Origin of the sequence: Thomasclavelia saccharogumia DSM 17460, from assembly GCF_000686665.1 — a bacterium.
GTDB lineage: Bacteria > Bacillota_I > Bacilli_A > Erysipelotrichales > Coprobacillaceae > Thomasclavelia > Thomasclavelia saccharogumia.
In genome coordinates, this window is the sequence record NZ_JMLH01000014.1 from 1 (window position 1) to 54,438 (window position 54,438).

Genomic DNA, 54,438 nt, shown 5'->3' on the forward strand with positions numbered 1-54,438 from the left:
ATAGGTGATATAACTTTGATGTCTTGGATCATCAATCAGTGATAACTGCTTATTGAAATCAGGAAAATAATGTCTGATGATTTTGATAAGTTCTTTAAAACTTCCAAAACTGCTTTCTGAAATTCTTTTTTCTTTTCTTGTCTTTTTCATAGTCTTTCACCCTTTTTTTGATTTTATTAGAAAAAATAAAGAGAGCATGATTCCATACTCTCCCTGTCATCTATATTTTATCATACTTTTTAGCTAGAAAAAAATTTACTCGCCGTTGCTGGATTGCTTCCAATCTCTTTGATTGTCCTACTGTTCCTGAAGTTGCACCATCACTTTGCCAGTCCTGCCAGCCGTTATCTTGAACATGGCTTCGATATTCTATCGATCCTGGATAAAGCGGATTTTCTAATGCTATTGTTATTCCTTCGATTCTTTTTGATTGACCAGTTGTTCCCGATACTTCTCCATCAAATTTTTTTATTTGCCAGCCGATATCTTGAATATGACTACTATAACTTACGTAATGCTGTACAAATGGTCTTTCTGTTTTTCCTGGTGCTTCTCCTTCTTTTTCTACCAGCCTTATTTCTATTGCTTCTAAACGATAACTATATCCCGCTGTTCCTGCTGATTCTCCATTCTTGGCCCAATCTAACCAGCCAAATTCCTGGACATGTACTCGATAATAAATATCATAGTAATTAGCTATTTGACCAGTTAACTTTATTTCAATAGCTTCCAATCTTTTTGATTGTCCACTTGTTCCTGATATTGCACCATTACTTTGCCAACTCTGCCAGCCAAGATCTTGAATATGACTTCGATATTGTACACTTCCTGTATATTCTGTATCATTAATAATATTTATTCTAATTGCTTCTATTCTCTTTGACTGGCCTGTTGTACCTGATAATTTCCCATCTTTTTTACTATTTTGCCAGCCAATGTCTTGAATATGCGTTTGATATACTATCGATAATTGATCATCTTCTTCAGCTGCATATATTGATAAACTATAATTATTGATTACTAAACCTGCTATTAACATTATCACCATAAATTTTTTTATAATTTCCATTTTAACTCTCTCCCCTATATAAATTATAATCTAAAATAAATTATTTTCTCTTTTAATCTGATCTATTAACCTTTTCATATGTGCTTCAAACATTACATACATTCCAATATATATCATTTCTGCAATTAATGTAAAAGAAATCATAATAACAACGATTGAAGCTAGTGGCCCATACACATTTGTATAATCTGCTATACTAAAATAAAATTCTAATCCTGATAAAAGAATCAATAATAATAAACTTGCACACGCAGCTCCTATAATAACATCTAAAATATGAACATGAACATCAGGAATAATTTCATACAGCAAAAACAAAATAATGAAGAACATAAAAAATAAATACAAATCTTCAAAAATAACAAATTTACTTAAATCGATGAATGCATTGATTACTGGTATAAATGTCAATAAAGAAATAATTAATAATAGTAATACAAATACTGCAATTGTTTTTAATAACATAATAATTTGTTCAACAATAAAATTTCTTTGATGATCTGATGGAAATAAATTTTTTGAAATTCCATAAAGTTGGTTGATTCCTCTACTGACTACAAATAATGAAGTACAAATAACAACCATTGATGATAAAGTTATATTATTAGATTTTAAAGATGATATTATTATATCTGAAAACTCTGGTGTTAAATAATTTTCTAACATTCTTTCAAATGCTGTTAAATCAATATTAAATATTGATGCTAAAAAAGCACATAAAGAACAAATTGGAATAATAGACATTATTAAATAATATGCAAAGCATATTCCTGCATTTTTATTTACCTTATAGCGATAATCTAAAATACGATTATTTATTTTATTATAAATTTTTATTATTAACTCTTTCATAAAATATTCTCCCTGATAGCCTTTAATTAAAGTATATCTTAGAAAGAACAAAATGCAAATAATTTCCTGGGTAATAACTATCTTTTTTTATGTAAATATTTTATAATATGGACATGGAAAAATTATATTCAACAGGTGAATTTGCTAAAATGGCCGGTGTCACCATAAGAACAATTAGATATTATGACAAAATTGGCTTATTAAAACCAACAATGATCCTTAAAAATGGTTATCGTCGTTATTGTAATAACGATCTTATAACACTTCAAAAAATACTTTCATTAAAAGAACTAGGCTTTTCTTTAGAAGAAATCTATCCTTTGATTCAAGATGATGATAAAGATAGTTTTAAAAAATCTATTCAATTACAAACTACTCTCATTGATCAAAAAATACAAAAACTTTCTAATTTAAAAGAATCGTTAAAAACAACTGAAAAACTACTAAATAAAAATAATATTGCCTGGGATAAAATCATTGAATTAATTAAATTATCATCAGTTAATCAAAATATCATCAATCATTATATTAATGCTAAAAATCTTGAAACTAGAATTAAACTACATGACCAATTTTCAATTAACAAACAAGGCTGGTTTCCCTGGCTATTTGAACAAATTGATTTTTCAACTGTTTATCGTTTATTAGAAATTGGATGTGGTAATGGAAAATTATGGAATTATAATACCTATAATTTGCGTAATCGAGAAATCTTTTTATCTGATAATTCAGCAGGAATGATTGAAGAAGCTAAACAACGTCTTGGAAATGATTACAATTATCTAGTTGTTGATTGTCATAATATTCCTTTTAAAAACAACTATTTTGATACGATCATTGCTAATCATACATTATTTTATTTAAAAGATCTTAAACAAAGTTTAAATGAAGTGACAAGGGTTTTAAAAAAGACAGGTACTTTTTATTGTAGTACTTATAGTAAAAAACATATGCAGGAAATTAGTTTTATTGTTAAAAACTTTGATAATCGAATCTGTTTATCTGCTGATTCTTTACCAGAGCGTTTTGGATTAGAAAATGGACAAAAAATATTATCTAAATATTTTAGTTTTATAGAACTAAAAAAATATAATGATTGTTTATTAATTACAGAAGCACAGCCTTTAATAGATTATATTCTTAGTTGTCATGGTAATCAAAATGAATTTCTTGGTAATCGTTTAAAAGAATTTAAAATTTATATAGAAGATTTAATAAAGAAAACAAATGGCATTAGGATTACTAAAGATTCTGGATTATTTATTTGCACAAAATAAAACTAGAAATTATTACTTCTAGTTTTATTTTTGTTTTATTTAATTATTTTACTTTTCCAGCATACATTTTTTCAAAATAATTTTGATATTCACCAGAAAGAATATTTTGCCACCATTCTTTATTATCTAAATACCATTGGATAGTTTGTTGAATTCCAGTATCAAAATTATATTTAGGTTTCCATCCAAGCTCTGTTTCTAATTTAGTTGGATCAATAGCATATCTACGATCATGACCTTTACGATCTTCAACAAATTTAATTAATGTTTCCGGTTTATCTAAAGCTTTTAAAATTGTTTTAACGACTTCTAAATTTGTTCTTTCATTATGACCACCAACATTGTAGACTTCGCCAACACGACCATTTCTAATAATTAAATCAATTGCTACACAATGATCATATACATGTAACCAGTCACGTACATTATCACCTTTACCATATACTGGTAATTCTTCGTCAGCTAAAGCTCTTGAAATCATTAATGGAATAAGCTTTTCTGGGAAATGATAAGGACCATAGTTATTAGAACATCTAGAAATAGTCACTGGTAGACCATAAGTACGATGATATGCTAAAACAAATAAGTCTGCAGAAGCTTTTGAAGAACTGTAAGGACTTGATGTATGTAATGGTGTTGTTTCTGTAAAGAATAAATCTGGTCGATCTAAAGGTAAATCGCCATATACTTCATCAGTAGATACTTGATGATATCTTTTTACACCAAATTCTTTAGCTGCATCTAATAAAGTAGTTGTTCCCATAACATTTGTTTTAACAAAGATTTCAGGATCAGTGATACTTCTATCCACATGAGATTCTGCTGCAAAATTAACAACAATATCAAATTTTTCATCTGCAAATAATTTGAAGATAAATTCACGATCTGCAATATCACCTTTTACAAATTTATAATTTGGTTTTCCTTCAACTGGTTTACAAGTTTCTAAGTTTCCAGCATAAGTTAATAAATCTAAATTAACGATCATATCTTCAGGATGATTTTCAACCATATAATGAACAAAGTTTCCACCAATAAATCCTGCTCCACCTGTTACTAATATTTTCATTTAATTATTCTCCTTCATATACAAATTGGTTATTTGATTCTTCTAGTGTCGGACCAGTCATATCTTTTTCACTCAAAACTGGTTCAATTCCATTTAATAATTCTCCCCAATTAACATTGGCTGTAGGGTCATCATAACGCATTCCACCCTCTGATTCTTTATTATAAACATTATCTACTTTGTATCTAAATTCAACATTTTCTGTCAAAGTTAAAAATCCATGTGCAAATCCTTGGGGAATGAAAAATTGGCGATGATTCTCTTCGCTTAATTCTACAGATACCCATTTTCCATAAGTTGGACTACCTTTACGAATATCTACCGCAACATCAATAACTTTTCCCTTAGTACAAGAAACCAGTTTTGATTGAGCATAAGGGGGATTTTGCCAATGTAAACCTCTTAAAGTACCTTTTTGAGCACTAAAAGACATATTATCTTGGACAAAATCAACATCAATTCCTAATTGTTGATATTTTGGTTTAGAATAAGTTTCTGTAAAGTAGCCACGATGATCACCAAATACATCAGTTTCAATAATAATTACACCAGGTATTTTAGTTTCAATTTTTTTCATTATCATTACTCCTTATTGATCTATGAACTTACCATCTAATACATCTTTTAAATATTTACCATATTGATTTTTCTTATATAATTCATAAGATGTATTTAATTGGTCTTTAGAAATCCAGCCATTATTATAAGCTATTTCTTCTAAACATGCAATTTTACGATTTTGATGAGTTTCTACAGTTTTAACAAAATTAGTTGCATCAACTAAGCTTTCATGTGTTCCAGTATCTAACCATGTAAACCCTTGTCCTAATAATGTTACATCTAAAGTTCCCTTATCTAAATAAATTTTATTTAAATCTGTAATTTCTAATTCACCACGAGCACTTGGTTTAATACTTTTTGCATACTCAACAACATTTTTATCATAAAAATATAAACCAGTTACAGCATAATTTGATTTAGGATTAGCTGGTTTTTCTTCTAAAGAAACAGCTTTTCCATTTTCATCAAACTCAACAACACCAAATCTTTCTGGATCGTCCACGTAATATCCAAATACAGTTGCACCACTATACTTATTAGCTGCAGCTCTTAAGCGTTTCCCTAACCCATGACCATGAAAAATATTATCACCTAGTACCATAGCACATGCTTCACCATCAATAAATTCTTCACCAATAATAAACGCTTGTGCTAAACCATCAGGAGAAGGTTGAACTTTATATTGAAGTGAAATTCCAAACTGACTACCATCACCTAACAATTCTTCAAATCTTGGAGTATCATCAGGAGTAGAAATAATTAAGATTTCTTTGATTCCTGCCTCCATTAATATACTTAAAGGATAATAAATCATCGGTTTGTCATAAATAGGTAATAATTGTTTACTTGTTACTTGTGTAAGAGGATATAGTCTTGTTCCAGATCCTCCAGCTAATACAATGCCTTTCATTTTTAAGCCTCCTTATTTTTCATATTAATATTAAACCCTTACGTAACGTTATAGTCAAGTAAATATTAATATTTTTATGATAATTTCAATTAATTGTATTGAATCAAAAATATTTATAAGATAAAATATTTTAAATCATAAAATAAAGAAAGAGTGAAGATATGAAAGATATAAAAAATATTATTGGAATCTTGATTGGTAATACAATTTACGCTTTAGGCGTAACAATGTTTATCCTGCCAAATAATTTAATTACTGGTGGAACAACTGGTATGGCTATTTTTTTAAATTCGACCCTTAATATTCCTATTACTGTTTTTGTTTCAATTTTTAATGTCACTATGTTTTTATTAGGATGGAAAATATTAGGGAAAAAATTTGCTTTAACTACTTTGATTAGCTCGTTTTATTATCCATTTATTTTAGGTATATTAGAAAATATTTTTAAAAATGAAGTTATGAGTACAGATACTTTATTATGTGTAATTTTGGCTGGTCTAATGATTGGATTAGCAATTGGTATCGTCATACGTTGTGGGGCTAGTACTGGAGGTATGGATATTCCGCCATTGATATTAAATAAAAAATTAGGTATTCCTATATCCATTAGTATGTATGGTTTTGATTTTTTAATTCTATTAAGTCAGATGATTATTCGTGATCGTGAAATGGTTTTTTATGGAATTTTATTAGTTCTTATCTATACAATTGTCTTAGATAAAGTTCTCGTTATTGGTAAAGCTCAAATGCAAATAAAGATCGTCAGTTCCAAATTTTCTGAAATAAATGAAATGATTATTAATAAATTAGATCGTGGTTCAACTTTAATTCATGGAGAAACAGGTTATAAACACAACAAATATCCAATTGTTTTAACGGTTGTAAGTAATCGTGAATTAGCACATTTAAATAATTATGTTTATGATATTGATCCTGATGCTTTTATGATTATCAATAAAGTTAATGAAGTTAGAGGTAAAGGCTTTACTACTGAAAAAAAATACGAAAAAAAATAAAACCCATATTTAGGTTTTATTTTTTAATAATGAATAAATACTGGGTCACCAGTTCTAACTAATTCATATACTTTTTGAGCATCTTCATATTGAAGGTTTATACATCCATGAGAACCTTTCGTTAAATATAGGGTTGGTGACCATTTATCCCAGTCGCTTCTTTCAAGATAATGATATCCAGTTCCCGTCCACATGATACGAACCCAAAACTTCGAAGGAGTTTGATAATCTTCTCCAACTAATAGTTTTTCTGGCATTTTCTCTTTAACATACCAAATTCCAGTACGCGTAATTCGATCCTCTGTTGGTGGTTTACCCGTTACACATATACATGAATGAACAAGCTGTCCATCTCGATATACATAAACCTTTTGTTCAGTTAGATCAACTTCACTATAATTTTGTGTATCCCAATCATTTTCAAAATTTTCATAATCTTTTTTATAACCCTTATTGCTATAAATTGGTTCTAATTCCGTTGTTAGAGCTTTTATATTCTCTTTACTTTTATCTTTTATATAGGCATCTATTAATTTACTATCTGTCTCTTTAGTAATTTCTTCATAAGCCTGGTCAACAATTTCATCATAATCTAATCGCCAGCCATAATCACCACCAGATAATTCAATAACTTGACCTGAATGAGTCGTAAAATTACGTTTTTTCCCAACTGTTTTATATTTTAAACAAAACTCTTCAATCCATTCACTCATAGCGTCTTTATCAAAATTGACTTTACCATCGTCATTGATCGTAATCCAATCTTTTATATCATCAGGTGTTATAGTTTCTTTTACACCTTCACCCATATCCCAAGTAATCCAATTTAATAAATAATTATTATATATTTCAAGCTGCTTTTTTAAGTCCTTTTCATCAATACTATTTGAAGCTGTTATATAAATATTAGGATAACTTTTTTCATCATTTAAATCAATTTTAGTGCTAATTTTGTTGATTGATTTTTTTATCAACGAACTAAAATTTTCTAAATTTAATTCGTTTCCATCTACGCCTTCAATTATCTTTCCACTTTTCGTTTTCTCATCATACTCAACATGCGGTTTTACTGACTCTTTTATTTGATATGTCTCATTTCCAGCAACCAATACAGATTCATTAATTATCTGTTCTAGTTTAGACTTATCGTATGATACTTTCAAATCAATATTATGATCATGATTTGAAAATATACCAAAAATCCCTCTACTATCTTTATGATCAGTAAAATCCTTTTTAAGATTTTTATCATAAGTTACTGACAAATCAATATCAGTTCCTTTAATTTCAAATGATGCTTCATCTTTACCAATAATCTCTAAAGAATAGTTTTTGATAGCTTTTTCAAATATCTCTTTTGATTCCTCATAAGTCATATTAGAAACATCGATATTATTTATCGCTGTATTAGGATACCACTTATTTTGATAATATATCGTTATTCCAAAATACAACAATACATATCCTAATAAAATAGCACCAATTACCTTTATTCTTTTTCTTACTCTTCTTCTCTTTCTTTTCATGATATTTGAATAACATACTCCTCTTTAAATCATTCTAATTTTATCAACAATTATTTTATGACATTATATCACAAAAAATAATCGAATCAATTAATTCACTTATTTAAAACAAAAAACTACATTTTTCTTTAATTACATATATTTTAATTTAATCCTTTAACATCGCTTTCTGTTAATTTTTCTCCAGCTTCAATTTTATCAATTACTTTTATTATTTTATTTAAAACTTTCTTATCAGGAACAGTAATATATGTTTTCTTTCCCTTTTGAGAATAAGTATCATACGATATTTTACCTTCTCCTGTTACTTGAACATTAAAAATATCCCAATCTGCCATATCATCTAATTGCATATTTACTAAAGATTTAATATCATCACTTGTCATATCCGTTTCAAAACTTCCTTCAACAGCTGCTAAAATATTATTATAATTAGTAATAATTTTAGGTGATATAGCTTTTTTTAGCATTGCCATCAACAATCTTTGTTGATTTTTTCCACGATCAAAATCGCCACCTGGTAAAGCATACCGCTCTCTTACAAAGCATAAAGCCTTGTCACCATCCATTTCATTTATTCCTTTTTTTATCTCATAATTGCCATGTAAAGTAGTAAATTCATATGGTGATTCGACTTCAACTCCCCCCAAAGCATCAATAATATTAGTTATTCCGCTAAAATTTGTTTTAGCATAATAATTTATTTTCAAATCCAAGAAATCTTCTAATGTTAAGATTGTTTCATTAATTCCATACATTGCCGAATGTGTTATTTTATCCATTTTTCCATTTCTATTTAAATTAACTTGCGTATCTCTTGGAACACTAACCAACAATACTTGTTTTTCAATTGGATTAACACAAACAACTAAATTAACATCTGCTCTTGAAATAGTCGATACTGATCCGTATGTATCGATTCCTGTTATATATACGATAAATGGATTTTCCGTTACATCTGTCTTTGTGGTAACAGCATCTATTTTTTCTTGTACTTCCATTTTATAAATTACTCGAGTTTCATCACTAAAACTTTCATGATTTGTCTCTAATACCCCTAAATACGATTGATCAGCAATAATACAATCAACTTTTTCATCATATAATGCATCAGCCAGTTCTGCATAATCATCATAATTCTTTTTTTCTGGTGTCTCGTCAATTTTATCTTGAATTTGAGCAAGTGCATTAGTTATTTCAGAAATACTCTTATTATTTTCAATTCCAAAAGTCTTTCCTTTTAAATCATCAACATTTTTTATATTACTATCTTTCATTGCATATATAGCAATAATCCGAGTTTGCATAAATGCACTTGTAATATTGTTTATAAAATTATCTCCAATTGACGCATAGATACTTCCTACAATAAACAATAATGACAACAAAACACTCGTTAATTTACTAAAAAAGACTCTTGAACGTTTTCCTGTTCGACGTTTTTTTCTAGCACCAGAAGTTATCCAGATCATCTCAATCAAAAGTAACAAAAATAACACTATCACAATTATAAAATAATACTTAGATGGAAATATTTTAAGTATATATACATATCTTAGAAATACTATTGATGTGATTAACTGTAAAGTTAATATTATTCCTTTAGAAGTAAATTTAGAAAATAAACTCTTTTTCTTTTTTTTTCTCACCATTTTTCACCCCATAAACACTCCTATCTTAACATACTAGTATGTCATATCAAAGAGAAATTTAGCTTATATAGAAAGAGCTTCATAAAGAAGCTCTTTTAGTTTCCTAATCCTTCTATATCATTCTCATTGATTTCATCACCTTGTTCTACAGTATCAATAAGTTTTTTGATTTTTTTAACCTGTTTCGTATCAGGTTTCATAACGTAAACCTCTGTTCCCCACATTGAATATGTTTTGGTAGTTTTATACCCCTGACCTTGAACTTGGACATTATATACTGACCAGTCAGCCATATCATTTAACTGCATATTAAGTAACGATCTAATTTCTTTACTCGACATATCAGTTTCAAAACTTCCTTCGATTGCACTTAAAATGTTATTAAAATTAGTAATAATTTTAGGTGACATAGCTTTATCAAGCATTGCTTTTAATACTTTTTGTTGATTTCTACCACGATCAAAATCACCATTTGGCAATGAATATCTTTCTCTTACAAAGCATAATGCTTTGTCACCATCCATTTCATTTATTCCTTTTTCTATTTGATAATTACCATGCAACGTTTTAAATTCGTAATCAGACTCTACTGTGATTCCACCTAAAGCATCAACAATATTTGTCATTCCACTAAAATTAGTTCTCGCAAAATAATTTATCTGTACATCTAAAAAATCTTCAATAGTACTAATTGTCTCACTTGTTCCATAAATTCCTGTATGTGTTAATTTATCCATTTTTCCATTTTTATTTAATTCAATTTCACAATCACGAGGGATACTGGTCATTAAAATCTGTTTTGATTTAGGATTAACTGTTACTATTAAATTGACATCACTTCTTGCTACTGTATTAACACTTCCATAGGTATCGATTCCTGTTACATACACTGTAAATGGTTTTTCTGTTACATCTGTATTTTTTGTAGTAACGCTTAGTTTAGCATCGTATTCATAAGACTTTATAATCTTTGTATCATCATCAAAACTTTCATGATTAGCTTCTAACATTGATTTATATTCTTGTCCGACAATTATTGCATCTACTTCATCATTGTATAATGCATCAGCAAGACTTGAATAATCATCATATTTAGTCGATTCCTGTTCTCCAATTTCATCTTCCATATCTGATATAGCTTTAGCTATCGTAGTTGAATCATTCTGATATGAAACACCAAATTTTTTTCCATCTAAATCGCTTAATTTATTGGCTTCACTCTTTTTCATTGTAATTACAGAAATTAGATATTTTTGTGTTTTAGCATCAGACACATTATCTAAAAAATTATTACTTCTAATTATATATGTCGTACCAATCATTAATACAATACTCATAATCAAACTAATAATTTTTGTTATGATCGATCTTTTACTATGTAATCCTTGTTTCTGTCTTTTTTGACCACTTCTCATAATAAAAAAGAAAATTATGATCAACAAACACGGCACAATTGTAGCTGGAGCTAAATATTTTACTGGAACTAAATCTAATTTAAATATAAAATATATAAATATCGCAGTTGCAATTAATTGTACTGTTAAAATCAAATATTTAGAAGTAATAAATTTTATAAACTTATTTTCTTTCATATTGCCTCCTCAATTTCCCTTCTATTTTCAAATAATACCATATTATTTTTTATAATACAAATTTATGTTGAATTTATAATGAATTTTAAGATTTTTGTAAGAATTGTATCAAAAATTTATGATAATTAAATTATAATACACAAATTTAAACTATTTAAGTTATAATAGGTGTGAAACTAATGCGTGCTTTGCATGGAGAATATCATATATTCGCACATGCGATGCAAAGGACGCATTAGTTTGATTGTACGAAATCGCAAGATTTTCGTGCAAGAAAACGTTAGTTTCACACCTATTGTACGAAAGAGTACCGTAGGTGCGATTTCGTACAATATTTATTGAAAATATTATTTCATTATTATATTTTTATCCATATATAGACATTATTTATTTAATTCTATATTTAGCTATATCTAAATATCAAAAATATTATTTTACAGTTTTTTTAATAAAATTTATAGATTCGACAACTATCGTGAATATCTTTAAAATTTCGTGAAAAATTCACGAATAAACACGAATACTTTGCATATATTAAAAATTTAATTCACTAGTTTTCTAAATTACAAATTTTCTATAAATAAAGCCTTTTATCTTTGTTACTGTATAAATATAATAAATTTTGTCACTAAAACGAAAGGGGAATACAAAGATGACAGACATAAAAAAATACACAGTTTATATTTTAGAAGAAAATAAAGATTTATTAAACAGCATCAAAGATAGCTTAACTAAAACAACAAACTTTACAGTAATTGGTACAAGCGACAATGCTACTACTTGTTTAAATTATTTATCAACTAATAATTGTGACTTATTAATTATTGATTTAATGCTTACTAATATCGATGGAATTGGTGTTTTAAATAAATTAAAAGAGATCAATAACCGTGCATATAATAAAGTTGTATGTATTACCAGTTTTACTAACCCACTAATTTGTGAAACATTAGAAAAATTAAATGTTAGTTACTGTTTTAAGCAGCCGTTTGATATCACTTATTTTACATCCACATTATCTTCAATAATGAAAATCACTTTAGAAGATATTAAAGATATGACTCAAGATGAGTCTGAAAAATATAAAAAAATCAAACTGGAAAATGAAATTACAGAAATATTACATGAAGTTGGTATACCTGCACATATTAAAGGTTATATGTACTTAAGAACAGCTATTCTATCAACTTATTATAATATCGAATTATTAGGTCAAGTTACTAAAGTACTTTATCCTGATATAGCTCGTCAATATAGTACAACTGCTTCTCGGGTCGAAAGAGCTATTCGTCATGCTATTGAAGTTGCCTGGAATCGTGGTAACACTGACGCAATTGATGATATCTTTGGCTATACAGTTAGTGCTACTAAATCTAAACCAACTAATTCTGAATTTATTGCTATGATTGCAGATAAGCTACGTTTAGAGCATCAAACTAAGGCTGCTAGTCGTCACAGTTACTTATAATATCTAAATTTAATAAGAAAAGAAGAAGTGAAATTATTGAACTTATCAATAAAATTATTTCTTCTTTTTATCTTTATTCAAATAAAAAAACAGTTTTAACTTAATTAGTATAAAACTGCTAAATTGATACTTTTATAAAAATTAGTAATTATACTTTGATATTATTAAATCAGCGATTTTAGAAATAAACTCTGAATTACATAATTTTTCTTTAGCTCTAAAACCAAAAATATTTTGTAATTCTTCCTGATCTCCATTTGACCAAGTTACTTTGATGACATGACGTATAGCTTGTTCTACTCTTGAAGCAGTAGTTGCATGATTCCTTGCAATACTAGGATACAACTCTTTCGTTATTTCACCTAATAAATTAATATTATTACAAACATTACTAATACCTGTTACCAAATAATTGTATCCTTTTAAATGGCGTGGTACTCCTATATTTTCAAAAATTCTATTAATTTCATTCCTTATTACTACATTATAATGCTCTTTATCATCTACAAAACTATCTTTAGTAATACGATTTAATATTTCTATGAAGTAATTTAAATTAAATGGTTTTCTTAAACAATAATCAATAGCTAATTCATCTAACATTTCAAATACTACTGAATTAAAATCGCTGATACATATTAATTTTTTAAATCCTTTAGGATTATCTTTTCTTAGCTGATTAATAATACCAACACCATCAATATTTGTTAATAATAAATCAATTATAAAAATATCAACTTCATGCTCTGCCAAATATTTTAAACATTGCATTCCATTTTCAAATGCAGCTATTACTTCATAAGTTCCTTTATTATTAATCTTTTTAATCAAACTTTCTTTCATTAAATGATTTTCTTCTAAAATTACGATACGTACTTTCTCATTCATTTTTAATAACTAAGTGTTGAATTACACTTCTCCTCCCCATTAACTTTATCCTATTTTATAGTGTTTCAATATAAAATTATATTTTTTATTCAAGTTCTATTAATTTTGATACTCCAAATATATAAATAAGTTTATCTATAAAATTATTGTTTTCACAAAAATTACCAATAAATAAAACTTGAAAATCCCTTAAATAAATAAAAAATTAAAAATATACTCTTATTTACTTTACCCCATAAACTAAAATATCTTATTTTTGCTCTAAAATCAATACTTTTATTAGCCAATTTTCAATAGACCATAATAGGTATTTATTCGAATAAAGCACTACCTATTCTTATCATTGTAGCACCATATTCTAATGCTATCTGATAATCATTAGACATTCCCATTGATAACTCTGTCAAAGAATAATTTTTATATTTATTTTTTAATTTCATTAATAAATTTTGCATCCTTTCAAAATACACTCTAGTTTTTTCGGGTTCAATATTGGGTGCCATCATCATTAATCCTTTAACATTTATATGTGGATAATTATTTAATATATCAAATACCTCATCAATTTCTTCAATCTCAAATCCATGTTTACTTTCTTCTTTTGCTATATTAACTTGTATCAAAATATTCATGACTAAATCATGTTTTTTTGCCTGCTTTTCGATTTCTTTAATTAAAGCATAGCTATCTACTGAATGAATCATAGTAACCTTATCGATAATATATTTAACTTTATTTGGTTGTAATGTACCTATCATATGAAACTCACATTCACCATGATAATTTTCATATTTTTCTAAGAATGCCTGCACTCTATTTTCTCCAAAATATTTAACACCTAATTGTTCCAACTTGTAAATTTCTTCTATACCGACATACTTCGTTGCAGCAACTAATTTTGCTCCATTTAATTTATCTAATATTTCTTTTACTGCTTGCTCATTTACATGCATTTTAGCTTCTCCTCATATCTTAAATTATTATTTTATTAATTTATATATTATCATTAATTATCCGTTTATCACAGTAATTTTTTTATTTTATTTATACTTTTTTATTATCATTGTAAAACAAGATAAAAACCACAAACTAATCTGTCCTTTTTATTTTTGTCTAATCTGTATATTTAAAAATATACAGTATAATGTTAATATGTTCAATGTAAGGGGGATTTTAAATATGAATTATAAAACTTTAAAAATTGCTACTGTAGGTTTAATGGCTGCACTAGCATATGTATCTTTTACTTTTCTTCAAATTAAAATTGTTACTCCAGGGGGAACTACATCTTTTCATTTAGGAAATACATTTTGTATTCTTGCAGCTCTTTTATTAGGAGGAGTTCCTGGAGGATTAGCCGGAGCTATCGGCATGGGAATCGGTGATCTTCTTGATCCTGTGTATATTACTTACGCTCCTAAAACAATAATTTTAAAAATGTTGATTGGTATTATTACTGGAATAGTTGCCCATCGTGTTTTTAAAATTAATAACTGTAAAAGTAAATCTAAATTACTAATTTATGTAATAGTTTCTGCTATTGCAGGAATGTTCTTCAACGTAATTGGTGAACCGTTATTTGGATATTTCTACAATTCTGTAATTTTAGGTGCTCCAGAAACAGCTGCTGCTACATTAGCTAGCTGGAATGCTATTACAACTTCAGTGAATGCAATTATTACTGTTATTTTATCTTCAGCAATCTATATTATTATTAGACCAAGACTAATAAAAAATAATATTCTAAAAAAATTAGCGCCTAAATATAAAGAATAATATCATGTTTTTTAGAAGAATATTACACTAATAAATTTGTTTACTAAAGACCCTTAAGGGTCTTTATTTTATCTATTAATAAACTAAATTTTCCATATTCATCCACCATTTAATTTATTTTTTACCTGCTAATTTAAAGCTTTTTTTATTATTTCTAGTAAAAAATAAATATCATCTTTTACTACTATTCTACTTTATTATATTTTAGCATTAGATTTTTATTATCCCATTATTTTTGCAGTTAACTGACTATGATTATTATATTTTTGATGCTAAACTATATGTATAACACGCTGCATTTTTTTATAATAATAAAAGAACAGCTAGTAACTGTTCTTTATTTCATTTATCCTTAATGTATCTTTGTCCCATTTGGTAAATCTTTAACACTTATTACTTCCAACAAATCTTTTTTATTACCAGCTAAGATCATTCCTTGTGATTCAATGCCTCTAATTTTTGCAGGTTTTAAATTTGATACTACAATAACTTTTTTTCCTACAAATTCATTTGGTGAATAATGCTCAGCAATTCCACTTACAATTTGCCGTACTTCATTTCCAATATCTATTTTAGAAACTAATAATTTATCTGCTTCAGGATGTTTTTTAGATTCAATGACTGTACCAACAATCAATTCAACCTTTTTAAAATCATCTATTGTTATAAAATTGATATCTTTTTTTATTTCTTTTTTTTCTGGTTGTAAAGCTGCTATTTTCTTTTCTATTTCTTTTGGATCTAAACGTGCAAATAACATTTCTGGTTTTTCAATTACTTTAGTTCCCTCTTGATACAAACCAAATTTATTTAAATCCAATAAATTTCTTTGATCTGTATTTATTTGATCAAGAATTTTATTTGCTGTTGAAGGCATAAAGGGAATTAAAGCTACAGCACTAAAACGAATACTTTCAATTAAGTTATAAAGTACTGTTGCTAAACGTTCTCTTTTACTTTCTTCCTTAGCTAATGCCCATGGCATTGTTTCATCAATATATTTATTAGTTCTTCGAAGTAATGTAAAAATTGCATCTAATGCATCAGAAGATTTAAATTTATCCATTTTTTCAATTACTTTTTTAGGCATTTCTAATGCTACTTTAATTAGTTCATCATCTATCTCTTCCTTAACACCTGGATTACTAACAATACCATTAAAATATTTATTAGACATTGCAATTGTTCTATTTACTAAATTACCTAATATATTTGCTAGATCTGAATTAATTCTTTCAATTAATAAATCCCAAGTTATACTTCCATCATTATCAAATGGTATTTCTCGTAAAACATAATATCTTACAGCATCTACACCAAAAATATCTACTAAATCATCTGCATAGATAACGTTACCCTTTGATTTAGACATCTTGCTTTCTCCTTGTAATAACCATGGATGTCCAAACACTTGTTTAGGCAAAGGAATATCTAATGCCATCAACATTATAGGCCAGTAAATAGTATGAAAACGTACAATATCTTTACCTATTAAATGTAAATCAGCAGGCCAAAATTTATTATATAGTTCTCCATGATTTCCATCTACATCATAGCCTAATCCTGTAATATAATTAGTCAATGCATCTATCCACACATAAACAACATGCTTAGGATCAAAATCAACAGGAATTGACCAGCTAAATGATGTTCTAGATACACAAAGATCTTGTAACCCTGGTTTTAAAAAATTATTCATCATTTCATTTTTTCTTGATACAGGTTGGATAAATTCAGGATGTGTTTCGATGTGATTTATTAAACGTTCTGAGTATTTAGATAATTTAAAAAAATAAGCTTCTTCTTTCGCTTCCTTAACTTTTCCACCACAATCTGGACAGTTACCATCTACAAGCTGTGACTCTGTGAAAAAAGACTCGCATGCAGTACAATACTTACCTTCATAATATCCTAAATATATATCACCTTTATCATATAATTTTTTAAATATTTTTTGAACTTGTTGTTTATGATACTCGTCCGTTGTTCTCATGAAACGATCATAAGTTGTGTCCATTAAGTCCCAAATTCTTTTTACTTCTGCAGCTTTTTCATCAACGAACTGTTTAGGATCTATACCAGCTTCCTTTGCTTTTAATTCTATTTTTTCTCCATGTTCATCTGTACCAGTTTGAAAATAGACATTATATCCTTCTTGACGTTTAAATCTAGCTATTGCATCAGCTAAAATTATTTCATATGTATTTCCAATATGAGGCTTACCAGATGTATATGTTATAGCAGTAGTTAAATAATAATCTTTTTCATTTTTCATAATCAATATTCTCCTTTCAAATAAAAAAAGTCCTTACAAAAGGACGAATTATCGCGGTACCACCTTTTTTACACATATGTGTCACTCAATACTTTTAACGCAAGTTACACGGTTATCTTTAACTATTCAAGATAACAGCTCCAGGACCATCACATAAAGCTTGACTCTTAGTTTTCACCACCCACTAAGTCTCTATAAGTGTTACTTTAACATTTTCCCTTCTTTGCTTTTCCCACTATTAACTTTAACAAACAATCCTTCTAAAGTCAAATCAAATTTAATTAGGATAATAATCTTATTATTCACTATTTTATATTAATTATTCAAAATTTATAGTTAATGTTTCACGTGAAACATTTAATTACTTCTATTTTGATTCAATTCCAAATATATTTTTTGCATTTCCATATCTGTTTTTGCCATCATATCAGCACAATTTTTTAATCTCCTTTGAATTTGAATATTTGCATTTTTAGTTCCTTTATAAACCAATTCATGTTCTAAAGATGCCCAACAATCCATAGCAATTGTTCTAATCTGTATTTCTACAGGAATATAAATAATTCCATTTCGTTGATATACTGGTACTTTTATTATTAAATGTAAACTACGATAACCATTATTTTTAGGATATTGAATATAGTTAGACTGTTTTATTTGAATAACATCATCTTGTAAAACTAGTAGTTGAGCAATATATTGAATATCATTGATATAATTGCATATTACTCTAAGTCCGGCAATATCATTTAATTGGCACATTCCTTGATAATTTTGTTCCAATCCTTTTCTTTTTAATTTTTCTAATATACTAACTGATGATTTTATCCTACTTTGTATAGCATGAATAGGGCTGTATTGATAATTTAACTTAAGCTCTTCATCAATTATTTCCAATTTTGTTTTTACAATTTTTATTGCTGCTTTATATGGTTGCATCATTGTTTCAAAATCTATTTCATTTTGTTTAATATTAATTATATCTTTATTCATTATTTTTACCGAATGTTACATTCGGTACCTCCTTTTTATTAAAATTTTCATATAATTAAATTTATTCTACAGATTATTATATTAAATATTTTTATCATTAATACATCAAAATTATGGATATTTATGTTAAAAAACATTTTTAATTTACATATTTAGACTTATTTATATAATATTTTATAATTTTAAATTCGTTTTTTGTTGATTTAAAGATTTGTTAATATAATTTTTCTTATTGATTAATAAAAAAAGATCTAAATGAGTAATAAACTCTTTATAGACCTTTCTTAATAATATAATAAGTATATATTTTTAATTATCTAAAAAAACTATTTTATAACGCTCTTTAATTCAAAATATTGCTCTAATGTATCTAATGTAACAAATTGATATCCCCTATTATTTAATTCTTCTAATGCTAATTCTAAACCATTTACTGTAAAACTATGAATATCATGTATTAAGATAACCGCACCATCAAATGCTTTATTTACAATTACATCTTTAATTTTGTTAGCATCTTTCAATTTCCAATCTTCAGTATCTAAATTCCATAATGCAATTTTCATTCCATTATTTGATATAGCAGTTTTAACTGTATCATTGATTGATCCAAATGGTGGCCTTATGAATTTAGGTTCATATCCAGTTATTTTAAAAATTGCATTTTGAGTATTAACAATTTGATCATTTATCCCATTTAGATCTAATTTTTTCAAATCAGGATGATCCCAAGAATGACTTCCTATTTCAAATCCATGTTCATATACTGTTTTTACAACATCTGGATATAACTCAGCATTTTTCCCTAACATGAAAAATGTAGCTCGTCCATTATATTTTTCAAATAATTCAATTACTTTTAAAGTATTGGTTTTATGTGGTCCATCATCTAAAGTTATTGCTATCATTTTTTTATTAGGATCCATCTGTGGCTGATCTGCTGGTTTAGCTACATCTAATGGAGCATTAGAAGGAATATTTTTATTTGCTAGTTTTATTAAATCTTTATTTTCCTCATAATTTATTTCAACTTTATTTTTTAGTTTTTCATCACTATAAATAAGTAATTTTTTATTTTCCACAACTATATTAGAACTACTTGAATCAATATCTTCGATTCCATTAATATTAGAAGATAATATACTTTTATAATTATTTCTTAAACAATCTTCAACTGTTAAAACTTTTTCATTTTTTAAATCATAAGTTAATAACTTATTAGTTGTAGAAATTACATTTACATCTTCATCATATCGATTTATTTTTAATTTTAAATTAATATATTGATTAAATACTTCATTAATTGAATAATCCATATATATAATATCTTTACTTTTCTTATTTTCTTTTTGTCCTTTTAGATAATTTTTATAAAATTCATTAACTATCTTATTTAATTCTTTATTTTTTGTTTCAGGATAATACATAGATACATATAAATTTTCACTTTCATCTTTATAATGTTTTACTTCACCTATACTTTTGTTATCTTCGTTATATTGATTAAATTGATCATATATATTATCTTTATTATAAAAATAAAATATTCCACCTATAATAATTGCAATTATCAGTAAAATTATTATTATATATTTTATTTTTCTTTCATGTAATTCTCTTATATAATTATAATTCATTCATTTTCCATCCTTTCATCTCTTATATAATACTTTATTTGTAGAATTAAATCAAATTAATTGTTTTTATAAAATTTATATATTTAATGTTTCATGTGAAACATTAAATATATAAATTAAAGTTAAAAAAGACGATTTACTCGTCTTTTTTATGATATGCTGCATAAACTTCATTTTTCTTAATTTTCCTTAATTTAGCAACTTCTTTTATTGAATCTTTAACTGACATTCCTTTAGCAACATATTCATTGACGTGTTCAACGATAGTTTGCTCAAAAACATCCTCTTCTATAACATTAATATTACCAGAAACAATAATTACCATTTCACCTTTTAATTCATCTATGATATTTAATACTTCACTTATTTTACCTCTTATGATTTCTTCATGCTTTTTTGTAATTTCTCTACATAGAGCAATCTCGCGATCTCCAAAAATCTCTAACATTAATTTTAATGTTTTTGCAATTCGATGTGGCGATTCATATAAAACTAAAGTTTCTTGATACTTTTTCAAATTTTCCAATTCTTTTTTCTTTTTCTTATCCTGATGATCTAAAAAGCCATAAAATATAAAAGGTTGTGGAACTATTCCAGAAACAACAAGAGCATCAAGACAAGCATTTGCACCACTAATTGGAATAACATTTATTTCATTTGCAATTGCTTCTTTTACTAATTCAAAGCCAGGATCTGATATAGCAGGATATCCAGCATCACTAACTAATGCGATATTATTTCCCTCTAATAATAAATTAATTATTTTAGGTATAGAGTGTATAATATTATGTTCATGGTGAGATATCAATTTTGTCTTTATATTATAATAATTTAATAATTTAACAGTATTACGTGTATCTTCAGCACCAATATAATCTACTTCTTTTAAAATTCTTATTGCTCGATATGTAATTTCTTCTAAATTTCCTATTGGTGTTGCAACGAGATATAAACACGGATGACCATTTTCAAAACTTTTTTGCCTATTCATCGATTTTTTCTCCAAACATTTTTCTTACTTCATTACTATAAGTGCCATCTTCGTTATGAGCATATAATGGTGGTTCAATCTTTAATCCATTTTTTCCTTTATATATTCCTTCAACTAATAAAATATGACTTTCTCGACCATATTTAGGATATACAAATCTAATTCTTTTAGGTTCTATCTCATATTTTTGCATAATATTTAAAATTTCAATCATTCTATCAGGACGATGAACCATTGCAAATTTACCACGATTATCTAAAATTTTTGCAGCACTTTTAATAATTCCTTCTAAATCAATTTTTATTTCATGGCGTGCAATGCTCAAAAATTCATTTTCATTTATATTACTATCTTCATCTACTTTAAAAAAAGGTGGATTACATATTACAAGTCCAACTTTTGAAGAATTTTTTACATATTCACTTATATCATCATGGATTATTTCAATTTGTTCACTCAAGTTATTGAGCATAACATTCTTCTTTGCCAATTCAACTGCTTCTAACTGTATTTCTATTCCTATAATTTTTTTATCAGTTCTTGTTGATAAAAGCAATGGAATTGCTGCATTATTAGTGCCAAAATCAACTATTTTCTTAACATCTTTAGTAATAGTGCAAAAATTAGCTAATAATACTGTATCCAAAGAAAAGTTAAACATATCTTTTCTTTGGATTATCTTCATATGATTAAAAGCTAATAAATAATTAGTTACTTCATTATCCATACTTAATTATTATCCAAACGTTTAAAATTAATTTCATTTAACCCAACAAAAATTATCGCACCATTATTATCAATTTTAACTAAATCATTAATTACATTAAGACCTAATACCTTGACTTCTTTACCTTCATATTTCACTCTGCTTCCAATTTTAGGAAAGCGTTGTTTTTCAATCGTATAAACTTCATCTTCATACTTTAAACAGCACATTAATCTACCACAAGCACCCGATATTTTTTCTATATTTATAGCCAGCATCTGATTTTTAGCCATATTTATAGATACACCATTAAATTCTCCAAATAAAGATGTACAGCACAATGGTAATCCACATGTTCCTATTCCACCTATTACTTTAGCTTTATCCCTAGGACCAATTTGACGAAGTTCAATACGACATCTAAATACTGTTGCTAATTCTTTTAATAATTCTCTAAAATCTACCCGATCATCAGATGTATACATAAAAATAACTTTAGCTTTATCTAGAGTAAATTCACAATTAGTTAACTGCATATCTACATCATATCTTGACACTATATCTCTACAAGTTATTAAAGCTTCCTGAGCATCAATTAAATTTTTTTTATATGCCTCTACATCTTTTTGATCAGCTAGACGTAAAATTGGTTTTAATTCTGTATCAAGATTAAATTTTTCTATTTCCATTAATTCTTGCGATATTTCACCTAACTCCAGTCCTCTAGCTGTTTCCACAACTACATAATCACCTTTTTTTAAATCTAAATCCGTAGAAAAATAATATACTTTTCCTGCACTTTTAAATTTTACACTTGCTAATCTAAGATTTTGCATAGTAACACCTCTCTATAATCTATACATAAAACTATCCATTAATAATGCAATATTAGCATTACTTTCTATATTATAAATAGTCTCTAATACTAATTCAATTTGTTTTATTAATGTAGTTTCTTCAACATTGATATTTTTAAATAAATTGACATTTTCAGAATATAATACTTTTTGATTATGTTTCACGTGAAACACATCCTTCATTGCTAATAATAACATATTCAAAAATAATTTAATATCCTCACGCTCTTTATATTTTTTTAATAAATTAGTCTGAGTATTAATAATTAAATTATTACGCTTAAAATATAAATCATCAATAAAATTTATTACTTGTAAATACATATAATTAAACCGATCATCATATAATTTTTTTGCTTCATTAACATCAGCTGCTAAAAAAGCTAACACATTAGCAGCATCATTAGGAATATTATCACTAATCAATTGTTCTATAATACTTTCTTTACTATCCGGCTGTATATCTATTACTTGACATCGCGAAATAATCGTTGGTAAAACCCTATTAATATTTTTTGCTGTAAATAAAGCATAAATTCCTTCATTAGGTTCTTCCAATATTTTTAATAAAGTATTCATCGCTTCTTTAGTAGAATATTCGATATTTTCAATTATGTATATCTTTGCTTTTCCTTCTAATGAAGATTTTTTAAATGTTTCTTGAATTTTTTCAATATCGCTTTTTTTTATTGAAGCAATATTTCCATCTAATTTAATAATATCACTATATTTATTTTCCAATACTTTTCGACAATCATTACATTTCATACAAGCTAAAGTTTCATCACAAATTATCGACATTGCTAAAAAATTTAAAGGCTTTTCTGTATTATTTCCAACTAATAAAAAAGCATGTGGTATTCTATTTTGTGAAAATTCATTATTGATTAGATGATAAAAAACTGGTTGATATTTTATTAAATAATCTTTCATAACTTATTCCTAATTATTTTTAATGCTTGACTTGCTACTTCATCAATTGATTTACTTGCATCAATTTTAATAATTCGGTCTGGATATTTATTACAAATAGTTAAATAACCATTATATACCTTTTTATGAAAATCATCAGATTCCAAATCTAGCCTATCCATATCTCTATTATTCTTATTTATTCTTGCTAAGCCTTGTTCATAAGATATATCAAAAAATATTGTTAAATCAGGTACAATATTGCTAATTGCAAATAAATTTATCTGATATACTTCATCTATTCCTATTCCTCTTCCAATTCCTTGATAGACTAATGAACTATCCACAAATCGATCACAAATAACTATGTATCCTGCCTCTAAAGCGGGACTAATTTTTTCTACTAAATGCTGTCTTCTTGCGGCAGCATACAATAAAGCTTCAGTTCGTGCATCCATCGTAATATTTTTTTTATCTAAAATTATATTTCTTATCTGTTCAGCTATTTCAATACCACCAGGTTCACGTGTTAATAATACTTTATATCCTTCGGATTGCAATTTTTCAAATATTATTTTTGAAATAGTAGTTTTACCACTACCATCTGGTCCTTCCAACGTAATAAACTTACCTCTCATCTTTACTTCCTTTCTTTTTTATCAAAGCAATCTATAATAAATTATAACATATGTCATAATTTGATACAATTTATTCATCTATTAGTACTTAAAAAATAAAATATATATTATTTTAATATTTATTATAAAAATTTCATAATAAACTTATAAAGTATATAATTATAATTCCAGGATACCCTAACATAGCTAAAATAAAAATATTTAAAATATTAAAAGCAAAATAATTATTTGTTAATATATTTAATATATATAAGATTATAATTGATTTAAACAAGGCTAATATAATTTTTCGCATAAAAACACCTCTATAATAATTATATGAGGTGTTTATATTTTCTTTCTACCTTCAAGTGATTTTAATAATGTTAATTCATCAGCATAATCAATATTACTTCCAATAGGTAAACCATTAGCTATCCTACTTGCATTTATTTTTCTTTTTGCAAGTAATTTAGCTAAATATAAAGCCGTCGTTTCGCCATCTCGTGTAGGATTAGTAGCAATAATTACTTCTTTGATAGAATCATCTAATCGTTCAAATAAAGAATCGATATTTAAATCATCTATAGTTTTACCTTCCATAATTGACATTGTTCCATGTAAAACATGATATAATCCATTGTATTCTTTTATTTTTTCCATTGCAAAAACATCTTTTGATTCTTCAACAACACAAATAATACTTTGATCCCGATTAGGATCCATACATATATCACAAATTTCGCCTTCACATATATGCCCGCATTTTTTACAATAATGTATTTTATCTTGAATATTTCCTATTGCTTTTGAAAAGTCATTAACATACTCTTTTTCCATTGATAAAACATAATAAGTTAACCGTTCTGCACTTTTATTACCAATACCAGGTAAACGTTTAAAACAATCAACTAAATCTTGAAATGCTTCTGGATAATTCATATAATTTCCCTCTATTCTTCAAATTCAACGAGATCTCCAAATAATTTAATTGCCATTGATTGTGCATCATTTAATTTTTTCTGAAAATTTCGAAAAGCTCCGATATGATGTAAAACAATTGGTTTTGCTTCAGGAAGAGCTTTTGCACGATTCATTTCAATATATTTATTTCTTATATCAGGCCATGCACTACTTTTTATTGCTATAAAATCATAACTTTGTCCTAATACTTCTTGAAGAAATTTTTTTAATTGATAATAGTTTTCTGTTTCATTAATCTCATTTACATTTGGCTGATGCTCAAATGTAATAATAAGGCCTCCCTGGCAAGCTGCAACAGGATTACCATCATATAACATTGAGGCAAATTTTGCTGTATTAAGATTGAATCGATATCTTGCAATTACCGACCATTTTTCTTTTATTTCATTTAATATTCTTCGATCAGCTTGGACTAAAATATTCAAAATATCATCAAATGAAACATCAATATTTTTATTTGAAACTTTTTTTACTATATTATTTTTAATCTTTTTATCTTCATCTTTTTTCAAATCTTTATTTTGATCTATTGGCTTGGCTGTCTCTGTTGTTATTTCTTCTATTTCATTTATTTTTTCAGAATCATCTTCTTTTTCTACTTCTTCTACTCTTTTTGCTTTTTCAATAAAATTATTTTCTTCTTCAAGAAGAACTTTATTTTCACCTTTTACATTATTACATATTTTTAACATTGCTAATTCAAAATATGTTTTTGCATCTAAAGATTGACTATAATGAGAACTTGCTTCTATTAAAATATCAATTATCTTAAATGCTTCTTCAATTAAAATATACGGAACTAAATTATCAATATCATCTTTAGATAATACAAATAAAATATCAATATCTTGAGTATTTTTATAAATTATTACATCTTTTAAAACATCTATTAAATCATATGTCAATCTTTTAATATCAATACTTGTACTAAGCATATTATCTAATGATTCTAATATTCCCTTTAAATCTTTAGAAAGTAATTTTTTAATAAATATAATTTTATTATCCATGGATAATAAACCATATATCTTATTAACACTTTCTACAGTTAATTTATCTTCATAAGCTAAACACTGTTCCAAAATACTTAAAGCATCACGCATTCCACCTTCAGCTAATTTTGCAATTATTTTTAAAGCAGCTACTTCATACTCTTTCTTTTCATGCTTTAAAACATATTCCAATCTATCAATAATATCACTTTCATCAACTTTTTTAAAATCAAATCGTTGACATCTAGATATGATTGTTGGCAAAATTTTATGCGGTTCAGTTGTTGCGAGAACAAAAACAATATGTGCTGGTGGTTCTTCTAAAGTTTTTAATAACGCATTGAATGCCCCTGTTGACATCATATGAACTTCATCAATAATATACACTTTATATTTTCCATTTATAGGTGCATATTTCACTTTATCTATCAAATCTCGAACTTCATCTACACCATTATTACTAGCAGCATCAATTTCAATAACATCAGGATGCTCTCCTGCTGTTATAGATTTGCAATTAGGACAAGTATCGCAGGGAGGATTATCTCCAGTACAATTTAAAGCTTTTGCGAGTAACTTAGCTACAGTAGTTTTACCAGTTCCTCGGGGACCAGCAAATAAATAAGCATGAGAAATACGATTTTCTTTAATTGCATTTTTTAATGTAGTTACAACATGTTCTTGCCCAGCAACTTCATTGAAAGTTTGGGGTCTATATGATCTATATAAAGCTTTATAAGACATTTATAATCACTCCTCATCCTTATCTATTATACTATATAATTAAAAAGATAAATATAATAAAAAATTTAATTTTTTATTATATTAATTTTTTCTTTTATTTTTAAAATAATCTTTAATTATTTTTGAACATTTTTCTTGTAAAATTCCACCAGTAATTTCTGGTCTATGATTAACAGGTGATTCTGAATTATAGATAGTAGTCAAAGCCAGCCACCTTTTTTCATATGCCCCAAAAACTACTTTTTTTATTCTACTATTTATTATAGCTCCAGAACACATTACACATGGTTCAAGAGTTACATATAATATACACTCATCAAGATACCAAGAATCAAATTTTTTACAAGCTTCATTAATTGCTATAACTTCTGCATGAGCTGTAGCCAAATTAGTCGTTTCACGAAGATTATGTGCCTGCGCTATTATCTGATTATCTTTAACTATAACAGCTCCAACAGGTACTTCATCTTTATCTAAACATTTTAACGCTTCTTGATATGCAATTTCCATAAACTTAATATCTTGTTCCATGCAAAATTCCCCTTTTTATAAAAAAGCCACTACACACAGACGGTTATTCTTAATGCTGCTACCTTCCGGTCCTGACATGGTTCGAAGCCGCCTATTGTAATGGCAAAAATAATTATATAACATTAATTCATCAAATTCAATAATAAACTTAATATTTATTTTATAAATATAAATTCATTAAATAAACATTCAAATATTCATCACCAATTTTCATATAATTATCATAACGTCCAATAATTTCAAATCCAAATTTTTTATACAATACAATTGCTGCCATATTATCAGTAACTACTTCTAAATCTATAATTTCTAAACCAGCTTCGATTGCATAACCAATAGTAGCAGAAAGTAGATTTGAACCAATTCCTTGATTCCAATAATCTTTCAATACAGATATTCCCAAACTTGCATGATGTTTCAAACGTTTTTTAGAATTTCCATTTAATGAAACCAGCCCTACAATTTGATCATCATCTTTTGCAACGATCATTATAGAATTAGGATCATCGTTAATTTCTTGAATTAATTCCATCTCTTGAATTTCATTTAATTTATTATCATCAGATTCAAAAGTAAGATTTGTTGTTTGATCAGCAACAATATTTAAATATTCAATGACTCTTTTAGCATCATTAGGTAAAACTTCACAGTATTCTATTTTCATCTTTTCACCCCATTTTTATTTTTTTAATCTTATTTTTGTAATAATTTGTGTTTCAAGATATACTAATAAAGTAAATCCACAAACTATCAACATATCTATTAAAACTGGTTTAATAGCTTCAAAACCAAAATCATTTAATTTAACAATTTCATTATTAGCTTTTATGAACCAGTATGAAGGTAAGAATTTTGCTAAAGTTAATACAAATGGACTTAACATACTTTGGGGAACAAAAGCCCCGCATATAAAGCTTGATCCTAAACCAAAAACATTTCCTACACCACTTAATATTTCACGGTTACTTGTAAATTTTGCTATCATAAAGCTCAATGCTTGAATAAAAAGCATTAAAACAAGTGAATTAATTATTAACAATAATCCATTTATTGTCATCATGGCTTTACTATATAAAATAAAACTAAATATAACATATAATAACCAAATAAATAATCCAACTGTATAATTTCCTAATAATAATTGACGATTCATACTTTTATAACTTACCGGTGATACTAGATTACGGTGTTTTATCTTTTCTTCATTAAAAGATACCATGATCATTGTTACAATAACCATTGTTATAGTTATTAACATATAATTAGAAAAATTATAATAGGTAGCAGCCTTTGTAAAATCAATATCATTTTTCTTTTCCAACATGCTTACTTCTATATTTTTACTTAAATCTTCTTTAATTAATTTAGTTAGCTTTTGATCACTAATTCCTGCTTTTAAATATAAATTAGCAGTATTTAAATACTTATTTAAAAGATTCTTACTATAGATACTATTATAAGAATCAGGTAATTCCATTGTTTCAATTTGAACATTCTTACCACTAATAAAATCAGATGTATAATTTTTAGGTATAATCATAATATAATCAACAGTTCGATAAAACAAGGCATCACGTAATTTTTCTTCTTGATCATCTAAATTAATTAATTTACCAGAATCTTGAATATATTTTTTTAATCCTTTAATTAGATTACTATCTTCATCTCGATTAATAACAGCAACTTTAATATCTACACTTTTATATTCAGTTGTACTAGAATTATATGTTCCTGCAAATATTGCTAATCCAAGAAATATAGCTGTATATATAATTATTAGTAAGGTATAAGTATTGGCAATTTTTAAATATTTTTTAAATACTGTCATATTGCTTCCTCCTTGTGAAGAATAATGATCCTGCAATTAGAAGAACACCAATTATAAATAAGTAGATCATATTTGTTGTATAACGATTTAAATTATCATAATAGTAAAGAGCATATAATCCATCAGTTATTAGATTGACAGGATTGATATATGCTAATATTGGTAAATTGGTTTGCATCCAATATTTAATATCAATGATCATCATTCCCGAAAAGAACGATAGTACTAATGAAAAACTTGTTAAAAAAGATATTTTTGTATCTTCCTTTTTAAATTTCAAAACATTTCCAACAAAATTACCTAATCCCACGCCAGTAAAACATCCTATAGCAATTAAAATAATAATATAAACTGTTTGATTGCCAAAACCAACACCTAATCCAAAAATCAGATAAGCCATCAAAATCATCATAATTACAAACTGAATAATAAAAGCTGATAAAATTCCCGATAAAACAGTAATTATTTTTGAAATAGGTGAAATTCCTATTCTTGTTCCCTGTCTTGAAAGATTAGCTTCAATCTGACTCGTAGTTCTAAGACCACAAAAACTGGCATTTAAACAATTCATCCCAATTAAAGTATAAAAATATACAACGGTTAAGTCCGTATTACCACCAATATTCAATGTTTTAAAATTATCCTTAGATAAATTAACAGCATCTAAAATATTAGTTTGTAGAATGTCAGGACTTAAATCAGTAATATTCTTAATTGTACTCATTGTACTATTATACTCATTTACAATACTTTCAAGAATTGTCTCATCAATTCCAGTATCATTTACTACTAATTCAATTTTATCACTAACAAGATAATAACCTTTAATTTTCTCATCTTTTAATAATTGTTTTGCTTCGTTCAAACTTTTAACTTTTAAATTAATTAGTTTTTCATTACCATTTTCTAATGATTCTAATGTTTGTTTAAAATATGAATTTTCTTGTTTTTCAACAAGAGCAACATTAATTGTTTCAAATTTTTCACTAGCTGTTAAATTAGAAAATGCTAAATTAAAAAAAGTAGCAAGAGCAAGTGGAAATATTAACGTCCAAAATATTACCATTTTATTTCTAATTAATGTTTTAAATTGATATTTGAAAAAGTGAAAAAACATTAATCTCTTAACTCTTTTCCTGTTAGTTCTAGAAAAACATCATTTAATGTTGGACGTTCACTAAATATACTCGTATAACTAACATTATTTTCACGAACATAATCAATTAATTTACTTAAATTATCTTCTTTCGTTTTATAAGAAATATGAACTATATTATTTTCAATTTCAATATTAATTACTCGCTTACTATTTTTTAAACGATCAATAAAAGCTTGATTCATTGATTTTAATTCAATCGTAATTTTCTCACCTAAACTGATCATATCTTTTAATTCATCTTTTGTTCCTGAAGCAATTATTTTACCCTTATCCATAATAACAATTCGATTACATAGCTGCTCTACTTCTTCCATATAATGAGTAGTATAGACAATTGTAGCTCCTAATTCATTTAATTTTTTTATTCCCTCAAGAATATTATTTCTACTTTGAGGATCTACTGCTACAGTTGGTTCATCTAAAAAAATTAATTTTGGTTTATGAGCTATTCCACAAGCAATATTTAATCTTCTTAATAATCCTCCACTTAATTCCTTAGGTTTAAATTTTTTAAATTCATTCAAACCTACTAAATCTATAGCATTTTGAACATAACTCTTTCTAATTTTTTTATCTTTAATATAAAGTCCACAAAAATAATCAATATTTTCAATTACACTTAATTCTTCAAATACTGCAACATCTTGAAAAACAACTCCTATTTTACTTTTAATATCATAGGCAGTTGGACTCATCTCTTGATCAAAAATACAAATTTTACCAGAATCATACTTTAATAATGATAAAATAGTATTTATAGTAGTAGACTTACCACTACCATTAGGTCCTAATAAACCTAATATTTCACCTTCATAAACATCTAAACTAAAATCATCTAAAGCTACTAGATTGCCATATCTTTTAGTTAGATTTTTAATTTCTATGATTTTTTCCATATTATCTCCTCCTTTTATATCACCACTATACATAAATTTATCACAAGCAGCCACCAACTTTAGATTACAGATTATTATTTTTTAGCAACTAATAGTTGCTAACTACGGTAGCGTTTTATTTTTTCATTTATTTTGCGAGCATCATCACTATTTTTTATGTATACTATTCCACAACAAATAAAATAAATAATTGTAGATATAATTAGAATAATAAAGCTATTTTCAATACTTACTGTAAATCCCGATAAATAATTAACAATAATTATGGTTCCTGCTATTTCAATAATTGAAATTAAATCTGATATCCATTCTTTAATATTCATACAATGCGTCATATTAACAAATAAGTTAATCAAAACACAAATTTTAAATATATCAATAATATATTTATCGTTTAGATAACTTCCACCTAAAACTGTCTGTACTAAAATTACTAAAGTAAATGAGATACAAGTTGTGATAAACCAAATTCTTATTTTTTTCATAAAATTATCACCTACATTCCAAATTTCTTTTTAAAATCACTTACATAATGTCGAGTTATAATTAATTTTTCATTATTTATTAACATCGCCTCATAACGACCATTTAATAGTGCTTTAACATTATCTAATTTATTTAAATTCAATAAAATAGATTTACTGATACGTATAAAGGAACAAGTTTCTAATTTATTTTCCAATTCATATAATCTTAAATTTGTTTCATAAACTTTATCTTTGCAGTAAAGAAAAACCCTATCTTCATTAGCTTCAATATAATAAATATCATTGATCATAATTTGATAACTACGATTATTTAACTTTCCAATAATAAATTTATTATTTTCTAGTAAAGAAATGATTTTCTTGATATTATCATCAACTTTATTACATCGAATAACTATTTCTAATTCACTATCTTCCTTACATTCAATAACGATCTTCATCTAACTCCTCCTTTATAAAATTAGTTTATCATATTATTATCTTTTTACCTATCATATTTAAGTAAGATACACTTTGTCCCAACGAAATGCAAAAAAATCAATAACACTTTAATATTTAAATAAACTACAATAATAAAAAGTACATCTTAAAGTGTACTTTTTATTCCGATATTTAATTTATATTATTAATCTCTATGATAGTGTTCATTTAACCAACGTGCTACACCATCTTCATCATTACTTAAAATTATATCTGTAGCACAGTGCTTTAATTTTTCAACTGCATTACTTACTGCATAACATTGATCAGATATTGCAAACATCGGTAAATCATTAATTGCATCACCAAATGATATCACTTCATCACATTTTAAAATATTTTTTAATTTTAAAATTGCACTTGCTTTAGAGGCACTTTGAGGCATAATTTCTAACCAGTATTCTTCACGATATATTTCTTGTTGAAATGTAATATTATAATCATCACATCTTTTTAATTTCTCATATATTGGTTTTAAATCTTTATACTCACCAATAACAGTAAAATAAAATATTTCGCCTTGATATAAACTATTATAATCATCTGTCAAATTGATTCGATAATCATTTTGATGACTTTTTAAATAGTATTTAGTTCCTTCATTTAAATCGTTATTAATGATCGTAACTCTTTCTCTATCATTAATTAATGCATAAACCATTGGCCTTACTTGATTAGATTCCATTATTTCTTTAATTAATCCTATCTGTTTTTTATTAAAAACATTCTTATGAATAATTTTACCAGTCTCACTATTAACTATAAATGTTCCATTATAAATAATTAGTGGTAAATTTTTAGTCAGACCTTTAGTTACTGGAGCTGCTGAAACTAACGATCTTGCCGTTGCGTATGTAAAAATCATTCCTTTAGAAATCAAATTATTTATTGTTTCAATACTATAGTTACTTATTCTTCCATTACTATCTAATAAAGTGCCATCTAAATCAGTAACATATAATTTTTTCATATAGATAAAAAGATAACTATTTAGTTATCTTTTCTTTTCCTCCCATGTATGGCTGTAATGCTTTTGGAATATTAACACTACCATCTTCATTCAAATTATTTTCAAGAAAAGCAATTAACATTCTAGGTGGAGCTACAACTGTATTATTTAATGTATGTGCAAAATATTTACCTTTTTCACCATTTATACGAATATTTAATCTTCTAGCTTGGGCGTCTGTTAAATTTGAACATGATCCAACTTCAAAGTACTTCTTTTGTCTTGGTGACCAAGCTTCAACATCTATACTCTTAGATTTTAAATCTGCCAAATCACCAGAACAACATTCTAAAGTTCTTACTGGAATATCTAATGATCTAAATAAATCAACAGTATTATTCCATAATTTATCAAACCACATTTTACTATCTTCTGGTTTACATACAACAATCATTTCTTGTTTTTCAAATTGATGAATTCGATAAACACCACGTTCTTCAATACCATGAGCACCCTTTTCTTTTCTAAAACATGGTGAATATGAAGTATATGTGTAAGGCAATTTATCTTCATCTAAGATATTATCAATAAATTTTCCAATCATCGAATGTTCAGATGTACCAATCAAATATAAGTCTTCCCCTTCAATTTTATACATCATACTATCCATCTCTTCAAAACTCATTACCCCAGTAACAACATTACTACGAATCATGTATGGTGGAATAACATAAGTAAAACCGCGATCAATCATAAAATCACGTGCGTATGATAGAATTGCTGAATGCAACCGGGCAATATCTCCCATTAAATAATAAAATCCCTGACCAGCAACACGTCCAGCACTATCCATATCAATACCTTCAAATTTTTCCATTATTTCTGTATGATAAGGTATTTCATATTCCGGTATTACTGGATCTCCATATTTAGTAATTTCCACATTTTCGCTATCATCTTTTCCTAAAGGCACAGATTCATCAATGAAATTAGGAATTTTCATCATAATAGCTTTTAACTCACTACCATATTTTACTTCTAATTCCTCTAATTGCTTTAACTCTTCTGCCATTTCATTAACTTTTCTTTTATTATTTTCGGCAGCTTCTTTATTTCCTTCACGCATAAATTGACCAATTTCTTTTGACAACTTATTACGCATTGCTCTTAATTCACTAGCTTTTGTTAAAACTTCTCGATAATCTTTATCTAATTTGTAAGCTTCATCTACTAATCCAATCTTTTCATCTTGAAATTTCTTTTTCATATTTTCTTTTACTAAGGTTGGATTTTCTCTTAATATTGCAATATCAATCATTCTAATTCTCCCTTGCTTATATTTTTTTAAATTATACAATAATTATTCATCTTATTCAATTATTATCAAAATGTTTATAATTTATTTCCTCGGCAATAAATCATCTCATTTAAACCATATCATATAACTTATCGATATTTAACTGATAATGCTTTTCTCTTGAAATTTTTCTTTCAATCAATAAATCTTTCAAACTAGAATTTTTAATATCTTTAATTTTATTAATGATCGTAGTTCTAGATAAATTAGTAATATTCATTAAATCATAATAACTTAATCCTTCATTATCAAATAATGTACACTGTAAAAATACATTTAATAAATGATATACATCTTCTTTATCACAAATTTCTTTTAACATTTTTTTATTTAAATTGTACTGTTCTAATTTATCACTTACAATTTCTAAAAGATTTTCAAGTCCTGTTACTATTATTTCTAAAAATATAATAACAAAACCTGTAAGATCAGCTTTATTTCTTACATCATTTGTAAATTTAAAAGCACGATAATAATCATTTTTTCTCTCTTTACAACTAATCGATAACTGCAAAGCACATAAAATATCAAGCTCATCATTTAAATATAAACTTGATATATATCTGCTCATTCTTCCATTACCATCATAAAATGGGTGAATATATCCAAATAAATAATGAAATACAGCTATTCTAATAAAAATATTAATTGCCTGATCATTTAATATTTTTAATCCTTCATTCATATAATTTATTATTTCAATCTCTGGCATAATTCCTTTATGAATAGCTCCATCATATTCACTAATAACTTCAACTGCTTCTTTTCTAAATATTTCACCATCTGGCTGATTATCAGAACTTTCATTAATGACATCGACTAACATTATTTCATCATACAATTTTCTAATACTATCACATGTCGTAAGTTTTAAGTATTCATTATTAATTAAACTATTATATTTATTTACCAAACCATAAAAGCGACTCTTCTTTTTTTTTAAATTTTTATTAATTACATTTTCATATACTTCTTTTAGTTCTTTTTTAGTACTATGAATTCCTTCAATTTCATTTGTCTTAATAATTTCTTCTATTAGAGTATTTTTTATAAAATATTGTCTTGCAATACCTGGTAAATCATTACACTTTTCAATTATTTTATTATTTAAATGATATATTTGAGAAACTAATTGTAATATTTCATGATTAACAATCATAAATGCAGGATTTTTATTTATTGTGATATTAAAATTTATTGCTGTTTCATTATTAATCTTATTTTGATATATTTTTTTAAATTCAGATGAATTTGTATAATGATATTGTTTTTCTAAAGTCTTGTATATCATAAAAAAACCTCCCATCTATAATTATTATATATATTTAAACTAATTATACTTACACATGTATAAATTTTTTAATAATTTTACAGATAATATATCATTAGTGTATTTAATTGTCAAATTTTACTAATTATTTTTAATTAAAAAAGGATTGTAAATATAAATAGATAATTTTATCTATTCAATTACATTCCTTTTTCACAACTATTTATCATCCTGTTCAGTAGCTTTTTCAACAACTTCTACTGACGAAACTTTATTTTCTGGACTAACTTTGATCAATCTTACCCCTTGAGTAGCTCGACCAGCAGTTTTTACTTGTTCCATTGGTAGACGAATCATAATTCCATCATCAGTAATAATTAATAAATCTTCATCACCATTAACAGCCCGCAAAGCAACGATTTGACCATTACGTTCAGTAGCATTGATGGTTTTAACACCTTTTCCACCACGATTAGATAAACGATATTCCTCTAACGGTGACATCTTACCATAACCGCGTTCTGTGACAACCATAATAAATTTTCCTTCCTTATCAGTTGTCATTCCAATAACTTCACTACCATCAACATTAATACCCTTTACACCACTGGCACTACGTCCCATTGGTCGAACATTAGTTTCTTCAAAACGCACTAATTTTCCATTTGATGCAGCAACTAAAATTTGATCATTTCCACTCGTTAATTTAACCTGAACCAATTGATCATCTTCTTTTAAGTTAATTGCAATCTTACCAGATTGACGAATTCTTTCAAATTCATTTATTGGTACTCTTTTTACTAGTCCATTTTTAGTTGCAAAGAATAAATAACGATCACTATTTTCTTGAATATCTTTACGATTGATACTGATCATAGATTTAATGCTTTCACCTTTATCTAAGTTCAATAAATTTACTACTGGCAGCCCTTTTGCTGCTCGACCAAATTCAGGTATGTTATAACCTTTTAAACGATAAACTTTACCAAAATTAGTAAAGAATAAAAGATCATCATGAGTCGACATATTAATTAATGAAGTAACAATATCATCACTATTTGTTGACATGCCTTTAATTCCTCGACCACCACGATTTTGACTCTTATATGTATCTACTGGCATTCTCTTGACATAGCCATTATTTGTAAGTGAAATAATTACATCTTCTACAGGAATCAAATCTTCATCTTCCAAATCAAAAGTTCCTTGAATAATTTCAGTACGTCTTTTGTCCCCATATTTATCTTTTATTTCTTCTAATTCATCATGGATAATTGATAATAAACGCTCCCTATTTTCAAGAATATCTTTTAAATCAGCAATAATTTCTAATAGTTTATTCAAATCATCTTCAATCTTTTGTCTTTCTAAACCAGCTAGACGCTGTAACTGCATTTCCCTAATTGCTTTAGCCTGTTTATCAGACATATTAAATTCTTCCATTAATCTTGTTTGAATAATTTCAGTAGTACGACTTGACCTAATTAAATCGATGATTGCATCGATTTGATCTAAAGCCCTTTTCAATCCTTCTAAGATATGAGCTCGATCTTCAGCTTTAGCTAATCTAAACTTTGTTCTTCTCCTGATTACTTCTTCTTGATGTTCAAGATATAAAGTAATCATTTCTTTTAAATTTAATGTTTTTGGTTCATTATTTACTAAAGCTATACAATTAGCACCAAAAGTTGTTTGCAAAGATGTTAATTTATAAAGTTGATTTAAAATAACTTCTGGTTGAATATCACGACGCAATTCAATAACTACACGAATTCCATCACGATTTGATTCATCACGAATTTCTGTAATTCCTTCTATTTTCTTTTCTCGAACCAATTGTGACATCTTTTCAATCATCCGAGCTTTATTTACCATATAAGGAATTTCAGTAACAACAATTACTTTCTTATTCCCTTTATCTTCAATTTCTGTTTTAGCTCGCATCACAATTAAACCATTACCAGTTTCATAAGCTTTTTTTATAGCACTTTTTCCTAAAATATATCCACCGGTAGGAAAATCGGGTCCTTGAATATAATTTTCCATTAATTCTACAATTGTAATATCGGGATTCTTAGCTACTGCCAAGATTGCATCGATAACCTCAGATAAATTATGAGGAGGAATATTAGTTGCCATTCCTACTGCAATTCCCGTTGATCCGTTAATTAATAAATTAGGTATACGCGCTGGCAATACAGCTGGTTCTTGTTCTTCTCCATCATAATTAGGAATAAAATCAATTGTATCTTCTTTTAAATCACGTACTAATTCGCTAGATATCTTCGACATTCTAGCTTCAGTATAACGTTGTGCTGCTGCTCCATCACCATCGATAGAACCAAAATTTCCATGACCATCAACAAGCATATAACGATATGAAAAATCTTGAGCCATTCTAACTAATGCTTCGTAAATAGAAGAATCTCCATGAGGATGATATTTTCCCATTACTTCTCCAACAATACGAGCAGATTTTTTATAAGGTGTTCCAGGTGTACATCCTAGATCACTCATTCCATAAATTATTCGTCGCTGAACTGGTTTTAATCCATCACGAACATCTGGTAAAGCTCTTGATACAATTACTGACATTGCATATTGCATAAAAGAGTTTTTCATTTCCGATGTTAATTTTACTTTTCTAATTCCGCGTTCTTCCATCATTTATCTCCTTTATTAAATATCTAGATCAGTAACATATTTAGCATTTTCTTGAATAAATTCACGTCTAGGTTCTACTTTTTCACCCATTAACATATCAAAGATCATATCCGCTTCCATTGCTTCATCTAAATCAATTTGATTTAAAATTCGCTTTTCAGGATCCATAGTAGTTTCCCAAAGTTGTTCTGCATTCATTTCTCCAAGACCTTTGTAACGTTGAATACTATATTTTGCCCCATCACCAATTTTAGTTTTTAAATCCTCTAATTCTTCATCACTATAACAATAATGTTCATCTTTACCATGTTTTAATAAATAAAGTGGCGGTTGGGCTGCGTAAACAAAACCATTTTCAATCAATGGTTTTAAATAACGATATAAAAATGTTAACATTAAGATCCTAATATGACCACCATCAACATCGGCGTCGGTCATGATAACTATTTTATGATATCTTAATTTATCTAAATTAAATTCTTCACCAATTCCCGTACCAAATGCTGTAATCATTGATCTAATTTCTGCATTTCCTAAAATTTTTTCAAGTCTAGATTTTTCAACATTTAAAATTTTACCACGCAATGGCAAAATCGCTTGAATCCGTCGATCACGACCCATCTTTGCACTTCCTCCGGCAGAATCCCCTTCGACGATAAAAATCTCACATTCGCTAGCATCTTTACTTGAACAATCTGCTAATTTACCAGGCAAATTAGAAACTTCAAGAACATTTTTTCTTCTTGTCATCTCCCTCGCTTTTTTAGCTGCTAATCTTGCTCTAGAGGCAACGATTGCTTTATCAATAATTATTTTTGCAGTATCTGGATTTTCTAATAAAAATTTATCTAATGAAGCACTAATAATATTACTTGAAATTTTTCGAACTTCAGCATTTCCCAATTTTGTTTTTGTTTGCCCTTCATACTGAGGATCAGGATGTTTAACAGAAATAATTGCTGTCAAACCTTCGCGAACATCATCGCCTGATAATGCTTCTTCATCTTTTTTTAAAATACCTTTATTTTTTGCATAATTATTAATGACTCTTGTTAAAGCTAAGCGGAATCCTTCTTCATGAGTTCCCCCTTCATGAGTATTAATATTATTACAAAATGAATAAATATTTGATTGATAGCCATCATTATATTGCATTGCTACTTCAATTGTAATATCCTGCTGAACATCTTCAACATAAATAACTTCATCATGAATTGGCGTTTTATTCTTATTAATATAAGCGACATATTCTTTGATTCCACCTTCAAAATGATATTCATGTTTATGATCAGCTCCATTACGCTTATCCTCTAATGATAAACGTAACCCCTTATTTAAAAAAGCTAATTCTCTAATTCTTTGTCTTAATGTATCATAATCATAAACCGTACCTTCTTTAAAAATTAATTTATCAGCCTTAAAGGTTACCTCTGTTCCCGTAATTTTAGACTCGCCTATAATTTTTAATTCATCTACTGGTTTACCACCATTTTCAAAGCGCTGGAAATAAATGTGTCCATCACGATAAACCTTAACTTCAAGCCATTGTGATAAAGCATTTACAACTGATGCTCCAACTCCATGAAGTCCTCCAGATACTTTATAACCACCGCCACCAAATTTTCCTCCGGCATGTAGTACAGTAAAAATTGTCTCAACAGTTGAAATTCCCGTTTTAGCATGAATTCCAGTTGGCATTCCTCGTCCATCATCAATAACTTGAACAACATCATCATCTTTTAAAATCACTCTAATATGACTTGCATACCCAGCTAATGCTTCGTCAATTGAATTATCAACGATTTCCCAAACTAAATGGTGTAATCCTCTAATTGAAGTTGTTCCAATATACATTCCTGGTCTTTTACGAACTGCCTCGAGTCCTTCTAAAACCTGAATATCGGATTCATCGTAACTATGTTCTACTTTTTCTTCTGACATTATGTAGCCTCCTTGCCACTTTCAATATAAATTTTCTTAGCCTTTTCTACAATTTGATGATTAATACCATCAATAGAAGTAGTTGTAATAAAAGTTTGAATCTTTTGATTTAAAATATCTAATAACATATTTTTTCTCATTTGATCTAATTCTGATAAAACATCATCTAATAATAGAATTGGATATTCCCCAATTTCATCTTTAATTAAATCAATCAAAGCAATTTTTAAACTCAAAACAATTGTTCTTTGCTGACCCTGAGAAGCAAAAAGATCAGCAAGATTTTCATTCATATATATTTTTAAATCATCTTTATGTATTCCTAAATGACTTTTCATATACTGAACATCACGATGGTGATTTTTTTTATAAAGAGATAAAATATTTTCATATGTTAATTTTTCTTTAATAAAACAACTATACCGTAGTCTTACTTTTTCACTTTCCCTTTTAGCAATTTTTTGATAAATTAAATTAACTTTATCATCTAATTTCTTAATAAAATCAAGACGCTTTTTAATTAATTCAACTTGTAACTTAGCTAATTGCTCATCAAGAACTTCAAGATATTCATCACAATCTTGATTTCTTTGATTTAAAATTTTTAAATATTTGTTTCTTTCTTTAAGCAATCCATTATACTTACTTAAATTAAAAACATAGATCGGTGATATTTTAGAAATCTCTAAATCAATGAAACGACGACGGTTACTAGGACTACCTTTAATTAAATAAAGATCATCAGGAGTAAAAACTACGACATTTAAAAGACCAACATATTCACTTATCTTATAAATATCCTGGTCATCTATTTTAGCTCTTTTAAAATCATTTCCTAAAACTATTTCTAAATTACGTTTCTTGTTATTAGAAATGATTTCACCATTAACTTTCGCAAAATCACAATCAAACATAATCATTTGTTTATTAATATGTGTTTTAAATGACTTTCCCACAGAAAGTAAATAAATAGCTTCTATTAAATTAGTCTTTCCTTGTCCATTACTACCAATTAAAATATTAATATCCTGATTAAAATCAATAATGAATTGTTTATAATTGCGAAAATTAGTTAAACATAACGATTTAATTATCATTAACCAATAACAAATGTTTCTCCATCAAATTCAATCATATCATCTCTTCGTAATTTCTTACCTCTTCTACTCTCCACTTCACCATTAACTAAAACTAATCCATCTTTAATAACAATTTTTGCATCAATACCACTTGAAACACATCCGGCAAATTTTAAAAATTGTCCCAAAGTTATATATTCATCTTTTATTTTAATTATTTTCATAATTACCCTCTTTTTTTATAAAATCCTAGCCACATTATAACATAAAATATATTAAAATTCAAAAAAATAAGCATTTTAAAGCTTTTTAATAAAAAAGTGAAAAAAGTTATTTTTAACTAAATGTTGCTCATATTTAAAATTTGTCCACATATAATTAATATGTCCAGTAAAAAAATACTTTCACGAAAAAAGCTACATATAGTAGCTTAAAAAGTTCTTACTGGTAAAACTAATTGAATAACATCATCTTTTTCATAATCTTTAATGATAAAAGGTTTCATTTCTCCAGTAAATAATATCTTTATTTTAGGATCATTAAATGCTTTGATTGCATCATTTGCATATTTTGAACTAAATGAGATACTTAAAGGCTCCCCTTTATAAAAAGCTTTATCTAATATTTCTTCAACAGAACCAATTTCCTGCATATAAGAAGATAATACTACTTTATCAGGATCCATATCTAATTTAATAATATTATTTTGTTCATTTGTAAGCAATGAAACACGATCAATAGCATTTAATAAATAGTGAGTATCCAAATCTAATTCATAATCAAAACTTTCAGGAATTAAGCGATTAGTATCGGGAAAGCTGCCATCAATTAATCTAGTTTGAATAATATTATTATCAAAAACATATAATACTTTACGATCCGATACGTATATTTCAATTTGCTCATCTTTTTCAATTATTTTTGATATTTCATCTAAAGACTTTTGAGGAATGGTAATATTAAATGTTACACTTTCATTTAAACTAACAATTTTTTTAGCTAAACGATAACTATCAGTAGCAGTACATTCTAATTGATTATTAGCAGCTTTAAAATTTATTCCTGTTAATATAGGTTTATGTTCTTTATCACTAGCTGCAAATTTAGTTTGAGAGATGATATCTTTTAAAATTAATGAATTCAAAAGTATTTTAGTACCTGTTTTTGATAAATCTATTCGAGGATAATCTAAAACATCTGTACCGTTTAAATCAAATTTTGAATTTGAACCTGAAATTCTTGTTAAAGCACCATCAATTATTTGAATTGTAATATAATCACTATCTATTTTTCTAACAATATCTAAAATATATCGTGAATTAAGAACTACTCCACCTGTTTGATAAATAATTAAATCATCATCTTTTTCAATTTTAGTTTGAATCGTAATATCAGAATCACTTCCTGTCAAAATTAAACTATCATCATGTAAATCAAATTTAATTCCAGTAAGAACAGGTAGAGGACTACGAATAGAAACAGCTTTAGTAGCTTTAGAAAGAGCATTTAATAATTTAAGTCTTTTTATTTTAAAATTCATATTTTTTCTCCTTTTAATATATTTTATTTTTAAATTTTATTATTACTATTAGGTTGTGAATAATGTGTATAAGTTAAAAAGTATTGATTTAATCAATATTTTTTATGTGTATAACAATGTGTTTAAATTGTGGAAGTAATGTGTTTAATTTACATTTAATTTCTCTTTTAACTTATCTATGGCTAATTTATAATCTAAATCTTTTTTTATCTTAGTTTCTACCCGAGCACAAGCTTTCATAACAGTGGAATGATCACGATTACTAAATGTCATACCAATTTCTGCAAATGTGATATCTAATAATTCACGCATTAGATACATGCACATTTCTCTAGGTGTAGTTAATTTTCTAGTTTTATTTTTAGAAATCAATTGACTTATCGTTAAATAATAAAATTCTGCTGTTGTTTTTAAAATTAATTCTTTAGTTAAGGTACTTTTAGGATTTTTAACTACTTTATCATCTTTAAAAGATTCAAGTGCAAAAGACATATCAATAGTATTCGTATGGTTCATAATACTGCAAAAGAATAAACGTTTTAACGCTCCTTCGAGACTACGAATGTCTTTACAATAATGATTGGCCATGAAATCAACAACATCATCTTGAATAACTAAAGATGGATTATCAAGATTTTCGATTTTCTTTTCTAAAATAGCTCGAGCTGTTTCAAATTCCGGTGGATCGATTCCAAAGCTTAAACCGGAATTAAAACGACTTATTAAACGTGATTCAATACCTTGGAGTTCTTCAGGCATTTTATCACTGGTAATAACAATCTGTTTATTATTATTAATTATTTCATTAAAAATATGAAAGAACATTTCACTACTTTTTTCTTTATTGAAGAGAAATTGAATATCATCAATTAATAAAATATCTAATGTTTTATACTTAGCATAGATTTCATCGCCATCTTTACTTTTCATTGCACCAATTACTTCATCAACAAAATCTTTGCTTGTAATATAACGAATCTTTAGACCTGGATTTATCTCTTTAGCATAGTTACCAATTGCATTCAATAAATGGGTCTTACCTAGACCAGGATTACTATAAATGAATAAAGGATTAAAATTTGATCCTGGATTAGTTGAAACAAGCAAAGCTGCGTTTTGGGCCATTCTATTGGATCCGCCAACAACGAAATTATCAAATGTTAAAGTTCGATTAAGATTGTCTTTAAATGTTTCTTTTTTTTCTTGAGTGATTGATTTTTTAAATTCATCTTCACCGATTATTTCTACAGTTACTGGTGATGCTAGCATACCTGAAAGAATATCTTCAATATCTTTTAAATTATTCTTTATAGTTTCTACATTAAAGGAATAAGGTGTCGTAATAGTAACCTTATTATTATTGATAGAAGCAATTTGAGCGTTTCTGAAAACAGATTCCATGATTACTTTATCAATTTTTCGTTCTTCAGGTAAATTTTGTCTTTCAAGAGTATCAAGACATAATTGCCAAATTTTACTATTATCACGCATTATTTTCACCTCCGCATCATAATTATAAGCAAATAAATTGTAAAATTAAAGAACAAAAAAGAGGATAAATTTCTATTCACAAAGTTATTCACAATAATTGTTATATTTATTAAGGTTTTTATAACTTATTCACATTATTCACAACTTTATTTGTGCATAATAAAAGATGTGAATGTGAAAATTGTGATGAAATTAGTAGATAAAAATGATAATGCACTAAATATTCACAAGTAAAACATAATAATGACAATATTTTTAGCTGATTTTCACATTTATTCACATACAAAATCACATTAAACAAATTATGTGCACAAAATATGTATTTTGGTGGATAACTTAAAAATTGCTGCTAAAGAATGTCACAATTAACTAATGTAGGATAAAAAATAATATTATTTTGCTAATGATTATAAAATTTTACTAATTATTTGATGTTATAATATAGTAAAGAAGTTTAAATAAATAAAAATTATAATTAAACTGAATTATTTCAATTAAATATTATAGTTATAGCTATAAGTGTATAAGAAAGAGGTGATGGATTATTTGTATTTACAAATTTAAATGATTCAGTTTTTTAAAAATATAATTATGGTAAAAAAGGATATAGAGTATAAAACGATAGAAGGGAAAGATATGAAAATATTAAAGAAAATAGCTAAGAGTTTAATAGTTATTACAATGATTATTAGCTATTTAGCTATTGATGTTAAAGCTGTTGAAAACGATGATGGTTTATCAAATGTAGCTTTAAATAAATTAACTATTGCAAGTAATGGAAATTCATCTCGAGCAGTAGATGGAGATAAGACTACTTATTGGGATGGAGGATTATATCCAAGTGAATTATTAGTTGATTTAGATGGATATTTTGATGTTTCAAAAATAACAGTTGTTCCATATTATAATGGTAGTCGTTATTACCATTATGAAGTTTACACGAGTGTTGATGGCTTTAACTATGAAAAAGTAGGAGAAAAAACTGATAACACTTTACAAACAGTAAATGGAGAAACTTATTTATTTGAAACTAAAGTTGCAAAATATGTTAAAGTAAAAATGACATATAATTCTGCTAATACTAGTGTGCATATAAATGAATTAGAGGTCTATGGTGTGGAAAATCCTGATTATGAAGTACCTGATATTCCGGATATAGATCCTAATGACCCTGATAATATTGCGTATGGTAAACCTACTAGATCAACTACTAATAGTAATTTTTCATCTTTAGTTGTAGATGGACAAAGATCAACTTCATGGATTGGTGAAGATTATCCTAAATATGTAGATGTTGATTTATTAGAAAATTATGATATATCAAAAATTAAAGTTTTTATGCCTCAAGGTAATATTAAATTTGCTTATTCATTGTATGGTAGTTTAGATGGCGTTCATTTTGAACGAATTGCTAAAACAGAACTTAAAGAAAGTAATGAAAATGGTGATGAATTTACTTTTGATAGTAATAATACATATCGTGTAATACGAGTAAATGTAACAGCAAATTCAAATGGAGAAGGGGCAAACTCACAAATTTCAGAAATAAAAGTTTATGGAACTAAAAGTGATGTTGAAAAAATTGAAACACGTACAGATTTAAATATAGAATCGTATGAAGACTGGCTATTAGAAAATTATCATGTTGATACTAAAGCTATTAGTGATGAAAATGGTAAATATGATATGGCCGATACTTTTAATGATGCTGATGTATTTGCAGAAGTAAGTGGTGTTATTACAAGAATATTAGGTGAAAAGTATAATGATTGGTTTACTTTTGAATTAGCAGAAAATGATTCTGGTAAAGATTATTATGAGCTATCTTCTTTAGATGGAAAAATTCATATTAAAGGTAATGAAGGCTTATCTCTAACTACAGGATTAAATTATTTTTTGAAATATTATTGTAATGTTCATATTTCACAGCAAACTAAGCAAGTAAAAATGCCAGATACTATTCCAGTATTAAATGAGGTTATCTATAAAGAATCACCTTATGAGATACGTTATGCTTATAATTATTGTACATTATCTTATACAATGCCATTTTGGGGATACGATGAATGGCAAAGAGAATTAGATTATTTTGCATTAAATGGAGTTAATTTGATTTTGGATACTACTGCTACTGAAGCATTATGGATAGAGTATTTACAAAATTATGGTTATGATATTGAAGAAGCAAAATCATTTGTATGTGGTTATTCATATAAAGCCTGGTGGTTAATGGGTAATTTAGAGTCTTATGGTGGACCAGTTAGTGATGAATGGGTTATCGATACAGTTGAAATGGCAAGAACTAATCAACGTAAAATGACTGTTTTAGGTATGAAGCCTTGTTTACAAGGTTTTATGGGAGCTATGCCAGAACATTTTGCTGATATTGCTAATCAAACGTTAATGGAAGATTATGGCTATGAAGATATTAATCCATATATGGTTGAACAAGGTGATTGGTCAGGATTTACACGTCCTCCAATATTAAAAACGACTTATAATGGCTATGATGATTTAGCTCAGAAATTTTATGATACACAAGAATATATTTATGGACAAATTACAAACTTTTATGCTGGTGATTTAGCTCATGAAGGTGGAATTATTCCTCCTGATTTAAGTAAACCACAAATGTCAGCACATATTTTAGATCAAATGATGAAATATGACGAAAATGCTGTATGGGTAATTCAATCATGGTTATCTAATCCTAATCCTGAAATTTTAGAAGGCTTTGGTGAAAATAAAGAAGATCATGTTCTTGTTTTAGATTTGGATGCTACAGAAAATCCTCATTGGAGTAACACTACAAATTGGAATGGTAAAGAGTTTGGTGGAACATCATGGGTATTTTGTATGTTGGATAACTATGGTGGAAGAACAGGAATGCATGGTGAATTAGAATATTTAGCAACTCAAATTACAAAAGCAAATAATGAATCAAAGCATATGAAAGGAATCGGAATCACACCAGAGGGAACACTTTTAAACCCAGTCAATTATGATTTATTTTGGGAAATGGCTTGGGAAAGTGAATCTAAAGATACTGAGACATGGTTAAAAGAATATATTACTAGACGTTATGGTGAATATTCTCAAAATGCTTGGGAAGCATGGAAAATTTTATTATCTACTGCTTATGGTGCTAATAATGAAGATGGAAGTGCAAAATATCATACTGGTAATGTAAATTGTATTACTAATATGCGTCCATCATTCAATCCAGAGATTGTAATAGGAAATTATAAATTAACATATGATCCGACAAAATTTGAAAAAGCAACTGATTTATTAATGAAAGATTTTGATAAATTTAAAGATAATGAATGCTATGTTTATGATGTAGTTGATATTTTAAGACAGACTGTTGCCAATAGCCAAGTAGAATTTTTTGAACGTATAAATGAGGCATATAATAGTAAAAATTATGAAATCTTTACAAAATATAAAGATAAGCTATTAAATAGTATTTTGCTTATAGATGAAATAGCAGGTTTTGAAAAAGATTCGTTATATGGTACATGGATATCAAAAGCAACTAATTTCTATAGTGATCCACGAAATAGTAGTACATATGATGATTATTCAAAGGATATGATGATAATCAATGCTAAAGCTATTGTCAGTATTTGGAGTTCTAAGACCTTACAAACATATGCCCATCGACAATATAACGGTTTAGAACAAGATTATAGTTATGAAATGTGGAAATTATGGTTAGATCGATTAGACGATGCAATGCAAACAGGTAATTTTACTGCTCCATCAAGTAATCAAGATTATTTTAACATCGGTTGGAATGTTGTAACTAATGATGTTAATTATTCTACGACAGTAAAAGATGCTGATGGTAATCAAGAATATCGAGGATTAGATGAAATATATTTAGAAATATGTGATGGTTATTTAACTGGACAAGCTCAAAAAGATAAAATTGTGGATGAAAATATTGCTCCAGAAGGAACTGCTTATGCAGATACAACTTTAGGAAGCTATGCTGCAAGTCGGATTAATGACAATAATGCTGGATCAATGTGGATTGCTCAAACTTCAGCAACTCCAGTAAGTGCAGGAATTAAATTTAATCAAGAATATTCAATTTATGGATTACAGTTGATTTTTGAAACACGTCCAGTATTAGGAAATAATATAATGAAATTTTATATTGAAACTAAAAATAATGATGAAGACTGGGAAAAAATTTATAGTGGTCAAAGTTATAATGAGGAAGATAAATCATATACAATAAATATTCCATTAGATGAAGCTAAATTAGTTAATGATGTGAAAATTACTTTTGAGACTAATGGTGGAATTTATCCAGCATTATGCGAAATGAAAATTTATTCAAGTAAAGGAATCCAGCTAATAGATGGCACATCAATGTTTATTGAAAACAGGGTTATAAATGGAGTTCAAGATGGAATTACAGTAGATGAATTGTTATCATTTTTATATGCTGGAAGTGGTGAATTACAATGTGTTGAAGATGGAAATGTTTTATCAGGCGATACAATTGTTAATGATAAAACAACAATTCAATTAGTTAATGATGGTAAAGTCATTGATGAGCTTCAAATATCATTTGCAAGTAATTTAATTAATCAGTTAAATGATTTAGTTGATGAAGCAATGTCATTAGATGAAAATAATTATTCTAAATTAAGTTATAATGTTCTTTTAAAAGCTATTGATAATGCTCAAATTATTATAAATGATGTAAATAGTAATAGTAGTGATTATAAAAATGCAATTGATACATTAAAAAATGCAGTTAATAATTTAGTAGATATTAGTAAATTGAAAAATGATATAGATAATTTAGCAAATGAAGATAAAAATGAATATATATCTGAATATTTTGCTAAATATCAATATTATTATCAACAAGCTAAAGATATTTTTGAAAATATTGACACGGCTACAAATGATAAAATATATCAGGCAGAGGGTTATTTAGAATTAGCTAAAAATTATCTTATTCATGAAGATAATACAAACGTTGCACCTTTAGGAACACCATATGCTGATAATGAATTAATGAGTTCTTATTCAAAAGAAAAGATAAATAATGGTAATTTTGAAGATTGCTGGGTTGCTAATTCAAGAACTAATTTACCAGTATCTGGAGGAGTAACATTAGATAAGAGTTATTCTATAAATTATATAAAAGTTGCTTTTGAAGAAAATGGTTATCGTAATACACAATTAGGATTTGATGTTTTAGTACAAAAAGAAAATGGTGATTGGGAAAAAGTATATACGAATTCCACTGGATCAAAAAATGGCTATACATTTATTATCAATATGAATAATCAAGTAATTAAAGATGTTAAAGTAACAATTAACTCATATTCTACTGATGCTGGGTCTCCATATCCAGGAATATCAGAAATTGAAGTATATCAAACAAGCGATAATTCAAATTTAAAAGATACTTTAAATTTAGTAAAAGAAAAAATAAATGCGGGTTATGATGAAAATAATACTACAATTACAAGCTGGATGGAATTTAAAGAAGTATATGATAAAGCACAGATTATTTGTAAAAAAGATACTTATAATCAAGAAATAATCGATGAAATTAATACAAGATTAAATGAAACTGCTGATAAATTAACATTAAGAGGAAATATTGCCGAACTTGTTAAATTAGTAGAAGAATGTGTAAAAATTGATCAAAAATTATATACAGAAATATCATGGAGAAATTTTGATGACCAGTTAATGATTGCAAAACAAATTATTTTAGATAATAGTAATTCTAGTCAAACAGATGTAGATAATGCTTTTAATTTATTACAAACAGCTAAAGATAACTTAGTAAAAGTTGCTAGTGATAGAGATAAAATAAAATTAGCTATAGCTATTGATATGGCAGAAACTGCTGATTTAGAAAATGTCGTACCAGCCGTAGTAAGTGAATTCAATGAAGCATTAGAAAATGCTAAAGCAGTATACAATAATGGACAAGCTACACAAGTTGAAGTAGATAGTGCCTTTGATCGACTAGCAAATGTAATGCAGATGTTGGAATTCTACAAAGGTGATAAAACAGCATTACAAAAACAAGTAGATCAAATCAATGGATTAGATGAAAGTAAATACATTGAATCCTCATGGAATGCAATGTTGCCAGTATTAGAAAAAGCAAATGATGTATTAGCAGATGTTAACGCAATGCAGGATGAAGTCGATGAAGTATATACAGAATTAGTAAAAGCTTTCTTAGACTTAAGATTAAAACCAAATAAAGACTTATTACAAGAATTAATCAATAAGACAAATGGTTTAAATGCTGCTAATTATAGTGCTGAATCATGGGCAGTAGTAGCAAATGCTTTAAATGAAGCCAATGCAATCTTAGAAGATCCAGAAGCAAGTCAAGAGCAGATAGATAATGCCAAAGATGTTTTAACAAAAGGATTAGATGGACTAGTAGTAAATGAAGCATCAGTAAGCAAAAAAGTAATAAGTATCAATACCGGAGATGATACATTAATTAGTCTATTTGCAGGACTTAGTTTATTAAGTATAATTACTATTTTGTCTGGATATAAAAAAGAAGAAAATTAGTTTAAAAAATTATTTATATTAGAAAAATGGAAGCATAACAATTTTAGTAAATTTGTTATGCTTTTTTTAATTTTATTATTTAGATTATCTATGATAACTGTTAGTTTTATCTAAATTTACTTTTTCCTTGAATTTCATTGACTTAAAGAGGTTTTTCATATAAAATGGGGGAGCATATGTTATTTGTATAAAAAGTATAAAAATTTTGGAGGTGTAATTAATGAAAAGAACATATCAACCAAATAAAAGAAAAAGATCAAAAACTCATGGTTTTAGAGCTAGAATGGCTACTGTAGGAGGAAGAAAAGTACTTGCACGTCGCCGTAAAAGAGGAAGAAAAGTCTTATCTGCTTAAGAAAATCCACTTTACGGTGGGTTTTTTTTCTAAAAATTATGAAAAAAAATTATCGGGTTAAAAAAAATGAAGATTTTAGTTATATTATTAAGAAGAAACAAAGTATAGCTAATCAATCTTTTATTATTTATTACTTAAAAAATGATGTGGGTCATGCACGTGTTGGAATATCTGTGAGTAAAAAATTAGGTAAAGCAGTGGTTAGAAATAAAATCAAACGACAGGTTAGAATGATCGTTCAACAAACTATAGATTTTAATGATAGTTGTGACTATATTGTTATAGTAAGAAATAAATATTTAGATTTAGATTTTAATTCTAATCTAAATGAGCTAAAATATTTGTATAAAAAAATATTAAAAAGGATGGAAGGGTAAATGGTATTAGATAAAAAAACTAAAAAAATCTTAAAAGTATTTTGTTTGGTTTTCTTAGTCACTATTTTAACAGGATGTGCACAAAATCTTGATAAAAATGGTGAACTTATTGCATCTCGTGCAATAACAATGTCAACACCTTGGTCATTAAGTGCTGGGTGGTTTGATTTTTTATTTGTTATTCCATTAGCAAAAGGAATTTTATTTATTGATCAATTTGTGGGAAATGTAGCTATTGGAGTAATTGGAATTACAATTGTTGTTAATCTTATTACTTTACCAATAATGATTAAATCAACTGTATCAACTCAAAAGATGCAGTTGTTACAACCAGAATTAGAAAAAATACAACGTAAATATAAAGGGCGTAATGATCAAGCTTCACAAATGCGTCAAAGTGCTGAAATTCAAAATTTATACAAAAAACATAATGTAAGCATGTTTGGTTCATTTGCAACATTTTTAACTTTGCCAATTATGTTTGCTATGTGGCAGGCAGTACAAAGAATCGATGCTTTGTATAAAACTGTGATTTTTGGTATTAATTTAGGTGAAAAACCACTTAATCATATTTTAGATTTTGATATTGGTTATATAATATTATTATTAGTAGTAGCAGGAACACAATTTTTAGCAATGCAGATTACACAAATTATGGCTAAACGTTCACCAAAATATCGTCCAAGCCAACAAATGCAATCAATGAATACAATGAATAATGTAATGACAATTTTTATTGTTTATTTAGCTGCAACAATGCCAGCAGCTATGTCTTTATACTGGATTACAACTAATATTATTAATGTAGTTAGAACTGTATATATTCAATTTTTCCATATTGAAAAAGTAAAAAAAGAGATTGATTCCTCAACTACTAATAATTTTATGAACAGCAAGAAGTAGGTGAATAAAATGATGAAAAGATATACTGCAAGGACAGTTCAAGATGCAATTAATTTAGCCTGTCAAGATTTAGGTGTAACTATAGATGATTTAAATTATGAAGTAATAAGTGAAACAAGAACATTTTTTACTAAAAAAGCAGAAATTGAATGTTATACTGTTTCAATGGTTCAAGAATATATTGAAGAATATGTAAGACGTTTTATTAGTGACATGGGATTTGAAATTGAAACAGTATCATACTTGCAAGATGGGCGTATCTATTGCAATATAAATACTAGTAATAATTCAATATTAATTGGAAAAGCAGGAGTTATTTTACGAGCAATTAATTTTATTGTAAAAAATGCTGTTAGTACTACATATAAAAAAAGAATTGAATTAAGTATTGATATTAATGGATATAAAGAAGATCGTTATAAGAAAGTTGCTTCAATGGCAAGAAGATTAGGTAAACAAGTATTAAGAACAAAATCTGATATTAAGTTAGATCCAATGCCTGCCGATGAACGTAAAGTTATGCATCAGGAATTGTCTAAATTAGAACATGTCAAAACAGAGAGTCATGGTGAAGGAAAAAATAGACATATGGTTATTTCATATGTAGAATAAACACATGGTATCATGTGTTTTTTCGTTTTAATATTCATACAAGTATGAATATATAGACTTTAGTCAGTTGAGCATACGAAGTATGCGAAATAAAAAACCACCTGCTATGCAGGTGGAACGATAAAAAAGTTATACAAATATTCACCTTTCCGATATATATTAAAGTTGTTAGGTTATCATATATGAAAGGAAAGGTGATAGAAGTATGGCTCAAAATGTTGATTAGCATTTTATTTTAACAAATTTTTGGCAAATTAAATTGAATAACAGAAGTAAAAGATATGAGCTAATTAGTAAAAAATAGCAAAATATAATGGCACAAACAATCAAATTAATTTATTCTAATTTCTTTATTTACAGTGGAGCCAAATTCCTAAGGACCGTTAAAACCAAGCAAAATCAAGAAGATTTTGCTTATGAAAAAGTATAACTTAGGAATATCCACTATAAATAAGTTTTCTCGGCATAAAATAATTTGAATAAAATATTATCAAATTAAATTAGTTATATTTAATTTTAACTAATTTACGAATGCATAAACAGTAGTTTTTTGAGTCAAAATAATTTGCATATCAACA

At 26.9% G+C, this 54,438-nt stretch carries 44 protein-coding genes, 1 other RNA gene, 1 pseudogene and 1 other annotated feature; of the genes and pseudogenes, 9 read left to right on the forward strand and 37 right to left on the reverse strand.

Annotated features, from left to right (window positions below):
- Window positions 1–220 precede the first annotated feature (220 nt).
- On the reverse strand, window positions 221–1,069 hold the full coding sequence (locus BR82_RS15135) for an Ig domain-containing protein (protein ID WP_051592741.1): 849 nt from the start codon (window positions 1,067–1,069) through the stop codon (window positions 221–223).
- A 30-nt stretch (window positions 1,070–1,099) separates the two neighbouring features.
- Window positions 1,100–1,921 carry a YhjD/YihY/BrkB family envelope integrity protein gene (locus BR82_RS0104635; RefSeq protein ID WP_027089228.1) on the reverse strand — a complete coding sequence of 274 codons (822 nt, stop codon included), beginning with the start codon at window positions 1,919–1,921 and terminating at the stop codon, window positions 1,100–1,102.
- A 113-nt stretch (window positions 1,922–2,034) separates the two neighbouring features.
- On the opposite strand from BR82_RS0104635, the gene BR82_RS0104640 reads away from it, so the two are divergent.
- Window positions 2,035–3,198: a MerR family transcriptional regulator gene (locus tag BR82_RS0104640; protein WP_027089229.1), complete on the forward strand. Its 1,164-nt coding sequence runs from the start codon at window positions 2,035–2,037 to the stop codon at window positions 3,196–3,198.
- Window positions 3,199–3,241: 43 nt separating this feature from the next.
- Here BR82_RS0104640 and rfbB read toward each other — a convergent pair whose 3' ends face one another.
- From rfbB to rfbA, 3 genes are read right to left on the reverse strand one after another with little or no spacing between them, the layout of a single operon-like run.
- Entirely contained in the window at window positions 3,242–4,267 is a 1,026-nt protein-coding gene (rfbB, locus tag BR82_RS0104645) for a dTDP-glucose 4,6-dehydratase (protein ID WP_024722448.1), read from the reverse strand.
- Between the two features lie 4 nt (window positions 4,268–4,271).
- Complete coding sequence (gene rfbC, locus BR82_RS0104650) at window positions 4,272–4,844, reverse strand: dTDP-4-dehydrorhamnose 3,5-epimerase (RefSeq protein ID WP_027089230.1); 573 nt, start codon at window positions 4,842–4,844, stop codon at window positions 4,272–4,274.
- Window positions 4,845–4,856: 12 nt separating this feature from the next.
- A complete protein-coding gene (rfbA, locus tag BR82_RS0104655) occupies window positions 4,857–5,738 on the reverse strand; it encodes a glucose-1-phosphate thymidylyltransferase RfbA (protein ID WP_027089231.1) in 882 nt (293 codons plus the stop codon).
- A gap of 161 nt (window positions 5,739–5,899) precedes the next feature.
- Here rfbA and BR82_RS0104660 point away from each other — a divergent pair, with 161 nt between their 5' ends.
- The gene (locus BR82_RS0104660; RefSeq protein WP_027089232.1) at window positions 5,900–6,754 is read left to right on the forward strand and encodes a YitT family protein; all 855 of its coding nucleotides are present in this window, start codon (window positions 5,900–5,902) and stop codon (window positions 6,752–6,754) included.
- 23 nt (window positions 6,755–6,777) lie between these two features.
- Here BR82_RS0104660 and BR82_RS0104665 read toward each other — a convergent pair whose 3' ends face one another.
- The 3 genes from BR82_RS0104665 to BR82_RS0104675 all read right to left on the reverse strand — a co-directional run bounded on the left by BR82_RS0104665 (window position 6,778) and on the right by BR82_RS0104675 (window position 11,524).
- Window positions 6,778–8,280: a L,D-transpeptidase gene (locus BR82_RS0104665; RefSeq protein WP_027089233.1), complete on the reverse strand. Its 1,503-nt coding sequence runs from the start codon at window positions 8,278–8,280 to the stop codon at window positions 6,778–6,780.
- A 143-nt stretch (window positions 8,281–8,423) separates the two neighbouring features.
- Window positions 8,424–9,932: an LCP family protein gene (locus tag BR82_RS0104670; RefSeq protein ID WP_027089234.1), complete on the reverse strand. Its 1,509-nt coding sequence runs from the start codon at window positions 9,930–9,932 to the stop codon at window positions 8,424–8,426.
- Between the two features lie 95 nt (window positions 9,933–10,027).
- Complete coding sequence (locus BR82_RS0104675; RefSeq protein WP_027089235.1) at window positions 10,028–11,524, reverse strand: LCP family protein; 1,497 nt, start codon at window positions 11,522–11,524, stop codon at window positions 10,028–10,030.
- 652 nt (window positions 11,525–12,176) lie between these two features.
- Here BR82_RS0104675 and spo0A point away from each other — a divergent pair.
- Complete coding sequence (gene spo0A, locus BR82_RS0104680; RefSeq protein ID WP_027089236.1) at window positions 12,177–12,992, forward strand: sporulation transcription factor Spo0A; 816 nt, start codon at window positions 12,177–12,179, stop codon at window positions 12,990–12,992.
- Between the two features lie 141 nt (window positions 12,993–13,133).
- Here the strand turns inward: spo0A and BR82_RS0104685 are convergent, their stop codons facing one another.
- On the reverse strand, window positions 13,134–13,880 hold the full coding sequence (locus BR82_RS0104685; protein WP_027089237.1) for a sporulation initiation factor Spo0A C-terminal domain-containing protein: 747 nt from the start codon (window positions 13,878–13,880) through the stop codon (window positions 13,134–13,136).
- A gap of 311 nt (window positions 13,881–14,191) precedes the next feature.
- A complete protein-coding gene (locus BR82_RS0104690) occupies window positions 14,192–14,833 on the reverse strand; it encodes a YggS family pyridoxal phosphate-dependent enzyme (protein ID WP_027089238.1) in 642 nt (213 codons plus the stop codon).
- A 226-nt stretch (window positions 14,834–15,059) separates the two neighbouring features.
- Here BR82_RS0104690 and BR82_RS0104695 point away from each other — a divergent pair, with 226 nt between their 5' ends.
- The gene (locus tag BR82_RS0104695; RefSeq protein ID WP_027089239.1) at window positions 15,060–15,656 is read left to right on the forward strand and encodes an ECF transporter S component; all 597 of its coding nucleotides are present in this window, start codon (window positions 15,060–15,062) and stop codon (window positions 15,654–15,656) included.
- A 352-nt stretch (window positions 15,657–16,008) separates the two neighbouring features.
- On the opposite strand, the pseudogene metG reads toward BR82_RS0104695, so the two are convergent.
- From metG to dnaA, 27 genes and pseudogenes are all read right to left on the reverse strand, one after another.
- Window positions 16,009–17,964, reverse strand: a pseudogene (gene metG, locus BR82_RS0104700) (methionine--tRNA ligase); the annotation flags it as partial.
- A gap of 3 nt (window positions 17,965–17,967) precedes the next feature.
- Window positions 17,968–18,164 (reverse strand) — a binding site (T-box leader).
- A 124-nt stretch (window positions 18,165–18,288) separates the two neighbouring features.
- Complete coding sequence (locus BR82_RS0104705) at window positions 18,289–18,924, reverse strand: GTP pyrophosphokinase (protein WP_027089241.1); 636 nt, start codon at window positions 18,922–18,924, stop codon at window positions 18,289–18,291.
- Window positions 18,925–19,250: 326 nt separating this feature from the next.
- On the reverse strand, window positions 19,251–20,561 hold the full coding sequence (locus BR82_RS0104710; RefSeq protein ID WP_027089242.1) for a polysaccharide deacetylase family protein: 1,311 nt from the start codon (window positions 20,559–20,561) through the stop codon (window positions 19,251–19,253).
- Window positions 20,562–20,697: 136 nt separating this feature from the next.
- Window positions 20,698–21,552: a 16S rRNA (cytidine(1402)-2'-O)-methyltransferase gene (gene rsmI, locus BR82_RS0104715; protein WP_027089243.1), complete on the reverse strand. Its 855-nt coding sequence runs from the start codon at window positions 21,550–21,552 to the stop codon at window positions 20,698–20,700.
- The gene (locus BR82_RS0104720) at window positions 21,545–22,279 is read right to left on the reverse strand and encodes a tRNA1(Val) (adenine(37)-N6)-methyltransferase (protein ID WP_027089244.1); all 735 of its coding nucleotides are present in this window, start codon (window positions 22,277–22,279) and stop codon (window positions 21,545–21,547) included. The genes rsmI and BR82_RS0104720 overlap by 8 nt, the downstream gene beginning before the upstream one ends.
- 2 nt (window positions 22,280–22,281) lie before the next feature.
- The gene (ricT, locus tag BR82_RS0104725; protein ID WP_027089245.1) at window positions 22,282–23,094 is read right to left on the reverse strand and encodes a regulatory iron-sulfur-containing complex subunit RicT; all 813 of its coding nucleotides are present in this window, start codon (window positions 23,092–23,094) and stop codon (window positions 22,282–22,284) included.
- 12 nt (window positions 23,095–23,106) lie between these two features.
- On the reverse strand, window positions 23,107–24,048 hold the full coding sequence (locus tag BR82_RS0104730) for a hypothetical protein (RefSeq protein ID WP_027089246.1): 942 nt from the start codon (window positions 24,046–24,048) through the stop codon (window positions 23,107–23,109).
- Entirely contained in the window at window positions 24,045–24,665 is a 621-nt protein-coding gene (gene tmk, locus BR82_RS0104735; protein ID WP_027089247.1) for a dTMP kinase, read from the reverse strand. The genes BR82_RS0104730 and tmk overlap by 4 nt, the downstream gene beginning before the upstream one ends.
- A 327-nt stretch (window positions 24,666–24,992) precedes the next feature.
- Window positions 24,993–25,586, reverse strand: coding sequence for a recombination mediator RecR (recR, locus tag BR82_RS0104745; RefSeq protein WP_027089248.1), 594 nt, complete (start codon window positions 25,584–25,586; stop codon window positions 24,993–24,995).
- Between the two features lie 11 nt (window positions 25,587–25,597).
- On the reverse strand, window positions 25,598–27,364 hold the full coding sequence (gene dnaX / locus BR82_RS0104750) for a DNA polymerase III subunit gamma/tau (protein ID WP_027089249.1): 1,767 nt from the start codon (window positions 27,362–27,364) through the stop codon (window positions 25,598–25,600).
- Window positions 27,365–27,445: 81 nt separating this feature from the next.
- Window positions 27,446–27,895: a nucleoside deaminase gene (locus BR82_RS0104755; protein ID WP_027089250.1), complete on the reverse strand. Its 450-nt coding sequence runs from the start codon at window positions 27,893–27,895 to the stop codon at window positions 27,446–27,448.
- A gap of 19 nt (window positions 27,896–27,914) precedes the next feature.
- An RNA gene (ffs, locus tag BR82_RS16640) (signal recognition particle sRNA small type) lies at window positions 27,915–28,002 on the reverse strand.
- A gap of 53 nt (window positions 28,003–28,055) precedes the next feature.
- On the reverse strand, window positions 28,056–28,559 hold the full coding sequence (locus BR82_RS0104760; RefSeq protein ID WP_027089251.1) for a GNAT family N-acetyltransferase: 504 nt from the start codon (window positions 28,557–28,559) through the stop codon (window positions 28,056–28,058).
- 15 nt (window positions 28,560–28,574) lie between these two features.
- Entirely contained in the window at window positions 28,575–29,723 is a 1,149-nt protein-coding gene (locus BR82_RS0104765; protein WP_027089252.1) for an ABC transporter permease, read from the reverse strand.
- Entirely contained in the window at window positions 29,710–30,789 is a 1,080-nt protein-coding gene (locus tag BR82_RS0104770; protein WP_051592743.1) for an ABC transporter permease, read from the reverse strand. The genes BR82_RS0104765 and BR82_RS0104770 overlap by 14 nt, the downstream gene beginning before the upstream one ends.
- Window positions 30,790–30,839: 50 nt before the next feature.
- The gene (locus BR82_RS0104775; RefSeq protein WP_027089254.1) at window positions 30,840–31,778 is read right to left on the reverse strand and encodes an ABC transporter ATP-binding protein; all 939 of its coding nucleotides are present in this window, start codon (window positions 31,776–31,778) and stop codon (window positions 30,840–30,842) included.
- Window positions 31,779–31,876: 98 nt separating this feature from the next.
- Complete coding sequence (locus BR82_RS0104780; protein ID WP_027089255.1) at window positions 31,877–32,263, reverse strand: DUF3021 family protein; 387 nt, start codon at window positions 32,261–32,263, stop codon at window positions 31,877–31,879.
- 11 nt (window positions 32,264–32,274) lie between these two features.
- Entirely contained in the window at window positions 32,275–32,706 is a 432-nt protein-coding gene (locus BR82_RS0104785) for a LytTR family DNA-binding domain-containing protein (RefSeq protein WP_027089256.1), read from the reverse strand.
- A gap of 185 nt (window positions 32,707–32,891) precedes the next feature.
- Entirely contained in the window at window positions 32,892–33,716 is an 825-nt protein-coding gene (locus BR82_RS0104790; RefSeq protein ID WP_027089257.1) for a Cof-type HAD-IIB family hydrolase, read from the reverse strand.
- Between the two features lie 16 nt (window positions 33,717–33,732).
- Window positions 33,733–35,013 carry a serine--tRNA ligase gene (serS, locus tag BR82_RS0104795; RefSeq protein WP_027089258.1) on the reverse strand — a complete coding sequence of 427 codons (1,281 nt, stop codon included), beginning with the start codon at window positions 35,011–35,013 and terminating at the stop codon, window positions 33,733–33,735.
- Between the two features lie 109 nt (window positions 35,014–35,122).
- The gene (locus BR82_RS0104800; protein ID WP_027089259.1) at window positions 35,123–36,343 is read right to left on the reverse strand and encodes a Fic family protein; all 1,221 of its coding nucleotides are present in this window, start codon (window positions 36,341–36,343) and stop codon (window positions 35,123–35,125) included.
- A gap of 198 nt (window positions 36,344–36,541) precedes the next feature.
- On the reverse strand, window positions 36,542–38,986 hold the full coding sequence (gene gyrA, locus BR82_RS0104805) for a DNA gyrase subunit A (RefSeq protein WP_027089260.1): 2,445 nt from the start codon (window positions 38,984–38,986) through the stop codon (window positions 36,542–36,544).
- Window positions 38,987–39,001: 15 nt separating this feature from the next.
- Window positions 39,002–40,927, reverse strand: a complete 1,926-nt coding sequence (gene gyrB, locus BR82_RS0104810; RefSeq protein ID WP_027089261.1) for a DNA topoisomerase (ATP-hydrolyzing) subunit B — start codon at window positions 40,925–40,927, stop codon at window positions 39,002–39,004.
- Window positions 40,927–42,024 carry a DNA replication/repair protein RecF gene (gene recF / locus BR82_RS0104815; RefSeq protein ID WP_027089262.1) on the reverse strand — a complete coding sequence of 366 codons (1,098 nt, stop codon included), beginning with the start codon at window positions 42,022–42,024 and terminating at the stop codon, window positions 40,927–40,929. Before recF ends, gyrB begins: the two co-directional genes overlap by 1 nt.
- Window positions 42,024–42,230, reverse strand: coding sequence for a S4 domain-containing protein YaaA (gene yaaA, locus BR82_RS0104820; protein ID WP_027089263.1), 207 nt, complete (start codon window positions 42,228–42,230; stop codon window positions 42,024–42,026). The genes recF and yaaA overlap by 1 nt, the downstream gene beginning before the upstream one ends.
- A 206-nt stretch (window positions 42,231–42,436) precedes the next feature.
- Window positions 42,437–43,546: a DNA polymerase III subunit beta gene (dnaN, locus tag BR82_RS0104825; RefSeq protein WP_027089264.1), complete on the reverse strand. Its 1,110-nt coding sequence runs from the start codon at window positions 43,544–43,546 to the stop codon at window positions 42,437–42,439.
- A gap of 144 nt (window positions 43,547–43,690) precedes the next feature.
- The gene (gene dnaA, locus BR82_RS0104830) at window positions 43,691–45,037 is read right to left on the reverse strand and encodes a chromosomal replication initiator protein DnaA (protein WP_027089265.1); all 1,347 of its coding nucleotides are present in this window, start codon (window positions 45,035–45,037) and stop codon (window positions 43,691–43,693) included.
- A 636-nt stretch (window positions 45,038–45,673) separates the two neighbouring features.
- Here dnaA and BR82_RS0104835 point away from each other — a divergent pair.
- The 5 genes from BR82_RS0104835 to BR82_RS0104855 all read left to right on the forward strand — a co-directional run bounded on the left by BR82_RS0104835 (window position 45,674) and on the right by BR82_RS0104855 (window position 53,860).
- On the forward strand, window positions 45,674–51,613 hold the full coding sequence (locus BR82_RS0104835) for an alpha-N-acetylglucosaminidase TIM-barrel domain-containing protein (RefSeq protein WP_161635120.1): 5,940 nt from the start codon (window positions 45,674–45,676) through the stop codon (window positions 51,611–51,613).
- A gap of 220 nt (window positions 51,614–51,833) precedes the next feature.
- On the forward strand, window positions 51,834–51,968 hold the full coding sequence (gene rpmH / locus BR82_RS0104840; protein WP_003535525.1) for a 50S ribosomal protein L34: 135 nt from the start codon (window positions 51,834–51,836) through the stop codon (window positions 51,966–51,968).
- 38 nt (window positions 51,969–52,006) lie between these two features.
- Window positions 52,007–52,345 carry a ribonuclease P protein component gene (gene rnpA, locus BR82_RS0104845; protein WP_027089267.1) on the forward strand — a complete coding sequence of 113 codons (339 nt, stop codon included), beginning with the start codon at window positions 52,007–52,009 and terminating at the stop codon, window positions 52,343–52,345.
- Window positions 52,346–53,248, forward strand: a complete 903-nt coding sequence (locus tag BR82_RS0104850) for a YidC/Oxa1 family membrane protein insertase (protein ID WP_027089268.1) — start codon at window positions 52,346–52,348, stop codon at window positions 53,246–53,248.
- 12 nt (window positions 53,249–53,260) lie between these two features.
- The gene (locus BR82_RS0104855) at window positions 53,261–53,860 is read left to right on the forward strand and encodes a Jag family protein (protein ID WP_027089269.1); all 600 of its coding nucleotides are present in this window, start codon (window positions 53,261–53,263) and stop codon (window positions 53,858–53,860) included.
- Window positions 53,861–54,438: the final 578 nt, after the last annotated feature.

Coding starts and splice junctions, on each gene's coding strand:
- BR82_RS15135 (WP_051592741.1), bottom strand. CDS start 1,069: ATGGAAATTATAAAAAAATTTATGGTGATAATGTTAATAGCAGGTTTA.
- BR82_RS0104635 (WP_027089228.1), bottom strand. CDS start 1,921: ATGAAAGAGTTAATAATAAAAATTTATAATAAAATAAATAATCGTATT.
- BR82_RS0104640 (WP_027089229.1), top strand. CDS start 2,035: ATGGAAAAATTATATTCAACAGGTGAATTTGCTAAAATGGCCGGTGTC.
- rfbB (WP_024722448.1), bottom strand. CDS start 4,267: ATGAAAATATTAGTAACAGGTGGAGCAGGATTTATTGGTGGAAACTTT.
- rfbC (WP_027089230.1), bottom strand. CDS start 4,844: ATGAAAAAAATTGAAACTAAAATACCTGGTGTAATTATTATTGAAACT.
- rfbA (WP_027089231.1), bottom strand. CDS start 5,738: ATGAAAGGCATTGTATTAGCTGGAGGATCTGGAACAAGACTATATCCT.
- BR82_RS0104660 (WP_027089232.1), top strand. CDS start 5,900: ATGAAAGATATAAAAAATATTATTGGAATCTTGATTGGTAATACAATT.
- BR82_RS0104665 (WP_027089233.1), bottom strand. CDS start 8,280: ATGAAAAGAAAGAGAAGAAGAGTAAGAAAAAGAATAAAGGTAATTGGT.
- BR82_RS0104670 (WP_027089234.1), bottom strand. CDS start 9,932: ATGGTGAGAAAAAAAAAGAAAAAGAGTTTATTTTCTAAATTTACTTCT.
- BR82_RS0104675 (WP_027089235.1), bottom strand. CDS start 11,524: ATGAAAGAAAATAAGTTTATAAAATTTATTACTTCTAAATATTTGATT.
- spo0A (WP_027089236.1), top strand. CDS start 12,177: ATGACAGACATAAAAAAATACACAGTTTATATTTTAGAAGAAAATAAA.
- BR82_RS0104685 (WP_027089237.1), bottom strand. CDS start 13,880: ATGAATGAGAAAGTACGTATCGTAATTTTAGAAGAAAATCATTTAATG.
- BR82_RS0104690 (WP_027089238.1), bottom strand. CDS start 14,833: ATGCATGTAAATGAGCAAGCAGTAAAAGAAATATTAGATAAATTAAAT.
- BR82_RS0104695 (WP_027089239.1), top strand. CDS start 15,060: ATGAATTATAAAACTTTAAAAATTGCTACTGTAGGTTTAATGGCTGCA.
- BR82_RS0104705 (WP_027089241.1), bottom strand. CDS start 18,924: ATGAATAAAGATATAATTAATATTAAACAAAATGAAATAGATTTTGAA.
- BR82_RS0104710 (WP_027089242.1), bottom strand. CDS start 20,561: ATGAATTATAATTATATAAGAGAATTACATGAAAGAAAAATAAAATAT.
- rsmI (WP_027089243.1), bottom strand. CDS start 21,552: ATGAATAGGCAAAAAAGTTTTGAAAATGGTCATCCGTGTTTATATCTC.
- BR82_RS0104720 (WP_027089244.1), bottom strand. CDS start 22,279: ATGGATAATGAAGTAACTAATTATTTATTAGCTTTTAATCATATGAAG.
- ricT (WP_027089245.1), bottom strand. CDS start 23,094: ATGCAAAATCTTAGATTAGCAAGTGTAAAATTTAAAAGTGCAGGAAAA.
- BR82_RS0104730 (WP_027089246.1), bottom strand. CDS start 24,048: ATGAAAGATTATTTAATAAAATATCAACCAGTTTTTTATCATCTAATC.
- tmk (WP_027089247.1), bottom strand. CDS start 24,665: ATGAGAGGTAAGTTTATTACGTTGGAAGGACCAGATGGTAGTGGTAAA.
- recR (WP_027089248.1), bottom strand. CDS start 25,586: ATGAATTATCCAGAAGCATTTCAAGATTTAGTTGATTGTTTTAAACGT.
- dnaX (WP_027089249.1), bottom strand. CDS start 27,364: ATGTCTTATAAAGCTTTATATAGATCATATAGACCCCAAACTTTCAAT.
- BR82_RS0104755 (WP_027089250.1), bottom strand. CDS start 27,895: ATGGAACAAGATATTAAGTTTATGGAAATTGCATATCAAGAAGCGTTA.
- BR82_RS0104760 (WP_027089251.1), bottom strand. CDS start 28,559: ATGAAAATAGAATACTGTGAAGTTTTACCTAATGATGCTAAAAGAGTC.
- BR82_RS0104765 (WP_027089252.1), bottom strand. CDS start 29,723: ATGACAGTATTTAAAAAATATTTAAAAATTGCCAATACTTATACCTTA.
- BR82_RS0104770 (WP_051592743.1), bottom strand. CDS start 30,789: ATGGTAATATTTTGGACGTTAATATTTCCACTTGCTCTTGCTACTTTT.
- BR82_RS0104775 (WP_027089254.1), bottom strand. CDS start 31,778: ATGGAAAAAATCATAGAAATTAAAAATCTAACTAAAAGATATGGCAAT.
- BR82_RS0104780 (WP_027089255.1), bottom strand. CDS start 32,263: ATGAAAAAAATAAGAATTTGGTTTATCACAACTTGTATCTCATTTACT.
- BR82_RS0104785 (WP_027089256.1), bottom strand. CDS start 32,706: ATGAAGATCGTTATTGAATGTAAGGAAGATAGTGAATTAGAAATAGTT.
- BR82_RS0104790 (WP_027089257.1), bottom strand. CDS start 33,716: ATGAAAAAATTATATGTTACTGATTTAGATGGCACTTTATTAGATAGT.
- serS (WP_027089258.1), bottom strand. CDS start 35,013: ATGATTGATATTGCAATATTAAGAGAAAATCCAACCTTAGTAAAAGAA.
- BR82_RS0104800 (WP_027089259.1), bottom strand. CDS start 36,343: ATGATATACAAGACTTTAGAAAAACAATATCATTATACAAATTCATCT.
- gyrA (WP_027089260.1), bottom strand. CDS start 38,986: ATGGAAGAACGCGGAATTAGAAAAGTAAAATTAACATCGGAAATGAAA.
- gyrB (WP_027089261.1), bottom strand. CDS start 40,927: ATGTCAGAAGAAAAAGTAGAACATAGTTACGATGAATCCGATATTCAG.
- recF (WP_027089262.1), bottom strand. CDS start 42,024: ATGATAATTAAATCGTTATGTTTAACTAATTTTCGCAATTATAAACAA.
- yaaA (WP_027089263.1), bottom strand. CDS start 42,230: ATGAAAATAATTAAAATAAAAGATGAATATATAACTTTGGGACAATTT.
- dnaN (WP_027089264.1), bottom strand. CDS start 43,546: ATGAATTTTAAAATAAAAAGACTTAAATTATTAAATGCTCTTTCTAAA.
- dnaA (WP_027089265.1), bottom strand. CDS start 45,037: ATGCGTGATAATAGTAAAATTTGGCAATTATGTCTTGATACTCTTGAA.
- BR82_RS0104835 (WP_161635120.1), top strand. CDS start 45,674: ATGAAAATATTAAAGAAAATAGCTAAGAGTTTAATAGTTATTACAATG.
- rpmH (WP_003535525.1), top strand. CDS start 51,834: ATGAAAAGAACATATCAACCAAATAAAAGAAAAAGATCAAAAACTCAT.
- rnpA (WP_027089267.1), top strand. CDS start 52,007: ATGAAAAAAAATTATCGGGTTAAAAAAAATGAAGATTTTAGTTATATT.
- BR82_RS0104850 (WP_027089268.1), top strand. CDS start 52,346: ATGGTATTAGATAAAAAAACTAAAAAAATCTTAAAAGTATTTTGTTTG.
- BR82_RS0104855 (WP_027089269.1), top strand. CDS start 53,261: ATGAAAAGATATACTGCAAGGACAGTTCAAGATGCAATTAATTTAGCC.